The sequence below is a fragment of the Lachnospira pectinoschiza genome (assembly GCF_900103815.1).
In the GTDB taxonomy this organism is placed as follows: Bacteria; Bacillota; Clostridia; order Lachnospirales; family Lachnospiraceae; genus Lachnospira; species Lachnospira pectinoschiza_B.
In genome coordinates this window covers 403,700-461,370 of the sequence record NZ_FNHZ01000001.1, presented here as the reverse complement: position 1 = coordinate 461,370, position 57,671 = coordinate 403,700, and the positions used below count along the sequence as shown (strand labels likewise).

The 57,671-nt window shown below is 36.8% G+C and carries 50 protein-coding genes (2 of these 50 running past the window's edge); 10 read left to right on the top strand and 40 right to left on the bottom strand.

All coding sequences use genetic code 11. The features are described 5' to 3' along the window. Positions 1 to 1,715, bottom strand: the start of a protein-coding gene (locus BLQ66_RS01985) for a hybrid sensor histidine kinase/response regulator (protein ID WP_074520688.1). Its footprint begins 3,370 nt before the window's first position; only the first 1,715 of its 5,085 coding nucleotides appear in the window; it begins with the start codon at positions 1,713 to 1,715; the stop codon falls past the left edge of the window. 136 nt (positions 1,716 to 1,851) lie between these two features. Next, on the bottom strand, positions 1,852 to 2,796 hold the full coding sequence (locus BLQ66_RS01980; protein ID WP_242869308.1) for a M15 family metallopeptidase: 945 nt from the start codon (positions 2,794 to 2,796) through the stop codon (positions 1,852 to 1,854). A 268-nt stretch (positions 2,797 to 3,064) separates the two neighbouring features. Between BLQ66_RS01980 and BLQ66_RS01975 the strand changes: the two genes are divergently transcribed. The 4 genes from BLQ66_RS01975 to panD all read left to right on the top strand — a co-directional run bounded on the left by BLQ66_RS01975 (position 3,065) and on the right by panD (position 6,113). Further along, entirely contained in the window at positions 3,065 to 3,931 is an 867-nt protein-coding gene (locus tag BLQ66_RS01975; RefSeq protein ID WP_074520687.1) for a Rossmann-like and DUF2520 domain-containing protein, read from the top strand. Positions 3,932 to 3,950: 19 nt separating this feature from the next. Beyond that, on the top strand, positions 3,951 to 4,784 hold the full coding sequence (gene panB, locus BLQ66_RS01970; RefSeq protein WP_074520686.1) for a 3-methyl-2-oxobutanoate hydroxymethyltransferase: 834 nt from the start codon (positions 3,951 to 3,953) through the stop codon (positions 4,782 to 4,784). Between the two features lie 4 nt (positions 4,785 to 4,788). Continuing rightward, on the top strand, positions 4,789 to 5,628 hold the full coding sequence (gene panC / locus BLQ66_RS01965) for a pantoate--beta-alanine ligase (protein WP_074520685.1): 840 nt from the start codon (positions 4,789 to 4,791) through the stop codon (positions 5,626 to 5,628). A gap of 101 nt (positions 5,629 to 5,729) precedes the next feature. Continuing rightward, on the top strand, positions 5,730 to 6,113 hold the full coding sequence (panD, locus tag BLQ66_RS01960) for an aspartate 1-decarboxylase (protein ID WP_074520684.1): 384 nt from the start codon (positions 5,730 to 5,732) through the stop codon (positions 6,111 to 6,113). Positions 6,114 to 6,888: 775 nt separating this feature from the next. Here panD and BLQ66_RS01950 read toward each other — a convergent pair. From BLQ66_RS01950 to BLQ66_RS01920, 7 genes are all read right to left on the bottom strand, one after another. Continuing rightward, positions 6,889 to 7,362, bottom strand: coding sequence for a hypothetical protein (locus BLQ66_RS01950; protein WP_074520682.1), 474 nt, complete (start codon positions 7,360 to 7,362; stop codon positions 6,889 to 6,891). 131 nt (positions 7,363 to 7,493) lie between these two features. Continuing rightward, positions 7,494 to 7,958 (bottom strand): GNAT family N-acetyltransferase, encoded by a 465-nt coding sequence (locus BLQ66_RS01945; RefSeq protein ID WP_074520681.1) that lies wholly within the window; start codon positions 7,956 to 7,958, stop codon positions 7,494 to 7,496. Between the two features lie 112 nt (positions 7,959 to 8,070). Next, entirely contained in the window at positions 8,071 to 10,677 is a 2,607-nt protein-coding gene (locus tag BLQ66_RS01940; protein ID WP_074520680.1) for a pPIWI_RE module domain-containing protein, read from the bottom strand. After that, a complete protein-coding gene (locus BLQ66_RS01935) occupies positions 10,670 to 13,588 on the bottom strand; it encodes a pPIWI_RE_Z domain-containing protein (RefSeq protein ID WP_074520679.1) in 2,919 nt (972 codons plus the stop codon). Before BLQ66_RS01935 ends, BLQ66_RS01940 begins: the two co-directional genes overlap by 8 nt. 1 nt (position 13,589) lies before the next feature. After that, entirely contained in the window at positions 13,590 to 14,723 is a 1,134-nt protein-coding gene (locus BLQ66_RS01930) for a restriction endonuclease-related protein (protein ID WP_074520678.1), read from the bottom strand. A gap of 313 nt (positions 14,724 to 15,036) precedes the next feature. After that, positions 15,037 to 15,444: a (deoxy)nucleoside triphosphate pyrophosphohydrolase gene (locus BLQ66_RS01925; RefSeq protein ID WP_074520677.1), complete on the bottom strand. Its 408-nt coding sequence runs from the start codon at positions 15,442 to 15,444 to the stop codon at positions 15,037 to 15,039. Positions 15,445 to 15,545: 101 nt separating this feature from the next. Next, positions 15,546 to 18,470, bottom strand: coding sequence for a DEAD/DEAH box helicase (locus BLQ66_RS01920; RefSeq protein ID WP_074520676.1), 2,925 nt, complete (start codon positions 18,468 to 18,470; stop codon positions 15,546 to 15,548). A 164-nt stretch (positions 18,471 to 18,634) separates the two neighbouring features. Here BLQ66_RS01920 and BLQ66_RS01915 point away from each other — a divergent pair, with 164 nt between their 5' ends. Together BLQ66_RS01915 and BLQ66_RS01910 are read left to right on the top strand one after the other, a co-directional pair. Then, a complete protein-coding gene (locus BLQ66_RS01915) occupies positions 18,635 to 18,940 on the top strand; it encodes a DUF6442 family protein (RefSeq protein ID WP_074520675.1) in 306 nt (101 codons plus the stop codon). 1 nt (position 18,941) lies between these two features. Next, on the top strand, positions 18,942 to 19,148 hold the full coding sequence (locus BLQ66_RS01910) for a helix-turn-helix transcriptional regulator (RefSeq protein WP_027430176.1): 207 nt from the start codon (positions 18,942 to 18,944) through the stop codon (positions 19,146 to 19,148). Between the two features lie 52 nt (positions 19,149 to 19,200). Here BLQ66_RS01910 and BLQ66_RS01905 read toward each other — a convergent pair whose 3' ends face one another. The 9 genes from BLQ66_RS01905 to BLQ66_RS12280 form a co-directional block, all read right to left on the bottom strand. Continuing rightward, positions 19,201 to 20,082 (bottom strand): radical SAM protein, encoded by an 882-nt coding sequence (locus tag BLQ66_RS01905; protein WP_083330223.1) that lies wholly within the window; start codon positions 20,080 to 20,082, stop codon positions 19,201 to 19,203. A 305-nt stretch (positions 20,083 to 20,387) separates the two neighbouring features. Further along, a complete protein-coding gene (locus BLQ66_RS01900; RefSeq protein WP_074520673.1) occupies positions 20,388 to 21,236 on the bottom strand; it encodes a DegV family protein in 849 nt (282 codons plus the stop codon). A gap of 138 nt (positions 21,237 to 21,374) precedes the next feature. After that, positions 21,375 to 22,142, bottom strand: a complete 768-nt coding sequence (locus BLQ66_RS01895; protein WP_074520672.1) for a methyltransferase domain-containing protein — start codon at positions 22,140 to 22,142, stop codon at positions 21,375 to 21,377. Between the two features lie 343 nt (positions 22,143 to 22,485). Continuing rightward, positions 22,486 to 23,220, bottom strand: a complete 735-nt coding sequence (gene tilS / locus BLQ66_RS01890) for a tRNA lysidine(34) synthetase TilS (protein ID WP_074520671.1) — start codon at positions 23,218 to 23,220, stop codon at positions 22,486 to 22,488. Positions 23,221 to 23,519: 299 nt separating this feature from the next. After that, a complete protein-coding gene (locus BLQ66_RS01885; protein ID WP_074520670.1) occupies positions 23,520 to 23,840 on the bottom strand; it encodes a nucleotide pyrophosphohydrolase in 321 nt (106 codons plus the stop codon). Positions 23,841 to 23,850: 10 nt separating this feature from the next. Next, positions 23,851 to 24,714 (bottom strand): type II restriction endonuclease, encoded by an 864-nt coding sequence (locus BLQ66_RS01880; protein ID WP_074520669.1) that lies wholly within the window; start codon positions 24,712 to 24,714, stop codon positions 23,851 to 23,853. Next, positions 24,704 to 25,507, bottom strand: coding sequence for a DNA-methyltransferase (locus BLQ66_RS01875; RefSeq protein ID WP_074520668.1), 804 nt, complete (start codon positions 25,505 to 25,507; stop codon positions 24,704 to 24,706). The genes BLQ66_RS01880 and BLQ66_RS01875 overlap by 11 nt, the downstream gene beginning before the upstream one ends. 13 nt (positions 25,508 to 25,520) lie before the next feature. Beyond that, positions 25,521 to 26,354, bottom strand: a complete 834-nt coding sequence (locus BLQ66_RS01870; protein WP_074520667.1) for a DNA adenine methylase — start codon at positions 26,352 to 26,354, stop codon at positions 25,521 to 25,523. A gap of 93 nt (positions 26,355 to 26,447) precedes the next feature. Continuing rightward, the gene (locus BLQ66_RS12280; protein ID WP_334292646.1) at positions 26,448 to 27,170 is read right to left on the bottom strand and encodes a TRM11 family SAM-dependent methyltransferase; all 723 of its coding nucleotides are present in this window, start codon (positions 27,168 to 27,170) and stop codon (positions 26,448 to 26,450) included. 148 nt (positions 27,171 to 27,318) lie between these two features. Here BLQ66_RS12280 and BLQ66_RS01860 point away from each other — a divergent pair, with 148 nt between their 5' ends. Beyond that, entirely contained in the window at positions 27,319 to 27,552 is a 234-nt protein-coding gene (locus BLQ66_RS01860; RefSeq protein ID WP_074520665.1) for a helix-turn-helix domain-containing protein, read from the top strand. Between the two features lie 3 nt (positions 27,553 to 27,555). Continuing rightward, positions 27,556 to 28,080: a hypothetical protein gene (locus tag BLQ66_RS01855; RefSeq protein ID WP_027438762.1), complete on the top strand. Its 525-nt coding sequence runs from the start codon at positions 27,556 to 27,558 to the stop codon at positions 28,078 to 28,080. Between the two features lie 268 nt (positions 28,081 to 28,348). On the opposite strand, the gene BLQ66_RS01850 is transcribed toward BLQ66_RS01855, so the two are convergent. The 11 genes from BLQ66_RS01850 to BLQ66_RS01800 form a co-directional block, all read right to left on the bottom strand. After that, positions 28,349 to 30,103 carry an ATP-dependent nuclease gene (locus BLQ66_RS01850; RefSeq protein ID WP_074520664.1) on the bottom strand — a complete coding sequence of 585 codons (1,755 nt, stop codon included), beginning with the start codon at positions 30,101 to 30,103 and terminating at the stop codon, positions 28,349 to 28,351. A gap of 136 nt (positions 30,104 to 30,239) precedes the next feature. After that, the gene (locus tag BLQ66_RS11940) at positions 30,240 to 31,412 is read right to left on the bottom strand and encodes an HNH endonuclease domain-containing protein (protein WP_180364676.1); all 1,173 of its coding nucleotides are present in this window, start codon (positions 31,410 to 31,412) and stop codon (positions 30,240 to 30,242) included. Then, positions 31,379 to 31,990, bottom strand: a complete 612-nt coding sequence (locus BLQ66_RS01840) for a class I SAM-dependent methyltransferase (RefSeq protein ID WP_074520663.1) — start codon at positions 31,988 to 31,990, stop codon at positions 31,379 to 31,381. Before BLQ66_RS01840 ends, BLQ66_RS11940 begins: the two co-directional genes overlap by 34 nt. A gap of 604 nt (positions 31,991 to 32,594) precedes the next feature. Further along, entirely contained in the window at positions 32,595 to 33,221 is a 627-nt protein-coding gene (locus BLQ66_RS01835; RefSeq protein WP_074520662.1) for a DUF6796 family protein, read from the bottom strand. 57 nt (positions 33,222 to 33,278) lie between these two features. After that, on the bottom strand, positions 33,279 to 33,890 hold the full coding sequence (locus tag BLQ66_RS01830; protein WP_074520661.1) for a class I SAM-dependent methyltransferase: 612 nt from the start codon (positions 33,888 to 33,890) through the stop codon (positions 33,279 to 33,281). Between the two features lie 253 nt (positions 33,891 to 34,143). Beyond that, positions 34,144 to 36,474: a hypothetical protein gene (locus BLQ66_RS01825; protein WP_074520660.1), complete on the bottom strand. Its 2,331-nt coding sequence runs from the start codon at positions 36,472 to 36,474 to the stop codon at positions 34,144 to 34,146. Between the two features lie 1,095 nt (positions 36,475 to 37,569). Further along, positions 37,570 to 39,153 carry a Na+/H+ antiporter NhaC family protein gene (locus tag BLQ66_RS01820; protein ID WP_242869307.1) on the bottom strand — a complete coding sequence of 528 codons (1,584 nt, stop codon included), beginning with the start codon at positions 39,151 to 39,153 and terminating at the stop codon, positions 37,570 to 37,572. 814 nt (positions 39,154 to 39,967) lie between these two features. Further along, positions 39,968 to 41,023, bottom strand: a complete 1,056-nt coding sequence (locus BLQ66_RS11850; RefSeq protein ID WP_207645132.1) for a hypothetical protein — start codon at positions 41,021 to 41,023, stop codon at positions 39,968 to 39,970. Between the two features lie 17 nt (positions 41,024 to 41,040). Beyond that, positions 41,041 to 41,646 carry a protein adenylyltransferase Fic gene (fic, locus tag BLQ66_RS01810; RefSeq protein ID WP_074520657.1) on the bottom strand — a complete coding sequence of 202 codons (606 nt, stop codon included), beginning with the start codon at positions 41,644 to 41,646 and terminating at the stop codon, positions 41,041 to 41,043. A 66-nt stretch (positions 41,647 to 41,712) separates the two neighbouring features. Then, positions 41,713 to 42,351 carry a flavin reductase gene (locus BLQ66_RS01805; RefSeq protein WP_074520656.1) on the bottom strand — a complete coding sequence of 213 codons (639 nt, stop codon included), beginning with the start codon at positions 42,349 to 42,351 and terminating at the stop codon, positions 41,713 to 41,715. 148 nt (positions 42,352 to 42,499) lie between these two features. Further along, positions 42,500 to 43,048, bottom strand: coding sequence for a 3'-5' exonuclease family protein (locus tag BLQ66_RS01800; RefSeq protein ID WP_074520655.1), 549 nt, complete (start codon positions 43,046 to 43,048; stop codon positions 42,500 to 42,502). Positions 43,049 to 43,278: 230 nt separating this feature from the next. Here BLQ66_RS01800 and BLQ66_RS01795 point away from each other — a divergent pair, with 230 nt between their 5' ends. Further along, positions 43,279 to 45,024, top strand: coding sequence for a 1-deoxy-D-xylulose-5-phosphate synthase (locus tag BLQ66_RS01795; protein WP_074520654.1), 1,746 nt, complete (start codon positions 43,279 to 43,281; stop codon positions 45,022 to 45,024). Positions 45,025 to 45,779: 755 nt separating this feature from the next. On the opposite strand, the gene BLQ66_RS01790 is transcribed toward BLQ66_RS01795, so the two are convergent. The 9 genes from BLQ66_RS01790 to BLQ66_RS01750 all read right to left on the bottom strand — a co-directional run bounded on the left by BLQ66_RS01790 (position 45,780) and on the right by BLQ66_RS01750 (position 54,829). After that, the gene (locus BLQ66_RS01790; RefSeq protein ID WP_074520653.1) at positions 45,780 to 45,983 is read right to left on the bottom strand and encodes a hypothetical protein; all 204 of its coding nucleotides are present in this window, start codon (positions 45,981 to 45,983) and stop codon (positions 45,780 to 45,782) included. Between the two features lie 85 nt (positions 45,984 to 46,068). Then, positions 46,069 to 46,836 carry an AlkZ-related protein gene (locus tag BLQ66_RS01785; protein WP_074520652.1) on the bottom strand — a complete coding sequence of 256 codons (768 nt, stop codon included), beginning with the start codon at positions 46,834 to 46,836 and terminating at the stop codon, positions 46,069 to 46,071. A gap of 899 nt (positions 46,837 to 47,735) precedes the next feature. After that, a complete protein-coding gene (locus BLQ66_RS01780; RefSeq protein WP_074520651.1) occupies positions 47,736 to 49,058 on the bottom strand; it encodes a sensor histidine kinase in 1,323 nt (440 codons plus the stop codon). A 74-nt stretch (positions 49,059 to 49,132) separates the two neighbouring features. Further along, positions 49,133 to 49,801, bottom strand: a complete 669-nt coding sequence (locus tag BLQ66_RS01775) for a response regulator transcription factor (protein WP_074520650.1) — start codon at positions 49,799 to 49,801, stop codon at positions 49,133 to 49,135. Positions 49,802 to 50,819: 1,018 nt separating this feature from the next. After that, positions 50,820 to 52,589, bottom strand: coding sequence for an ammonium transporter (locus BLQ66_RS01770; RefSeq protein ID WP_074520649.1), 1,770 nt, complete (start codon positions 52,587 to 52,589; stop codon positions 50,820 to 50,822). A 429-nt stretch (positions 52,590 to 53,018) separates the two neighbouring features. Continuing rightward, entirely contained in the window at positions 53,019 to 53,549 is a 531-nt protein-coding gene (locus tag BLQ66_RS01765) for a DUF3990 domain-containing protein (protein WP_074520648.1), read from the bottom strand. Positions 53,550 to 53,614: 65 nt separating this feature from the next. Then, entirely contained in the window at positions 53,615 to 54,010 is a 396-nt protein-coding gene (locus tag BLQ66_RS01760; RefSeq protein ID WP_074520647.1) for a C-GCAxxG-C-C family protein, read from the bottom strand. 2 nt (positions 54,011 to 54,012) lie between these two features. Then, on the bottom strand, positions 54,013 to 54,630 hold the full coding sequence (locus tag BLQ66_RS01755) for a 4Fe-4S binding protein (protein ID WP_074520646.1): 618 nt from the start codon (positions 54,628 to 54,630) through the stop codon (positions 54,013 to 54,015). Further along, the gene (locus BLQ66_RS01750; protein ID WP_074520645.1) at positions 54,620 to 54,829 is read right to left on the bottom strand and encodes a 4Fe-4S binding protein; all 210 of its coding nucleotides are present in this window, start codon (positions 54,827 to 54,829) and stop codon (positions 54,620 to 54,622) included. Before BLQ66_RS01750 ends, BLQ66_RS01755 begins: the two co-directional genes overlap by 11 nt. Positions 54,830 to 54,989: 160 nt before the next feature. Between BLQ66_RS01750 and BLQ66_RS01745 the strand changes: the two genes are divergently transcribed. Next, the gene (locus BLQ66_RS01745) at positions 54,990 to 55,328 is read left to right on the top strand and encodes a winged helix-turn-helix transcriptional regulator (RefSeq protein ID WP_074520644.1); all 339 of its coding nucleotides are present in this window, start codon (positions 54,990 to 54,992) and stop codon (positions 55,326 to 55,328) included. 757 nt (positions 55,329 to 56,085) lie between these two features. Here the strand turns inward: BLQ66_RS01745 and BLQ66_RS01740 are convergent. Both BLQ66_RS01740 and BLQ66_RS01735 read right to left on the bottom strand, forming a co-directional pair. Continuing rightward, on the bottom strand, positions 56,086 to 57,096 hold the full coding sequence (locus tag BLQ66_RS01740) for a hypothetical protein (RefSeq protein WP_074520643.1): 1,011 nt from the start codon (positions 57,094 to 57,096) through the stop codon (positions 56,086 to 56,088). A 15-nt stretch (positions 57,097 to 57,111) separates the two neighbouring features. Next, positions 57,112 to 57,671: the 3' end of a carbon starvation CstA family protein gene (locus tag BLQ66_RS01735; protein WP_074520642.1), read on the bottom strand. It continues 904 nt past the right edge of the window; only the last 560 of its 1,464 coding nucleotides appear in the window; its start codon lies off the right edge, out of view — the gene reads right to left on this strand; the stop codon is at positions 57,112 to 57,114.

Here is a 57,671-nt window from a genome sequence, read left to right as displayed (position 1 = left end):
ACGTCTACAAGCATGTTTCTAATGGAGGCGTTAAAATCCGACCTTGTAAGATTTTCTAGCTCATTAGAAGTTGAAAGGTAGGCGAGTCCATTTTCCGCACTAATAAAGCAACCCTCAAAGTTGCTACTGTAATTTATGTAATTAATATTTGAAATATCTCCAATATCAATGCTTTCATAGCAAATGAAATTTCCATTCTCAAGCTTTGCCTTCTCGATTAGGTTAGAGCTTGTTCCAATGTAGAAGCAATCCTCATCAGTAGAGTACTCGATTGAGGTATAGCTGTAGTCCTTGCCTGTTGGAGAATAGATGGTCACTATATTTCCATGATCTAGGGCAAAAACCTGACCGTCCTTATTAACGCCACAAATCTGCTCTTCTCCATAGGCGCAGATGCTATCGGTGTAGCTAATCTCTGACAAAGCGTCGTAATTTGTAATCTCAAACTGGTCTACCACATAATTTGCAAGATTGGATTTATAAGCCATGAGACTGATTTTACTGATATAAGAAGCAGTGCTTATGAAAATGTTACCATTCCCGTCATCGCATATATCCCTTATGGAGTCTGAGCAAAGTCCCTCTTCTGTAGAAAAATAGTACTTATCCCCGGTCTCGTAGTTATAGCAAATCACGCCGCTATCGTTAGTGGCAATCCAAAGTCTATCAAGCCTATCTACCATAAGCTTCTTAACGTTTGAAATTTTTGTATCTATGTCCATAAATTCAAATTCCACACCGTCATATCTATAAAGTCCAGCATAGGTTCCCACATAAATGTAGCCATCACTAGTCTGGACGATATCGTTAATCTGTGAAGTATTTAAGCCATTCTCAAGACCATAGATAACACCTGTGTAGCTAATGTTAAAGTCTGTATTTAAGTTACTAGTGCTAGATGAATCAAGGGCGCTATCAATTGTAAGAGTATTTATGGCGCTGTCGGAATTTGCCAAGGCGCCAGACACACTTGAATCGGCGCTTGCAAGACTAGAGAGAGCTGCGCTGCCGGCAAGGATAAAAATTAGAATTGCTGACAATCTCTTCTTTTTCTTTCTTTGTGCTCTTTCATATCTCTTTAACTCATATTTTCTGCGATAAGCTTCCTTTCGCTTTGCATTTTCCAAAAGGAATTCCTCATCCTGACCTAAATTAAGAAAGATGCCTTCTTTTCTAAAGGCCTCAACTGCTGTAACCATAAGCATTAGAGTTAGGAATTTGTCCGGTACGTTTACCATTGCCTCTCCACAAATGCAGCAGATAACTTTTACATTGATACTAAAGGAGAGCATCTCAACAAGGGCGTCACCCCAGATATTACCTGTCATGCCGTCCTTTAATATTACATTTATTGGAGTTGAAAAGAGGATTGTTACGAAGCTTGCAGCTAGGCCGGTTACGATAACCGCAAAGAAATAGTTGGTTTTCTCCCTGCCATATAACATTTTCCCCACGCAAAAAGCACTTCCGATGCTGACGATTGAATAAAGGGCGTCAGTTGGAATGCTTAGGGCAAATACTAAATTCATCGCCACGCCTGAAATCGCGCCAGCTATCGGTCCTAGAGTTAAGCTTACAAGATAAGTTCCGTAGGCATCCATATAGAAGGGCAAATTCATATTGCTAGCGATAATTCTACCCATGCAATTAAGCACAAAACCTATGAAAATCATAGAGGCGCTGTACTTGTTGAAATGAAATTTGTAGTTATTCATTTATTCCTCACTTTGGTCACGTTACAGTTACAAATATTATAACATAATTTGTATATTATTTCATCTTTTAGTATATAGCAAAAAAGGAACCGATTAACTCGGTTCCTTTTCTCGTAATAGTTTTTCTATTTTAATTTTATGGTTGAAAATCTACTGCTGGGAAGGAATTTATATTAGTATCTGAAAAATCCCACCATTCCCCAAAATAGCCTGTAAAGCCGCAGGATTCCATTACATCTTCCATAAGTTGCGCATTGGCTGCAGCTTCAGCAGAAACATCAGAATAATCTCTATCTGCTTTAGCGGAGAAATCATCAAAGGCCGTTGGCATGGTTAATTCTGTGCCATCAAAGGTGACGAGAGTAATATCAATACTGCCCCCAAGGTTATGGGCTTTCATACCATTGGCTGGATTTGCTACATATCTAGAATCTGGTACCACTTCCCATAATTTTTCTTGAGCATAGAAAGGTCTATAGGCATCCCAAATCTTTATCTTATAGCCCATGGCCTTAAACTTTTCCTGGGCCACTGCTAATTTCTTTACGGTGCCATATCTTAAGTAAGCATCAGTAAAATCGTAAATTACCTGACCTGTGAAGTTGTCTGTAGTTGCGTATTTTAATTCCACTAGGATATCTGGAATGTAGTCTGTAACTAGCACGTAATCTGTGTTTGAAGGGCCTGAGCTTGTGTTGTCTGTTTGCTCTGTAGAGCTGGCTGTTTGATTTGAGGAAGCTTTTCTTTCTTCCTCTGCTTCTTTGGCAGCTTTCTCTTCTTCTGCTTTTTTAGCCTCTTCTGCTAATCGCAGGGCTTCTGCTTTCTTTGCTGCTAGTTCTTCCTTTGCTAAACGTATGGTCTCATCTTTTTTAACTTCCTTTACTTCCTTTGAAAGTTCTTCTAACTCAAGCATTTGAGTCTCTTCTTTGTAGACGAGTTCGGATTTTAACTGGGACTGTTTATCTTGAGATTTAGTGACTATATTTTCCTTATATAAAAATATTCCTATGCCGGAAACTATAACTAAAAGAACTATAACTGTGCTGATAATTAGATTTCTCTTACTTTTTAAGATATTCATAATTAAGTTGTCCCCTCTTTCTGAAATTTACTTTTGTATTTATTCTATTAGTATAGCATACATTTAGAGAATTCTACATATTGCTTAAAATTCTAAACAATAATTGACTCTCCCCAACTCTCGTGCTATAGTCAGCTATTGGATGGTATTCGAAAGAAGCTGTACCGATAACTTTTAATATGATTTTAAGTAAATATCACTTTATTTTGATCCTATGCATGACAGGATGTTTTGCTTATTAGGCAAGGGTACGAAAGGCGGTGATTATATGAATATAGGTTTTATTGGTGCTGGTAAAGTTGGTTTTTCTCTCGGAAAATATTTCAAACTTAACCAGCATTTTTTATCCGGCTACTATAGCCAAAACTTAGCTTCATCATTAAAAGCAGCGGAGTTTACTGACTCTAAGCAATTTAGTAACATTAAAGATCTTGTAAGTGAAAGCGATATTATTTTCCTTACAGTGCCAGATAGTGCGCTAGCCGCCCTTTCAAAAGAAATTTCCCAGTACGAGGTTTTAGGGAAAATCTTTTGTCACTGTAGTGGAGCTTTTAATCACACAATCTTATCGGAACTAAAGGACAAGGGTGCCTTTACTTTTTCGGTTCATCCATTCCTGGCAATATCAGATAAATACACGTCTTACCAGGATTTATCCAAAGCGTTTTTTACAATTGAAACTAGTCTCACAGATACTGAGATTCTTGAAAAAAAGAGACAAATCGAGGAGCTTATTAAGTCTTGCAATAACAACTACGAGTTCATCGATTCTAAGGACAAGGTTAAATACCACACTAGTGCAGTGTTTGCCTCTAATTTAATGATAGGCCTTGTGAACATGGCAACTAATCTTTTACTTGATTGTGGCTTTTCAAGTAAGAGTGCTAACTTAGCCTTATCAAACATTTTAGAGAGTAATCTTTCTAACATAATTAATAAGGGCTGTGAAAATGCATTAACTGGCCCGATAGAAAGAAACGATAGCAAAACTATTGCCTCCCACCTTGATTGTCTTAAGGGTAAAGACAATTACTTAGAGGCCTACAAGGCCCTGTCTCGCCAGTTGGTCTTAATTGCCAACAAGAAGTATCCAGACAGAGACTATTCAGAAATAAATACGCTTTTGGAGGACTAACTAGATAAAGGAGCTAAACATGAAAAGAACAGTTACAAGCCTAGCAAAGGCTAAGCAAGAGGGAAGAAAGATTAGCATGCTTACATGCTACGACTACACAACAGCTTGTCTTATGGAAAAGGCCGGCATTGATTGCATTTTAATAGGTGATTCCCTCGGCATGACAATACTTGGTTACAAGGACACACTTTCAGTAACTATGGAGGACATGATTCATCATACAAGAGCAGTATCTCGCGGATTAGAGAACACATTTTTAATAGCAGACATGCCTTTCCTATCTTACCAGACTTCCATTTATGACGCAGTTTACAATGCTGGTCGCTTGGTTAAGGAAGGTCACGCACAGGCCGTTAAGCTTGAAGGCGGTGCTAAGGTTTGTGAGCAAATCGAGGCTATTACAAAGGCCGACATCCCAGTTTGTGCCCACATCGGTTTAACACCTCAGTCTATTAACAGCTTTGGCGGTTTTAAGGTTCAGGGAAAAAATCTTAATCAGGCTAAACAGTTAATCGAGGATGCTCTTGCAGTAGAAAAGGCTGGTGCTTTCATGGTTGTACTTGAGTGCGTACCTGCAAAGCTAGCAAGCATCGTATCTAAGAAGCTTCACATTCCTACAATAGGAATCGGTGCTGGTGCTGGCTGCGACGGACAGGTTTTAGTTTACCAGGATATGTTAAACATGTTTGATGGCCTTAAGCCTAAGTTTGTAAAACACTTCGCAAATATCGGAGAGGAAATGAAGGATGCCTTTGTAAAATATGACGAGGAAGTAAAGGCTGGGGTATATCCTAGCGAGGAGCATACATTTGCAATAGACGAAGAAATTTTAAAGGAAATCGAGGAAAATTAGGGAAATGAAGATTACAAAGACAGTTGAAGAAGTAAAGAGATTTGTTAAGCCTTGGAAGAAGGAGGGCTTAAGCATTGGCTTAGTTCCAACAATGGGCTTCCTACACGAAGGACATGCTAGCCTTATTAAGAGAGCTAGAGAAGAAAACGACATCGTTATCGTTAGTGATTTTGTTAATCCTATTCAGTTTGGTGTAGGGGAAGATTTAGAGAGCTATCCTAGAGATTTTGAGGCTGATTGCCAGTTATGTAGAGATTTAGGCGTTGACTTAATCTTTAATCCAAGTCCTGAAGAAATGTATCTTGATGGCTTCCATACTCATGTTGGAGTAGACGTTTTATCTAAGGGACTTTGCGGTAAGACTCGTCCAATTCACTTTAATGGTGTTTGTACAGTAGTTTCTAAGCTTTTCAACATTGCAGAAGCTGATAGAGCTTACTTTGGTCAGAAGGATGCACAGCAGTTATGCATCGTAAAGCGCATGGTTCGTGACTTAAACTTTAACATTGAAATCGTTGGTTGCCCTATTATTCGTGAAAATGACGGCCTTGCAAAGAGCTCAAGAAATACATACTTAAGCTTTGATGAGAGAAAGGCTGCTCTTATTATTAATAAGGCTCTTACAACTGGTAAGTCTCTTCTTTTATCTGGTGTTCATGATGCAGATAAGATTAAAGAAGAAGTTACAAAGATTATTGAAACTGAACCTCTTGCAAAGATTGACTACGTTGAAATCGTTGAAACAAACGAACTTCAGCCTGTAAAGCAAATCACAGGAGAAATCCTTTGTGCAGTTGCAGTTTATATTGGTAAGACAAGATTAATTGATAATTTCTTTGCATAGAAAAAAGTGGCTTGCCGCCATGAACGTGAACGACTTTTATGGCTTAGTCGATTGGCGGCAAGCTGTTATTTAATTTAATCGGATATATTAAGGAGTAATTTATGAATTTAACAATGCTTAAGGGAAAGATTCACCGCGCTGTGGTAACACAGGCAGAATTAAACTACGTTGGAAGTATCACTATTGATAGCGAACTTCTTGAAGCTGCTGGAATCTTAGAATATGAAATGGTACAAATCGTAGACGTACAAAACGGAAACAGATTTGAAACTTACACTATTGCTGGCGAGCCAGGTTCAGGTATGATCTGCCTTAACGGTGCAGCTGCAAGACAGGTACAGGTTGGCGATAACGTAATAATTATGTGTTATGCAAGCTATAGCGACAAGGAAGCTAAGGAACATAAGCCAAAGGTAGTATTTGTGGATGAGAAGAATAAGGCTACTCGTGTGACTAATTATGAGAAGCATGGGGAGTTGGGATAGAAGGGGTTGCCGGGTTGCCGGGGGTGTGGTTTTCCGGGGGGTGGTTTCCCGGGGCTTTGGCGCCTTTTGGGGCATGGTTTTTATATAGCCCGGAACTTTGGCGCCCTTTGAGCCTTGGTTTCATGCTGGAATTCTGGGATTTTGCGGGTAAGTTGAGATTTCCCGGGACTTTGGTGCCCTTTGGGCCTTGGTTTCGTACTGGAATTCTGGGTTTTTGCGGGTAAGTTGAGATTTCTCATGTTTTGATGGTATGTGAAATTACAGGATTTGGGAAAAAATCCGGATATTCAACAGTTGATACGGGCACACAGAAGAATTCTTATTATTACCCGTATGAAGCTAGTTAAATGTTTGCAACAAGTTGCAGGTAATATTTGATTTCTTTGCTTTTGCCGGTAATCTCCTAATTGCCTTAAAACTTACAATACCGGTAGATGATAAATTTCTGGGAATTACTTGTAACTTGCTTAATCAGGGGCGAGGTTACAAAATCGGTGCTTACAAGCAAAAAGGGGTTTTTAACACTTTACCTGTACGATATTAAATTAATTTAGTTAGCCTCTTACCATCAAAATAAGATTTCTTGGCTATTACCTGTAGGTTACAAAAAACGGGATTTTTTTATTACCGGTAATTAGCAAAAAGAAAGAATTTAACTGCAGTGATTAGGAAATATAACCCTATTATAGACCCGTAACAGTCCTATAATAGGCCCGTTAACCCAAAAAGGAGTTGCCAGATGGCAACTCCTTTTACTTATCAACAACTAGATTTATTACATCATGTTGTTAGGATCATATGTATTATTTACATTGTTGTTTGTATTTGCTGAATTAGCTTGGTATGACTGATTGTTCATTCCATTATTAGCATTATACTGATATGCCTGATTGTTCATTTCATTAGGGTTAAATTGATATGGCTGATTATTCATTCCCTGACCATTTGCATTGCTAACTGGCTGTCTAAAAGTAACAGTATTAGTTGCCATATCTTTTGCGGAATTTACTGGTATGTCATTAAGCTTACATGCGATTGCATATGTGTTATCAATAATATCTGCAAATCCATCTAACATAGTTTTTTGTACAAATGCTACAATCACAAGTACAATAATTACTGGGATTGCAAAAATTTCAAGTAAATCATTATCAGAATTTAAAAATAAAATTCCTAAAATAACTGCCACTGCAATTGAAACAAACATTACTATGTTTCCCAAAAGTCTAATAGTTGTTGCACTTCTCATAATAATTATGCCTCCTAATTTTTATTTTTTAATCATATAAAAAGCAACTTATTATACCACTTTAATTACATATTGCAAAATATACTGCTAATTACACTTTTTAACTCCTTTTACTTATCAACATCTATATTCTACATCTTCATTTCCATACCAAGCTTTAAGCTCTCAAATCCACTCTTCTCGTAGAACTTCATAGCGCTTTCATTGCAAGCCCAAACATTTAAAGTTACGTTGTAGTATCCATTTTCCTTGGCAAAACTCTTAACATAATCAAGAAGTTTTGTTCCTAGGTGCTTTCCTCTAGCCTTCTCATCTACGCATAAATCGTCGATGTAAAGAGACTTTATATCTGTTAAAATGTTATCTCCTATGTGTTGCTGTGTCTGACAGAAAGCATAGCCTAAAACCTGTCCATCTTCCTCTGCAACAAAAATAGGATTTAAATCTTCCTTTATTAATTCCTCTAACTGCTCTTTAGTATACTTAGTGCCTACGTTAAAAATATCCGGTCTTCCTTCGTGATGAACTAAATTTACCTGTAAAAGTAAATCTAGAATTGTTGGAATATCCTCTTTTAAAGCTCTTCTTATCATAATACTTCCTCCTTTTGTAGATACTAATCTAGGGTAACAAAATACAGAAGAAAGAACAAGGGCTGGAATTACTAATGATAGTAACTATCACAATAGTAATAGCGATTATTCTATTCTAATTCTTAAAGTTATATTTCCTAGCTTCCGCAGTCCCAAATTCTGGTAAATACTCTTCTAGCTTGCTTGCCAAATGATTTGGAAGTGGTTTAGATAAAGCTTCATCAAACTGAATAGCGCCTATTCTTAAGGAATTAGTAAGATGTACCCACTCATTTGGATTGTCGTTTTTTTGCAACTGCATAGGATAAATCTCTATTATATTTCTTGTCGCAAACCTATTAAATGGATTAGATATCTTTGATTGTGTATAGGTTTTCTTATAATCACTATTATTAGGTCTAGCTGCAATTGCCCAATAGACATCCTGATATTTAAATAAACCACTTATTGATGAAAATTTATTATTCTCCGGATCTGCTAAAGTATTATTGTAATAATCTGGAACTTCCGCATTATCCCTAATTCTAAGAATTCTTATATTGGTATCATTTAAATCCACCTTGTAAGAATTGTCCTTATCCCCAACATCGAATTCTTTAGGGCAATATGCCTTTTCATAGTCATACTTGCAAATATTTCCGTCTGTAATTCCACTCCATAAAGATCTTGTGTTTCCGTCAGCTTCTAGAAGTAAAAGCAGTGATTTATCCTCTTTATAGATTCGCTTCCAGCCAAGAATTTTATGCTTAAAAAAGGACTTTGCAGCATCGTTACATTTTTTCTCAAAATCCTTATCCATACTTAACTTAGCCAGCTCATAATAAGCCTCTCTATAAAGAACTCTTGGTTTTGAAAATGCATCACATTCCACATAAATCTGACCATCCTTATAATCCATCTCCACACACAGCGGTAAATAGCGAGCCTTGCCATAGGCCACATTAACTTGAGTAAATAGATGCATAGCCATAATTGTAGAATTATTTATTAAGGCATCATCATTTAAAATTAGCTTTTCATCAAAGCCACGCAAATAACCGAGCTGGCGAAGCATATCCTCAAAAGCACTTGTAATAGTACTATTAATTCTATTTTCTAACTGACTATTTTCCAACTGACTATCTTTTTCTTCAACTTCCCTTTCCCACGGAACAATAAACTGTGTAGGTCGATGTTTTAAGGCAAAGCCTATTCTAATAGCATTCTTTGGATCTCCGCCATCCTTTTTAAAGACATCAGCTCCTTCTAAACAAATAAAGGCTACAGTTAGCTCGTCAGCATAAGGAAGCAACTTATCTATCTCATTTATTCGTTTAAGACTTCCAGAAACCTTATCCGAATCTAATCGATCTCCCATTATGCCTAATGGACAATAATTAATATTAAACTTGATTTGCTCACTATCTTTTAAAATGCTTTGTAGCTTTTCTATAATTTTTTCTGCACAGGCTTTATTATGGTCTTGTGCATATACTTCTATATTTAGCTTAGGTTCTTTTAGGCATTCAAAAAGCCTATCAGCAAAATACTCTTTATCCTCGTCTTCTAACACCTTATTAAAATTAATATTATCTAATTTAAGTTTTGCTCTAGCATTTTTATTTGATTTAATACTATCTATATCATCAAGTTCTGTAACCAAATCTTTTATATGGGCTAAAACTCCATCATAAATATCCTTTTTATCAGATACTGAAAGTCCTGATCCAATCTTATTTTCCTTAAAACCGTTACTACTCATTCCAACTTTATATGAAAGTAACATTGGATTATCAGCTTTCGCATAAGTTTCTAAATCTGCTATAAATTCATGCGCCTTTGGAATGCTTTCGCCACAATAAATATTATAGTAATTTAATTCTGTATCTAACCAATAATATTCATTTCCTTTTTTATAGGTTTGATAAAGTGGAAGCTTATAAAGCCTGCAATTTTTTTGAAAAATATGGACATTATGTTTTTCCTTATTAAGCCATGGATTTCTTCTCGTGCCTTCATTATTAACACTTCTTTCAGAAATCCATCTATGTATAGAACAATCACATAAAAGAATTGCTTCCCTTTTAGGTGGAATTGTTTGTAGAGAAAAAGTAACGCCATAGGAGAATAAATGTCCTTTTTCTTCAATCACTTCTGTTATGAAATGATTTCTACCAGCATAATACAACTTTAATTTATTATTATTTATTACAATGCTTTTTCCCATCAATGCATTATTAATAAGTATTGAAAAAGCTTGAAAAGTGTAGTTTTCAAGAGGAATTCCTTTATCATCAAAGAGTCTTACTTCTTCAACGGATTTAAGAGTTTTTAATGTTTCATATCCATTTTTTTCAATTTCGTCTATAAGCTCTTCTATTAATTTTTTTACCTGAGGATTCTTATACTTTCCATTAGGGTCTAAGTAATTAATCGTAAGCCATATACATAAATGTTCCGATAATTGTTCTAAATCCATCTCCCTTTCGCAAGAAAGTAACCATTTACTATCATCAGAACTTATTTTTAAAGGAGAAAGAGAAACAGCCCCCTCAAGCCACGTCTCTAAAGAATTCTTTAAGGCATAAGTTGGCAAAGAATATGTCGGATTCCAATAAGGTTTTTCTAATTTTTCTGCTTTTATTAAAATATCCTTCCAAGCCTTAGGAAAACCTATTGCATAAAGCTTACAAGTTGTATCTTTTTTTGGAAGATATCCCATTATCTTTAAATCTTTACTCACTTCTTTTTATTCCTTTCTTATAACTTTCAAAAAATGGTCCATATAAAGTTTTAGCAACAGCACCATTTTCTGGATCATTTATCATATCTTCTAGATAATCATAAATCTCATTAAGAAGATCAAAACCTTCTTTTCTATCTTCTCTTTTTCTAAAAGCACCATCTACAAAATAAACTCTTGGTGCAGGTTTAGAAGTATCTGTAATTCTACACATACGGCCAAAAATCTGTACAATTAAAATAAATATAGTTGCTACAATATCTTTTTTAATTCTTATATCTGTAATATTATCTAGTCTCATTTTTTCAGAATCGTTAAGTATTGCCCAGAACTTAGTTGCCTCGTATCTTATAGCAGTATTTTTTTCAAAAATGTTTGAATATACATTTTCATAAGCAAGTTCTGAAATATAACCGTTAACTTTTGCCGCCTTATCTTCTATGCTGCCAGGAACCGGCATTGGTCTAATCATGAAAAACACTGAAGATATGGCTGCATGTCCATTTTCATCCACAATATTATGGCCTCTCTCTATAGCAAGTGTTGGTGCTATCAAAATCTTTTCTTCTGCACTACTAAAGCTAGAAACCTCATCACGTTTAATAGAATTAAATTCTATATTATCGCTTGTGTCACTATTTGAAACTAAGGCCGCAACGCCAATATCCTGCTTGTCCTTATCTAATAGTTCTTGCAAATATATTGCTAATTTTTTTGCTTGCTCATAACTATTAACAACTAGCAAAACTTTTCCTTCTTTTTTAGCTTCATCTAAGATAACATCATATATTTTTTTGGTTAGCTCCTGTAACTTTGTAATTCTTTCATCTAGGGCGCTACCAGAAATTCTATCTGAAATTCCTAGTTCAGTAAACTCTGCTTTAGAAATGTATTCACGAATTTCATGGCTAGCCTCAATAATATAAGAAACATCTACATTTACATGGTATGAATAAGAACCCTTTGCATAGCTTGAACCAGAAAGTAAAACTACATGAGGTCCTGTATATTCCCCCTCTTCATTTACACGAAGATATGGCAATTCTGTCATCAATGCCCTACCATATGCATACTGACGATAAAGAATTATATCTCCATTATCCTTTTGAGTTATACCAAATAAATTTCCTAAAGGTGAGGATGGTAAATAACCTTGTTGACGTAACATTCTATTTTTAAAGAATGCTACTAACTCAGAATCCATCTGAGATTTATCTTCCATATCATAATACATATAGCTTATTTCACGCATATAATTATCGAAAGCAATTAATACTATTATTAAGGCAATAGTCTTTTTAGTCAGATTACTGGCCATTGGTTCATTTATACTTATCCAAGCTTCTAATCTTTCATAAAATACCCTTCTGTTGTTATAAGAATTAACTAAATTCATTATAGAAAATAATTCACTTGTTACAGATTGATTGTAATATATTAATTTACGCATTTCCTTATAACTTTTATCAGTTATTTTTTCGTTACCTTTTTCGTGTAATTCTTCTAGTAAAATAAAAGCTGACACGCTTCTTTGTAAACTTTTTAGATGTGCGCTATTACAATAATTTCTAACTACATCTGTAATATAGGCTCTAAAATTAGTTGTTAGTGAATTTAGATTAGTTTCTATATTTAAATATTCGTTATATGTCAATTCTGATAAATTAGACCAAGCCCAATACATTTTATCCTTTACACTTGTAATATAAGCATCAAAAGAAGTCTCAGGAATAAATATATTATCTAAGCTTTTTTGAGTTCTGTCACTTTCATCAAAGAATACTAGGTCAACATTTTCAACTACATATTTTAAATACAGGTCGTTATATTCCATTATCCTAGTCATTGATAAACCTGCCTCTGTAGTTATAACGATATTTCTTGTTAAGACTTCTCTTTCCATAAGAGTTGTTGGACATATATCATAATGCGGGCATAAATTATTTTCACCTCTTTTTTTAAATAGGCGGTTACAAGGCTCATTTCCATAAGACACAGCATTTTCACTAGAAGAATCATTTGCATCAATAATACAGTCTCCAGTTAAATAAGCTGCTAAATCATCGTTCAAAAATTGCGCACGTTTTCCTACTAACTTATCCAAATGCCCCAAACGATTACTTTTGCCAATCAAAGGACTTACATCACACCCTAGATTCTTAAACTCTTCGTAAAGCTTAATGACACTAGGCACTGTATCTGTAACAATCACAATTTTCTTATCCATCTTATTAAGTGTATAAACAATAATTTTTAAAAGCGTAGACTTACCAGCACCAACCATACCAACAATATTAACTAGTTCATTTATATTGATATAATTTACCTCATGAGATTTATTATCTAATATTTTATTATCCCTTAAAACCTTTATAAAATAGTCATCCCAAATTTTTTCACCCATTTCCTCAGCGTTTTTTTCAAGCTCCTTTAGGGATAATTTAATAGCTTCTCTTTTTTTACTTTTAGCAGTAGCAACAAAACTAGTTTTTTTATAAGTTAAAATGTAATCAAGATAATCCTTTTCTCTATCAGCATATATAATGCCGGTCAAATCTTTTTTAATTATCTTATCATCTTTAATGTCAAAAAGACGTATTTTAGAATACTTTTCTTTTTCATACTCTGATAATTTTTCTTGCCAATATTTTTTCGATTTACTTGCGGAAAGACAAAGTCTTGCTTGCTGAAGTAAATATTTATCGTAATTAACTAATTTATTTCCTATAACTTCATAAGCGGTAAATAATTTATAAGCTTCTGATGCTTCAACCTCAGGATATATCTTTTTTGCTATCATTAAGGACATCTCAAATCTTAAGAAATCATTCGCCTCTTTCTTTGTAGTTTTTTCATCTCCAAAACTTGGAAAGGCAGCTATTAACTTTTTTGTGTTTAATATACTTTTCATTTTATATTTCCTTTCTTATAAGACTCTTTAAATCCTTTAATCTGATACATTCAACTCTTTCAGAATAATTTTCTCCATAAAGAATATTTAGAGTTCTATTAATAACAGTCAAATAGTCCTTTCTCTCATCATAATAACTATCCGGAATAACATAAAAAGACTTATCATGATTCTTTACAACTTCTGGGAAAATGTAGTCATTTGCTATACTTTCTCTTAAAGCTTCTGGTTGTTTTACGGCCTTTGCATCCACTGCCCACTTTTTTCCATTTTTAAATTCTAATAAAATGTCAAAACTATCCATATCAGGCCACAAAAAGCAGTCTACTTTTTTCTCTTTACAATAATTAAAAATCTCAAGTTCTAACTTTCCAGGATCTGCAATATATTTCATGACTCCTCTTTTAAGGCGTAATTTATCATTATATTCCTCAATTAGTTCTAGCTTTTCAAAAGAAAAATTCGATTTAGTACAATCTTGGTTTTGACATTTATAAATGCCATTAATTTCTTTAATTGTCCAACCACACCTAGGACATACGTAATGTCCATAATCAAATCCTTCATAAGCAGAATTTATTATTTCCACAACTAAATCACTTTTGCCCATTTTAAATTTCCTAAGATCTTTTAAATCTGCAATAGGATTTTCAATTATAAATTTTCTTACTTTTACATAATCCTCTTGGTCTAGTTTAATTAGTTTCTCGTATATAATTTTTTGATCTAATCCTGCTATTAAATCACTCTCCAAAAGATTTAAATAATCTTCTGTAGCTTCGGATATATGATAGGTATTAGAACCTGTATCCTCCACTAAGGCATCTAAATAATAATAGCTGTTCTCTTTTATTTTGCTGAGGATTATTGCATTCCAATTTTCGAACCACTCACTAACTGGCTTCATAGCATAATTTCTTATAAAGGCTGTTTCATATGCAGTTCTTAGGTCAAAAGAATTGTCGTATTTTAGGGCTAGCCTAAAAAACATATCCATACCATGTTTAAGACGAGGACTATAGGGATATTTATTCTCTTTTTTAATTCTCTCTTTTTCATAAACTCCATAGATAATTAAAGCCATTGCTTTTCGAAGGTCAATAAGATCTTTCTCAATAATTTCTTTCGTCATCATTCTGTCCTTTCTGATATTGTCCCTAAAATAAAAAAATTCTTTGAAAACAATACCTATAAATATAAATTTATATGATTTCAAAGAACAATAGATACGATACGAAAAGCTAGCAAAATACAATACAAATTATAGGGTGGACTTGTAAAATCCACTTCTGCTAGTCTCTTATAAATGCAGTAGTACTGCATTCAAATTCGCGGTATTCTGTTGTTCATGTACGGTTTCATAATAATAAATATTTTTAGTGTTTACAAGAGGAAATTTAGAAATAATTAAAAAAGAACATGCAGTCAAACTACATGTCCTTAAAATTCTATGTTGAAATCTCTTCTCTTATCTTCTCAATCAATGTCACATCTGCTGGCAACCATGCCACCTCATCTAGATGTTCCTTAGTTAACCACTTTGCGGCTTCATGTTCCTTAAGAACTAAGTCGCCTTCTTCAATCTCTGACCAAAAGCAATCCATTGAAAGATGGAATGTTGGGTAGTCGTATTCTATGGTATCGATCAAGTCTCCTACCTTTATCTTAGTATCAAGCTCTTCCATGATTTCACGACGAAGGGCTTCCTTAGCTGTTTCACCTTCTTCAATCTTTCCGCCTGGGAATTCCCAGCCGCCCTTTAAATCACCATATCCTCTTTGAGTTGCAAAGATGATTGGATCACCGTTGGCGTTTTTATCTTTTATGACTGCTGCCACTACTCTAATAGTTTTCATATATCCTCCCATGTCTATTTTATTCAAAAGTTACCAAATAATCTTTACGTCCTTTTTGTTCAAAAATAACTAGTTATTTCTTATGTCTTTTTTATTCAAAACTAGCTTATCAAATATTCGTAGATGTCCTCTCGAACTTCTCTATCAAGACTAAACAAGAAATTTACTATTGGCAAATCTTGGCCTTTGTCATTCTTGATGGTCTTTTGCTGCCATTCGATAGGCTTTACATTTCCCATATAATAAAAGTCCGAACCCTCGCCATCGCTCTTCTTAATAAAAAGGCAGATTTTAAGGTCATTATCCTTATAGTTAATAATACTCTGTGCCTCATCTTTTTCAAGAGTTACTCTAGATCTTGTCATCCAGCTAAATACTCGCTGATTTATGAACTGGTCCTCGTATTTTGTACTTTCCGAAATATCGTCCTTCTTCTCATAGGTTATAAAAATTGGGCAAGTATTATGCTTAATTCTATAACCATACATAGTTGAACTCTCGTCCTTATCCCAGTTCATGAGACGGCAGACATCCTTTCTAGAATATTTTTCATAGAGAACAAGGTTGTTGTCATCGTGATTTTTATAGATGTCCTCGTATCTTCTAAAGCCATATTCTATGAGGTTTTCCAGCTCATTTTTAAAATAAATATCATGTAAAATATTAAAAAATGCTGTCTCTCGTTTTAAAAAATTTACATTGAAATTCCGCATATCAACAAGCTCAACATCTTTGTAATTATTCTTATCTGCACCTGATAGGAATTCGCCTGTAATAAGTCTTAGGGCCGATTCATAATCCGCCTCTTTAAAGACCTCATTTTGCGACTCCAATTTTTTGATAAAATCGGACCTATCAATACTTCCATTATCTATTATAGACTTAAGCATCAAAAGCTCGTGAATTCGCTTTCCATCTACAATTAAGTTAGATACAAACTTGATTGTATCAATCTGCTCCTTATTAAAAACAATTCCGTAATCCTTATCCACGCTCTTAACAAATTCGTAGTAAGAACCAGAATATTTTATAAAAAGCATTGGGTCAACTTCGCCATGATTATAGAAATCAAGCACGCTTGGAACCCTGCCAAGTCTATATTTCATCTGATAATATTTTTCTGAAAGCATCTTCTTTTTCGTTGTCATCTTATCGATAGACTCATAAATCTGCTTTCTTGTTATCTCGTCAAAATGTATTGTTGAACAACCAGGAATCACCCTTGAGCCTTCTCTTACATACTTTCTAATAGTATCCTTGTTGTAGCTTCTATCACCTGAAAGGGCAATAGGAATTAGGAAGTTGTTATTGTAATTACCGATAAAATCAAGCACAACCACATACTCTTTATTGTCCGCTTTTCTAAGTCCACGACCAAGCTGCTGAACAAAGATAATAGCTGACTGGGTTGGTCTAAGCATGATAACTTGATTAACTTCCGGAATATCCACACCTTCGTTAAAGATATCTACTGTGAAAATGTAATCTAGCGCCTTATGTCCATTTTCTTCAAAACCATCCATCTCAAGTCTGGCAACTGCTGCCTCTCGGTCCTCTTCTGAAGTCTCGCCAGAAAGAGCAAGTGTGTTTAGCCCACGCTTATTAAATTCCTCTGAAAGCTGCTTCGCCTCTTCGTTTCTTGAGCAGAAAATAAGGCCCTTAACCCTGTTTCCAGAATGACCGTAATAATTTGCCTGCTCCAAAATGTGATCCACTCTAGCTTTTGAAGTTAGATGATTAAAAGCAGTGTTGTCATCAATCAAATGACCATCAACAGATAAATCAGAAATTCCAAAATAGTGGAATGGGCAGAGCAAATCCTCCTCTAAGGCTTGATTCAAGCGAATTTCATAAGCAATGTTATGGTCGAAAAGCTTGTAAATATCAAAGCCATCAGTTCTCTCAGGGGATGCTGTCATTCCTAGGAATAATCTAGGTTTGAAGTAGTCCATGATTTTCTGATAAGTTGGCGCACCCGCTTTGTGAGTCTCATCAATAATCACACAATCAAAGCTATCTATATCAAACTTTTCTAAAATATCATCCCTACTCATAGTCTGAACCGTTGAAAACAAATAGTCGGCGTCGTAATCCTTATGATTTCCCGATAAAATTCCGGTGCTAACAGATTTTTCCAAAACCTTTTTATAAGACTTTCTAGCCTGCTTTAAAATCTGCTCACGATGCACAAGGAATAAAACTCTCTTAAAACCCAGCTCACGCATGGCAAAAGCTGAAGCATAAGTCTTTCCAGTACCTGTGGCAGAAATTAGCAACGCCCTAGTTTCCTTATCTCCGTTAGATTCAGACCTATCTAAAATCTTTCTGAGGTTAGTAATAAAGCCAGTTTGCATGCTGTTAGGTTCGAGTTTATATTTTTCCAAAGATACCAACTCATCCGCCTTAGCAATCTGACGTTGCTTGCTAATGATTTGATACTTCTCTTTATAATTCTCAATAAAATCATCGTAGCCCATAGCCTCCTTAGAGTTCCAAAGGCTATTAAACTCGCCAATTATCTGCCTTGTCATCTCACCATCTTCAGTGGAAACTAACTTAGTATTCCACTCGATATTCTTAGTGAGAGCGGATGCTGTAAGGTTTGCGCTACCGATAATTATTCGATAGATTTCTTCTTTTTTGAAAATGTATCCCTTAGTGTGAAATCCTTCTCTACCCTCTTCTACGTGATACATTTTCAATTCTATATTCTTTAACTTATGGATTGTTTCAAGAGCCTGCGGTTCGCTAAAATTAAGATAATCCGTTGTTAAAATCTGTCCCGGAATGTTCTTATCTTCTAGCTCCTTTAGGATTGATAATAGGGGAGTTATGCCACTTCTAGTAATGAAGGCAACGCTGATTTGAAAGCTATCGCACACTCGAAGCTCGTTCTCGATAGATGAAATAACTTTCTTTCCCTCTTTGTAATTATTAGACACGAATTGTGGTCTGAAACTTTCGTTGGAAACAACGGAACCGTTAATGTATGCAGTTTCAAAGCCTCTTCTAATTTCCTCTATCATAAATTCCCTCTCTTTTAATGTCTTTCTAGATGTTTGCTGTATTTTATTATACTACATATTTAGTGCAAATAAATTATGTTTTTTCTTCTTTTTATTAACAAGTAAACTTGGCAGTTCTATAATTATCCTTGCAAAGAAAACTTGGCATCATGGAGGAGATATTTATGAACAAAGAAGAAATTTTAAAAAAGGCCCAGATGGAAAATGTTGATGAAAGGGAAGAAATTGTTAAAGACCATTCTTTTCGCTATGCATATGGTGTAATGGCAGTGTTAACTGCATTATTCACATTCCTAAGAAGCCAGAGTGGACAACCTACCACTGACTTAATCATTGTAACTTGTGGATCAGTATGTGCATCTATGGCATACCGTTATTATAAAACTAGAAAGGGAGACGATTTATTTTTTGCTATCCTAATGTTTGTACTTTGTGTTTTGGCAATAATTCGTTTCATTATGGAACGTTAATATGGATGATAAATTAGAATTAAAGAATCACGTTAAAGAGGCAAGAGCTGAGCTTGGACTTTCTCAGGCCGCACTTGCTAAGATGGTGGGTGTTTCAAGAAACACCATTAGCTCTATTGAAACAGGACAATTTAACCCAACTGCAAAACTTGCTTTACTTTTATGTATAGCAATGGATAAAAAATTCGAGGACCTATTCTATTTCTAGAATTAGGTCCTCATGTGCTGTTTATCTTTACGGAGCTTGTACTCCGACTGAGTTAAACTTTCCCCTTCTTAGCCGACTTCTTCACCTCTTCGTGATAAAAATAATTCACCACAACGGGTGGCTTGCCAAAGTCTGCCCTATGGCCGTCGTCGTCTCTAAGGTAGAGCATATTTTCCTTGGCTGTATAAGCCCTTATTCTATCATCTAGGTCAATCCAGTACTGGCGGCTCTTCGTAGAGTAAATTTCCTTATAAAGGCTATCAAGCTCTGGATGATTTTCATGTATCCAATCAAGGATTCGCACTCTATAATCTCCGCGTAGATTAAGATTTTCAAGCCAAACCAAGTTGCATCTATCCTTGGCCGCCTCAATGATTTCAATAGGATCTGTGATGCCAGGAAATATAGGAGATATAAAGCAAGTAGTCTCAATTCCCGCATCATAAATCTCCTTCATGGCAGCAAGGCGACGCTTTATACTAACTGCCGCATCCATTTCATCCTTAAATTCCTCATCTAAGGTGTTTATGGAAAATGAAACTCTAGCCTTAGGGAAAGTGCGAATCAAGTCAAGATCTCGCAAAACCAAGTCCGACTTAGTTGCAATACTAAGCCTAATTCCGCTTCCCTTTAGCTCTTCAAGTAGCTTTCTTGTTCTTTTATATTCTTTTTCACAAGGCTGATAACAATCAGTGGCAGAACCAAAGAAAGCCTCTTTCCCTGCGTATTTGCTTGCATTTTTTATATCTGGCCAATGCTTAATATCAACAAATTCGCCCCAAGGTTCTGGATGATTAGTAAAACGCTTCATAAAAGAAGCATAGCAATACTTACAAGCGTGCTCGCAGCCAATATAGGTATTTACTGAAAAATCCGATACTGGTAGATTCGATCTTGTCATTACACTCTTAACATCAATGTCCTTAATTTTCATAATTTTTCTCCTTATATCTATAGGAAAATTATAGTATTACAATTCATTTTCAACAAGTACGCAGTATAAAGATACATAGTATCAAAATTGGAGAATTGCGTAATATAGTACCGTGTTTTTTTTAATTCATGTTATATTGAAATAATTTAGATTTTGTTAAGATGTAAATTGGGCAAAAAAAATCAGAGCAAACATCATATCGCTACAATGCCGCTCCGCAAAAGACAATTTCTTTTTCTATGTGGTCTTATTATAATTCCTTATGATCCATATGTCAATAACTTGTGACATACAAAAATCCCACTTTACTCCTCTATAAATAACACCCCAAGTGTTCCTGGCCCACAGTGGCTTGAAATTACGCTTCCAGCTCTTGTTACCAAAATCTCATCAAATCTATTTAGGGCTTCTAGTTTTTCTCTTACCTTTCCAATTAGCTCTTCATCACAACCGGAATGTGTGATAAATACTCTATCTTTTTTTGCCTTAGCTAGTTCTGGTTCTAGGTCAGCAACATATTTTAAAATTGCAGAATCGATGCTACCTCTATACTTTTTACTAGCGATCATCTTTCCATTTTCCACAACAATCTTTGGGTGGAGCTTTAGTAAGCCGCCGGCGATAGCTGCAACACTTGAACATCTGCCACCCCTTTGAAGATAAACTAAAGTGTCGATTACGAAACTTGCTCTTACACGATGTCGCATTTTTTCAATTTCATTTACGATAGTTTCGGCAGATTCGCCATTTTTAGCCATAATAGCAGCCTCCACTACAAGATGCCCCACACCTGTTGAAAGATTCATAGAGTCTATGACATGAATCTTATCTTCCTTTTCTAACTCTTCTGCTGCAATACGCATAACATTGGCAGTTGTGGACATATCCTCAGAAATTGCAAAGGCAATGATTTCGTCTCCGGCATCAGTATATTTTCTAAAAAGATTAATAGCTTCCTCAATTCCCACTGCGGAAGTTTTAGGTGTTTCCTTGTGCTCATCGGACCAAAGATAGATTTCATCAGGGCTTATATTGGTGCCGTCGATGTACTCCTCCTCGCCCATAACCACGTGAAGTGGCAAAATGTCAATGTCGTATTTATTCAAAAGTTCCTGTGATAAGTCGCAAGTAATATCAGAAATAATTTTTATCATATTTCCCCTCCGTTTCATTAGACCTATATATAATTTTAGAACGCAAATCATGCAATGTAAAGTAAAAGAAAAAGGCGCAACCACTAGGGCCACGCCATATAGTAAAAAAGACACTTTATATTTTTTAATCTGTATTCGTTACTTTATCCCTATTAAGATTGTGGAACCAGTGAGTCCATAAAGTCTTGCCTCTGCCTTTGTCATAAACAAGCCATCGTCGGTTCGAATAAGCCTTACATCCTGATAACCAATAGCTTTTAGCTTCTTAGCAAAGCCCTCCATGTTGCCAAAACGTCTCTTAGACATAACATCGTGAATTACGAAAGTTCCGCCTTTCTTCAGGGTTCGAAGGCTCTCTAGAATTAGCTCCTGCTTGTTTACTCCGGTGATGTTGTGGTAGACGTAATTGCTAACGATGGCATCAAAACGTTCATCCTCGTAAAGCAACCTCACGGCATTGCCTTCAATAAAGCAAGTGTTTGCAACTCCCTCTATTCTCGCATTTTCCTCACATAATGCCTTTGAAAATGCAGCATATTCTCTACCCCATCTATCGACCCCGAAAATATTGGCATCGGGATTATTCTTAGCCACCGCAATAGCCAGCGCCCCGCTGCCGCAGCCTACATCCAAAATATCGCCCTTGATGTCCTTTAGGTAACTTGCAGTTCCCTCGATAATTTGCCTTGATAGCTGCCTTTTTCCGTCATAAGAAAATGCCCTGTAAAGTAGAATTCCCCAGCAAGTCAGCGCCAAAAGTAGCAAAGTAACAATGGCAAAAAGAATGGTCAGCGCCTTCATCTCCTTGACGTAGCCCTCGTAGGCCAGATATGCCGAAATCAAGCACGCTGCAAAGCTAGAAAAAATAAGATTTTTAGGCATCCAATTCTCGTAATTAGCCTTCATAAGCCTATCCCCCTAAGTAAAGTCTTGTTATTTGGCGGATTATCCTGTCCGCGTTTTCCTCTAAAAATTTATCTATTAAGCTTATTATAGCATTAAATGGACAAAATGTAAGCCCTATCTTCTACTGCGCTTCTTAAAAAGTTCTTATCTCCTTATCTTTTTTGTTCTTGTATTCATTTTGCATCTTCTTGATTGTCGGATTAGATTGAAGTCTTTCGTCTGGTTTTACATTTTTATCAAGCTCCATCAACTGTTTTACTCTATCCTTTATGGAATTTACTTTTTCTGATAAGTATGTAGTTTTATCTTTTATGTTTTTACCCCTCTAATTTATCGAAATCTACTATTTACTATAAAGTACTGGCGATGCCATTCCTTTTTTCCTATATTTAGCTGGAATTTTCTTGTTTATAAAAATATTCTTTATATCCTTTGTGGCTTCATGTCCATAAAATTCAAATCTACCAGAACGTAATTGAAGTGTATCATCTTGCCATCCCTCTATTTCATAAACTCCTCTAACTACACCATTAATAACAGCTAAACAATACTTATACTTTTTAACTCGTTCTAGTTTTACTTTCCATGCACTTCTAACTGTTTCGTAAATATCATAGTTTCGTTCTTCTAAAACTCTGTTATTAATCTTTATCATAATGTATTTAAAATCTGGCTCTTCATATTCTTCGCATGATAAATCGCGCTGTAATACAATTGCATTATTAACTCCTCTATCTGAATTATGCCCATTTTGAAGATTTGTTAATTCGCCGTAAACATCGATTAATGCAGCTTCAACTTCAAAGGCTTCCTTCTCTGTTAAACCATATCTTTGAATTATATGTATGACCTCTAATCCAGCATTTTTGATTTCTCTTATCTGTTGAATTTTTGCTGAAACTTCATCTTCATCTTTATCCTCAAATTTCTGACCTTTGTAATTTTTTAATGCGCCCTCAACATGAGCAAACACACGATTGCCTTTTCCTTTACCAACATAAAAAGTCTGCCCATTTCTTGGATCTATTAAACGATATACATAGTATTGTAACTGTTCAATTACTTCTGGTGTAAACATTTTTACTCTCCTTTTATATGTTCTTAAGTTGTCGCGTATCACTTATAAATATAATCTCATAAATATAGTTTGTATTCAACAAGGATATACAAGAGCAATTCATTAACTTAATCAAATTACTCATAAATAATAAAATTAAAACAAGAGACTTTATTACTAAAAATATAATAACAAAGCCTCTTAATATATTTTTCTTTATTTTTTTATACATTTATATATGTTCAATTATATCATTTTTTCCAAAATGATATAATTGAATTCCATGATGATATAATTAAAATCTCTATTTTTAGCAAATTTTAAAGCTGGTCGTACTTTAAAGCCTTACCCTTAGCTTTCTCAACCGGGTACTTTGCTTCATTCTGTGACATCTTCATATTTACGATTTCATCTGCATCAAGACCTAGCTTATCTAATAGCTGTTGACTACAAATTAGCACATCTGCAAGCTCTTCTTTAACGCTTTGTAAATCGTAATTATCGTTATCCCACTGAAAGCACTCTAAAAGCTCTGCTGCCTCAATGACAACTGACTTTGCTAGATTTGCTGGTGCGTGGAACTGGTTCCAATCGCGATCATCTGAAAATTTTCTAATACGATTAATTGTTTCTTGTTTCATTTTAATATCCTTACTTAAAAATAGTCTTCATAATTCCTTTCTCAATATCATCAATACTATAAAGATGTTCCATAACATCAAATGTTTCTCTTAGATTACCCTTTGTAGATTTCCAACCTAAGCCATCAGTAAACCAAACAAAAGTAAAACCATCAATTGTATCAGACTCTAGAGAAAGTAATTTATAACTTCTAGCTGTTTCCCCTAATTTAGAACCTGTACCTCCATAAAAATTAGTTTCAATTGCATAAATCATATTTTCTGTCTTTACAACAAAATCAAATCTTTTTTCAGCTTTACTATTATTAGAAATCGCACCTAAATCAATACCCCACTTTTCCTCTATTGCTGAAAGATTCATTTCTTTATAATAATTTTTACCCTTTTCAAATCCAGCAGATTTAATATATTTCTCAATCAAATTTTCCATTTGATGACCACCCCTATTTTTTCTGCCATTAGAATCCAAACCAGTTTCAACACCTAATGCATAATCCACTAAATTATTTACAAGATGATTAGCAATCATATCAAACAAACCAGTTTTACGCATAAATACCTTGTATTGTTCAATTGAATAATTCATTTTTTTAAAATTATACAAAAAACTACCATCTTCATCCTGTGCATATATTTCATTTTTTCTCACTGCAAGTAATAACGGAATACATTTTAATGTTTCAGGATATCTTGCAATAATTGTTTCAAAATCACTTTCGATATTATTAGAACCTATAAGTGTATTCAGAATATTTAACTCCACTTTTATCATTTCTACATTATCAACTACTTTATTAAAATCAATATAGTAGTCATAACCTGATATACTCGCTCTAAATTTATCAATCCATTCGTCAAAATCTCTATTGTTCATTTAATTCCACCTCAATTCTTGATTTTGTAATATTCAAATATTCTTCCTCTATGTCAATGCCTATAAAATTTCTTCCATATCTATTAGCTACAACACCAGTTGTTCCTGAACCGCAAAAAGGGTCAAGTACAATATCTCCCGGCTTAGTTGAAGCATGAATTATTCTTTCTAGTAAATATTCTGGTTTTTGTGTAGGATGTTTTCCAGCTTTCTTTTCAGATGGTTTTGTTAAACTTCCTGTCCAAACATCTTTCATCTGCTTACCACCATTTTGCTCTTTCATTAGCTCATAATTAAAAAAGTGATGAGCCTTCTTCTCATCCTTCTGTGCCCATAAGATTGTTTCCGTTGAATGAGTAAAACATCTACATGCTAAATTAGGTGGTGGGTTAGTTTTTTGCCATGTTATATTATTAATAATTTTAAATCCTTCTTGTTCCAATGCCATTCCGATTGAATAAATATTGTGATATGTTCCTGAAATCCATATACTTCCATTGGGCTTAAGAATTCTCTTACAAAGCTTTATCCACTTCCTATTAAATTTATGTTTATCTAATACATTTGTTGAACCATTACCGATTTTATCCCATTCACCTTTATTCACAGAAACCATATGCCCACCACTGCATGTAATTCCATCATTGCTCAAAAAATATGGCGGATCTGCAAAAATCATATCAATACTTTCTGGCTTTATTTTTCTTAGAATCTGAAGTGAATCTCCATGTATTATTTGTGTCGACGAATTTTCATAGAAATATTTTTGTTTTACACCTAGTAATCTTTCCATCAAATCACGCCTCCTAGTAATTACATATAATAACTTCTTCTCCAGTACGTTTTGAGGCATCTGAATTAATCATTCTTTTTACACTTACAACATCTATTCTATAACCTTTGTTCCCATATAATTCATTTATAAATTCTGTATTATGATTTGTAAGCATACAATAACAGCCTCTATCTGTTAATTCATCAAATAACCTTGCAAGTCTTTCATGACTTTCTACATCAAATCCTTCTTTTGTATACGCTTCAAATGATGTCGGATTTAATGGTGCATATGGACTATCAAAAAATATAAAATCTCCTTTTTGAGCATTTCTACATGCATCTTCAAAATCACCTTGTAAAATAGTTACATCTTTTAAATATTCAGACACAGCTAATATTGATTCTTCATTAATTGAGGCCTTTTTACTATTGTTATATGGCACATTAAATAATCCTTTACCATTTACTCTATATAATCCATTAAAACAATGCTTATTAATAAAAACAAATAAAGCTGCTAATTCAACATCAAATTCTTCCTTCATTAGTTTATCATTATAATGCTGTCTCAATGAATAATAATATTCTTTAGCATTATCACCTAATTCAGAGTCCAATTTGTTTACATATGCAATAAACTCCATAGGTTTATTTGCAATTGTTCTATATGTATTTATCAATGAAAAATTAATATCGTTGATTACAGCTTTCTCTGGTTGTAATTCAAATAATACAGCTCCTCCTCCAATAAAAGGCTCATAATAATTGTTATATGCTTTAGGCATTCTTTCTATTATCTTATCAAGTAATTGTCTTTTTCCACCAGCCCATTTAACGAATGGTGCTATTTTATTTTCTAACATTTTTTCTCCTCTTTCTATTTACACTTCTGTTTTTTATTATACGAAAAAGGTCGAATATTATCAATGCAAGCTTTCACTTTATGTGAAACTTTATCATTTATAAAAGATAAAAATATATTCATGAGCCAACATTAAAAAATTCCTTTTAACTCCAATCCATTTAGTTGTAGATTTACAATTATGCTGTTCTTTAATAATAATTTCCTTTAGTTTAAATCCTACATCTAAATATTTCTGCATCAATGTAAAACCTAAAGGTACTATATTTCCTCGATATCTCTTATCTCCTATCATAACAGCGCAATATTTTCCTTTTTTTAAAACTCTATAAGCCTCCTTTGCAACTTTGTTAATTGCTTTAAAGAAAGCATCTTCATCTAATAAAGAAAGATCTCCATTGATGTCAGTACTATATTTTATAATGTTTGAATATGGCGGATGCGTACAAATAAAATCAATTTTATCATCCTTAATAAAAGATAGATCTGTAGCGTCTCCTTTTCTTACAAAAATCTTCGATTGTGTTTCACACTTAAAATTTAGATTTGTTTCTGATAAAGAAATTGATTGCGGATTAATATCTATTCCTACCGCATTTCGATTAAGTAATTTTGCTTCAACTAATGTTGTTCCACTACCTAAAAATTGATCAAGAATCCAGTCTCCTGGTTTAGAATAACGAAGTATAAGATTTCTTGGTACATATGGTGACCAATTTCCCCTATATCTTCCTGAATGTGTTGCCCATTTCCCTCGGTCTGGAAAAGACCAAATCGTTGTCTGCTCTGGGCTAAAGCTGTTCGGTTGTAATTCTATAATTATTTCCTCCTTTGTTTAAACTGAGATTTTAATAGTACACCTATTATTTCTATTTGTCTATATAATATTTAGCTTTCACTATAAGTGAATTTATGATAAATGATATTAACTGTATAATATTCACATATAGTGAAAGGAGTTTTATATGAAGTTTTCAAACGATGCAGATTTATATAAAACCATCGGTTCAAACATAAAATACTACAGAGAAAAAGCCGGTTTAACTCAAGTACAACTAGCAGAATTAGTACAAATAAGCATAAGTTATATTTCCAAAATAGAAGCATCTGGTTGTAACAAAAGTTTGTCTATATCTGTTTTGAATCATATCGCAAACACTCTAACGGTTGATATTTGTGATTTTTTTGTAAGGAGGTAGTTTATGCCAAGAAATATAAACACACACGGAGGTGGATCTCAAACTAATGTAAATGGACTTTCTTTTGAACAAGGTACTCTATTAAATGATGCACTAATAGCACTTGGTTATACCATTTCAAATCACCAAGTTCTTGATTCTAATAATTCTCTTTGTGGTTTATCAGTAGAAAAATATAAGTTTTATAATAACTTTTTAATTCCTAACAATGTTAATTATAAAACCTATAATTCAAAAAAATGGCTTCCTGACGATTGTTTCATAAATTATAAAACTAAAACTGTATATATAATTGAAAAAAAATTTCAAAATTCACCTGGTTCAGTAGATGAAAAACTTGCATCATGCGAATTCAAAAAGAAAGAATATGAAAAACTTTGTAATCCAATCAACTATTCAGTTGAATATTTATATGTATTCAATGACTGGTTTAAAAAAGAACAATATAAAGATATTCTTGAATATATTATGGAAAAAGGATGTAATTACTTCTATAACCAAATTCCTCTTTCCTTTTTAGGATTATAATAAATAAATGTTAAAGAACCGCTTTTATAAAATTTTCTGTATTATCGAAGCTAATTTTTAATGCTATATACATCATTAAGGAATAATAGAGCATAATAATTGTGATAGTAATTAATCCCAATCTGTTTATTTTCCCCTTTACAATTTTATTCATTATATAAGAAAGAACCATCTATTATATATCAAATGGTTCTTTCTTACTCTACTTTATTTTTTTTAGCAATTAAGAGATTATTACAACTCTTAAATTTTTAACCAACTAATTTAATCAGTCATTATAAAAAAATGGGTCAATTTCTTTCAAAAACCAATCTGAAATAATTCTTTCGTCACATTTTTGAGAAATATCACTTTTGATTTTATTAATATTAGTATCTCCTTTACAATGGCATTTGATAAAGCTTTCTGTTTGATTAATAACTGAATCTTTATCGTCAGTATTCTTTATTGCATCTGCAAATATGTCTTTTTTTTCTTTTATACTAGATGATACATTCACAACAAAATTTATATATGTTTCTTTATCAAAAACCATATCTTCTATTTCTTTATTATTGGGAATACACATTATTTTAATATCAAGGTTTTGATATTTGTCATTATTTATTTGATCTTTTGTTTTTTTCCCCTCAGCATCACCATCTAAAAGAACAAATACTTTTCTTTTCACCTTACTAACATTATCTAAATAAGCCAAAATTGGAAGACTTGCACTAGCACCTCTACCAATATTTTTATAATTTAAATCTTTACTCTTAGGGCCTACACCATCTGAATATTTTCCATATCTAATTTGAGGAATAAATTCTTTATCTTTCAACATATATTTTATATAATTACAATCCGTTTCACCTTCGCATACAATAACATATTCATAATCATTAATATCATCTAGCAAACCATAATTTCTTAATAATTCGTTTTTATTATGACGATCCATTTTCTCAATTAACGTATATTTATTAATATCCGTCTTATTTTGGCTTCTTTTATAACTCTTTTCCTCTCTTTTTTGACTTAAATAAAAAAAAGAATAATTTAAATTAAACATTTCTTGTAAAAAAACTCTTGAATGTGATGTCATAAAAATCTGCATATTACCAGATTTATCTGATTTAACTGATTCCTCCAAGCGCTCTTTAACTTTCCTTTCAAGAAGTGGATATAAGAAAGCTTCAGGTTCATCTAATAAAATTATTTTATTTTTATTGCCATATATATAGTTCAGTAAATATATGTATAATAATATTAAAGATGCCCTTTGTATACCTGCACCTTTTGTCCCAATATCTTGAACATATGAATCATCTAATTGAAGATTAATATTTTCTAATAAAAAATTAGTCAAATCTTTGTTCTTTTGAATACAAAGTTTTGGTACAATTTTAACATCATACAAGTCATCAAACTGCTCTGATAGATCATTTTCTATCATTTCTATATTATCTTCAAACGTATTCATTAAATCTTTATATGCTTGTTCAAAACTCGAAATTGTTTTCTTTATTTTATTACTTTGTTTTCGGAAATATTTAAAAATCAGATCATTTAATAATTCCTCTGATTGTTTATCAATATCTTCATCTGTTGTACTAAGATAAACACACTTAAATTTGTTTTTCAAGTACTTCTTAATCTCTTTATGAGAACCTAACTTATTTCCAATCTCATCATTTTTTGTTTTAAGCGAATAACACTCATTTTTTTCATCATACATTTTATTGATATCGCATTCAATTTTATATTTAGATTGCTTACCACTTATAATCTCATCATCTACAAACGTTATAGTAATTTTAGGCTCTTTTGAACCCCCAAATGTTATTTGTTTAACCATGTTACGATCTACTGTATAATCATATGATTCTGGATTGAAAAACAAATATATTGCCCTCAATACATTTGTTTTACCAACATTATTTTTTCCTACCATAACATTTAATTTATTAAGGTTAGTTACCTTATTATTACTATCTTTAAATGATCTAAAATTTGCTATTATAATCTCATCTAGTCGTATCATTTAATTTACTCCTCATAATTATATATCTAATATTATTTCATATGTCTTTTTTTTGCACAACTATTTTTATATGAAAATCAACTAAAATATCACTCCTAACTACAATTTTTAAATAAAATAGTATTATCCTCTCCTCCTACATCCAAACCTGATACCCCTGCCTCTTGGCAGAATCATAAACCGGTTGCATATTTTTCTCCAAGATTCCATAGAACACTTCTTTCGAGTTGCCCTTGCGGTAAAGCTCGTTAGCCGCCCAGATTGAATGAAGATTATCTCTATAACAGCCTTCAAAAAGCCTTCTAATCTCAGGTTTGCTCTCGTCATTAATCAGCTCGTACATCTTATACTGGTTGCTGGCAAATTTTGTAAAAAATGGATCCCACTTCGGCAATTTATTGCTCTTAGCAGAATTTAGCGCGCTATCCATTGGCATCAAATTCCAAAGCTCATCATTCATCACAAAAGACCAAGGAATAAAATGGTCCACATCATAAGCGCTTTCATCAATCACGCTACCCTTGAAAACGTCAATCACAGGACTTACGTCCATGATGGCATCCCAGAGTTTATGCACCTTAGAGAGTTTTCTCACATTTTCATCCATAGGCTCAAGCTTGTAAACGAGGCTAGGCACCTCCGGATTGTTGTTCTGCAGCCACTTCACCTTCTCATACTGAATCCAGCTAAGGATGGCCACGGTGTTGTCCTGAATCATTTTAATCCAAAAAGAATTGAAAACAACTTCCTTCGCCAAACCTTTAGCAGTCCCTAAAACATAAGGAAGTGCGCTAATCTGGTTGATTTCATCAATGTAAATTGTTATCTTGCTTATACTCTCCCAATTTGGATTTTTCTCGTATCTATTAAAAAATCCAGCCAAAGCCCTGTAAGGAACCATCTTTGTTAGCTGAATTTTCACATTTTTCATCTCGCCTTCATGGGCCTTAATCGCATTCTTAATCTCCACTTTTGAGGCATTGCTAGGCAAACCACTTAGCTCCTTTAAAAGTAGCACAGCCCTCTCAAGTCCGTCTCTAACCTCGCCAAGCACCACTCCGCTTAGGTGAATGTGATACTCTAAAACCGTGTACCAAGCGTTGGCTATCATCTCGTCAATTATTTCTGAAAATGTAGTTCTTTCCACATTTTCAGAAATTAACTTTACGCATGCTTCTAACCAGTAAAACTTATAACAATAGGACGGATTCTTTAACATCTGGTAAAATGCTTCCACATCCAGCCGGTTAAAATAGTCATCATCGATATTTAATTTTAGTCCATTTTTTTCAAAATCAAATTCAGCCATTTTTCATTCCCTCTAGATTCTCTAACATCACAAGTTACCCAGTTTTCTTTTAATTCTAGCTTATATCTATCATCTATTCTATTAATTTTAGGTAAAATTTGTTCAAAGGCTTCTAAGGTCATATCTGTAAAATATCTTTCTTTTCTTTCACCCTCAAAATCTCCATACTTAAAAGAAGCATATATAACACCATTTGTCTTTAATGCTCTCTTTGCTATTCTAAAAATCTCCGGCAGCTCTTCCCTACTTGCATGAAGTAAGGAAGCGCATGCCCAGATTCCATCATACTTTTCAACAGCCTCTAGCTCTAAGAAGTCCCTATTATCCACAACAATGCCTAAATTTAGTCTTGCTAATTCACAAAGTTCTTTGGATTTATCCACTGCATCCACCTTTAGCCCACGCTCCAGAAAAGCTAGACTATCTCTAGCACTGCCACAACCCCAATCTAGAATATGACCAGCTTTAGGTATGTAGTTTAAGAACCTTTCTCGAAGGTCACTAACGTCTGCTGCCATGGTGCCGTCTATGAAGGCCTTTGCATTTGAGTTGTAGTAGTTTGTGGTGATGTCTTGCATGGAATCCTCCCTTTTGATTCATTTATTGCTGTATTAATTATAGCATTTGATTAAGTTTAATGAAATAGACATGCAACTTGCTTTATTACCGCCCCGGCCGCATCTCACCCCGTCAAACCCAGTATTCATGCCTATTTCGGAATCCATTGACCCTAGCGGCTTTTTTCACTCCCGTTAGGTCAACGCTTCCCCGATTTAGCAAGTTGCTTTTTAATCCCTTTCGGCATCTTTTTTGTCGCTAGTCCTACGCCCCGGAAATAAAGCCCTTTAAAGCAAGTTTTTATTGACCTAATCAGAACTTTTCTCTTTATAAGTCCTAGTTTTGAAAAAGTGACCTTTTTAGCAATGCAAAAAATAATCCTTTTAGCAAGTTTTTGTCGTATTAGGTCAATCAGAAGCTTACGGGAAGCCAAACCCCGAAAAGTGAGAGAATTTCAGGGACGAAAGCCAGAAGCTTACGGGAGGTCAAAACCCCGAAAAGTGAGAGAATTTCCGGGACAATACCCAGAAACCAATCAAAAAGAGACCAATTTACTGATTCTAGTAAATTGGTCTCTATAAAATTTAATTATTCTATTATGCTTTTTTATAGTTACAACAGTCATCACCATCTGCCAAAGAGGACGAACAAACCAAGATACATTACAGCGCCTGCAATATTTCCCCCACCTGGAATATGAAACGGAGCGAGAACAAGATAGATTGGCAGAAGATTGAATACACACGCCCATGCGGGTAGCGGTGTCATTCCTGCCACCACCGGGATGAAGAAGGTGACCGAAAAAAGAAGTATTCCGGTAAAGCAACCGATCATCGTCACCGAGTTTTTTCCAAAAAACTCCTCAGTCAACTTTCGTCCTTGCTCTGTATGACCGCTTTTGATATAGATCCATTCAGCGGAACCACCTACCACGTGATAAGCCAAACCAAAGGTATAGATTATTGCTGCGCCAACAATCATGAGATTAGCCCATAAAGAAGAATACTGTTCCATCCATATTCCTAACGAAAGATATCCGAATAACTGCAGACACATGGAGAGTGTTCCAAGACCAATTGAGCGAATCGGAGCGTTCTCAGGCATGGTTTTGAAAACTGCCGCCATTTTCTCATTGTCCTTCAAATCTGAAATCTTAAATGTTCCACTCGACGTACAGAACAGCAATCTGTCACAGTACCAATTCAAAATATGACCTACCATTGCAACAATCAATAACCATGTATGTTCCATATACCTTCCTCCTTCTTCCCAACTTCTCAATTGTTTCCGGAAGTCCCTTATAACTTTTTAATACTTTGATTTCTTCTTTATGACTGCAACTGCGCAAGGCACTCGCCCATCAATCATCTTATAGCTGACGTTTTTATATCCTAGTTCTCGGAAAAACTCTTGATATGTATCAAATGTAAACTGTCTTTTAAAGTCTGCTCCTGTCTTACCGACGGTTTTGACAAAGCCGCTGGTTTTACCAGCACTGTCTTTGTTCATATATGTTGGAATAATAATGCTTCCTTCGATTTTACAAACACGGTCAAGTTCCTTCATAGCCTTTATTGGTTCATCAAGAAGGTGAATTACATTTGCAGCCACCACTTTATCAAATGATGCATCAGGATATTCCAAAGACATGATATTAGCCTGCTTAAAAGATACATTTTCAAAACCATCACAATTCTTCCTTGCCCTTTTCAGCATATTGACCGAGAAATCAGTAGCAATAAGTCTTTTACATCGAGGTGCAATTACAGCACTTAACATACCTGTACCACAGGCACATTCCAATATCTCGTCAGATGCACTAATCTGATTAGCAACAAATAATTTCAACTCCTTATGAGTTTTACCATTTATTATGTTTGCAAAAATATCATAAACACCGGCAACTCTATCCCAAAACATCAAAACTCTCCTTCATCTGTTATTGTCAAATCCTTATATTCTTTGACTGTTATCATTTACTTTTTTAAACTTCTTTATTTTTACAGTTATATGATACCACCAAGTGTTAGTAATTACTAACTAATTTTTAAAATTATAAAGTTACTCCCCGGAAAGAAAGAAACTCCCCCGCTTTCGCGAGGGAGTCCCTTTTTCATTAGTAAAGCCTAAGGAGGGTTTACTATAAAAATTCCTAAGTTTCACCTATATCTCATTAATTATTAAATAGGCTTGATAGTGTATCTTCATTATCTTCAAATACCTTTAATACGTATTTATCCCAATGTCTTACGTCTTTACTAGATGAACCAAATACATAATCTTCCTGGCCATAATCCATTACATCGAAACCTGGAATAGCCTTGCTTGCACCTGCTGTACGATAAGCTGCTGCAGCTGCTAATGAGAAGGATACCCCTGAGCTTTCATCATAAGTTACCCAGCTAGAAAGGTCTGTACCTGTTGCTGAAGTTGATGTTCCATTTGTTGTCTGGCCGCTGCCAGCTGCCTTTGTTACTGAAACTGCGCCAGAGACATATTTTCCATACATCATATCTACGTAGAGAGGAAGTGAATCCCCGAGGATTTCAGATGGAACATGTCCGCCATCCCACTGCCACTCGATTTCGGCATCAGTGCCGGCGTTGAGCCAAGCAACCTGAATGTTAAGAGAGTTAAACATTGAAATATCGCCTTCTGAAGCACCCATTAAAATACGTGACCATGTAGGGTTATTTGTGCCTTCTGCGCCGATATAGTTAAGTGGATTGTAGAGTTCTACAATGTTGTTGCCATATTCATCAAGAGCTTCAATCTCTGCAATATCTGACTTGTATTCTTCAAGCATTTCAGAATATGAAGAATAGTTGCTTGAATCTACAGTACTAGAAGCTGACTGTGTTGTACCTGCATCAGGAGTTCCAACTATATCTGTGCTTGAGCCGGATGAGCTAGAACTTGAGGAACTAGAGCTATCCCCGCTTGGTGCTCCTGAAGAGCTTGAACTTCCCATACTTGGTGCTCCTGAAGAGCTTGAACTTCCCATACTTGGTGGTCCGCCTGCACTTGAACTGCTTGAATTTGAGCTAGGACCGCCGGATGGTAAGCTTGAGCTATCTCCTGAAGGGGCACCACTACTGTCTCCTGATGGGGCACCACTACTGTCTCCTGATGGTGCTCCTGAACCCATATCTGAAGACGAGCTAGTGCTTGTGCTTCCCTTTGTATATCTACCTTCCACGAAGGCTAGAGCTCTATCTTCACTTGTCATGGCAGCTACTTCGCTATCTGAAAGGGCTGTGCCACTTGAATTAAACCAAGTCCAATCCTCTGTATAATCAAGTCTATCAAGATAATCCTCTAAACTTTGCTCAAACTCTGCAAGGTATAAATCCAGATATGTTCCATAGTAACCATTAGTGTCTGTGTGTCCATTTTCATCATACTCAATAGTTAAATCAACGGTATCATTAGTATCTCCGTCGTCGTTAAGATCATAGCCTAAATCAGACTCCTTCACAGATAAATTCTGATCATTGATGTAATCCATGTATTCCTTAGCAAGTAATTTAGCTGTCTCCTTCTGGAAATCTGTGTTAAAGCTATAAGTTGTATCTAGATAATATTCAAAAGCCAAAGTCATATCTGCTTCTGCAAGTGAAGTAATAGCACTATAGGCCATGCAACCCCACATTCCGTCAGAAAGGGAAACTTCCTTGCCATCGATGGTTACAGAAGTGATATATTTTCCATCATCAGTTTTATACACCCCAACTGCGCCTGCCTCAATCTCATAGTCGTAAAAATCTTCGTTATCGGAAGTTGCTGCAAGCATAGTTGCATGAGCACCACCGCCTGAACCGCCAGTGGATACGAAGTAGTCCACGCTTCCTGGAAGATTACCTAGTAAAATGTTGTACTTGACGAAACGTACTGCATTTTTCTGATCTACAAGGCAACAAGGTGCATCACCTGTGTATGTGCCGTCATCAAGTGTGCTTTGCTTACCTCTGTTACCACAAGCTACATTAATGTAACCTTCGCTAGCATAAGTTGATCCTGCTGTCTGGTTGCTTTGTTCGCTATAACCTGCTGCGCCAGTATTTATAATAACTGGAGCTGTCTTAGCTGTGTAAACCTGGCCGTTAGTGCTGGTAACGCTTGCTGTTTCATTAATTACCAAATCACCTGTCACAGTACCGGATGTGGCATCTGCCTTTCCATCTCCATCTGTGTCTACGCCCTCAACGTAAGCACCTGGTACACAAACTGAAACGCCCTGCTCGTCTTCAATCTCTGGATTTGTAACTGCTGTTACGATAGAGAGTGTCCATGCATCGGAAGTGTCACTGTAAGTCCACTCAGCATCCATGTTAGAAAGATTTAGTGCATTTTCAATGGCCGTCATTGCCTCAGTTTTTTCTACGCTTGTTGTGGTGTCTGAGTCAGAGCCTGAATCGCTTGACTTGTTGGATTTACAAGCGCACAAACTAAAGCACATCACACCTACCATGGCAAGTGCAACTGGCTTTCTGAATTTTTGCATAAAAAATACCTCCTGTTTTTTAGTGTATAGTTTTATGCCACCCCAAAAAGAAATCACGAAAAGGCGCATAAATACTAATACAAACGACATTACCTCAATTATTAATTATACAAACGAATATAAATTGTATACTTTTAAGATAGCCTTATTATAACAAAAGATAGGTATATTACAAGTATGTTTTATAAAGGTGTACAAATATATTAAAGGAAAGTTTCTGGTGGGTGGGTTTCTTACGGTGGTGTTTTGTTTCCGGGGCGATTCTATCTTGCTTTTTAGGGTGATGCTGAATGGGGCGGGGTTTCCTACTATGATGTTTAGTTTCTGGGGCGATTCCATCTTGCTTTATTACCACCCGGGCCTCATCTCACTCCGGTCAAATCGAGTATTCATGCCTCTTCCGGGATTCATTGACCCTAGCGACTTCTTTCACTCCCGTTAGGTCATCGATTCCCGAATTTAGCAAGTTGCTTTTTAGGGTGATTGCTTCCCGGGGCGGGATTTCCTCCGGTAATAGTTGATTTCTGAGCTGCTCTTTTTACTTTGTTGACCCAGCGTGATTTTTTTCTTCCGTTAGGTCATCGATTTCCAAATTTAGCAAGTTACTTTTTAATCCTTTCCAGCATCTTTTTTGCCGTTAGTCCTATTGGCCCAGAAATATATAGCTTAATATCAGGTTTTGATTGACCTAATCGTGACTTTTTTCTTCAAACGTACTAGTTTTTAAAAATCGATGATTTTAAAAGACTGAAAACTAGTACTAATTGCAAATTTTTACGGAATTAGGTCAATTTAGTCCCGGGCGAGATAGAGATACTTGCTAATCAAGCCTCTCCCGACGAACCCAACAAATCTTAAATAAAAGCCCGGGCGAGATAAAGATTCTTGCTAATCAAGCCCCCTCGGGCGAGACCAAGAAATCTACTAATCAAACTCCCGGCGAAACAAAGAAATCTACTAACCAAACCCCGGTGAAGATCTGCAAGCCTGCTAATCTTGTCCCCAGACAACAAAAAAGGCTCATCACCTGAAATCTTCAAGTGATAAGCCTGATATTGCGTTTACATTTTCATAACTACTAAGCTTGCCTAGGGCTTATGCCTCAACTTCGCAATTCTCTTTGCACTCTTCTCTCTTCTTAGCTGTAACTTTCTTGATAACAAGAAGTGTTACGAGCAAGAGCACGATTGAGAATAGTAAGCTGATTACCCAGTTTTGCACGAAACCTGCAACGATGTAGGAAATAAGCGAAACTGTAGCTACTGTAATTACGTATGGCAACTGTGTTGTTACGTGTCTCATGTGGTCGCAGCCAGCACCAGCAGAAGCCATGATTGTTGTATCTGAAATTGGTGAGCAGTGGTCGCCACAAACTGCGCCGGCCATACAAGCTGAGATTGAGATAATCATAAGCTCGTTGTTTAAGTCGCCACCAAAGAGGTTAACTACGATTGGAATCAAGATACCGAAAGTTCCCCATGATGTACCTGTTGCAAATGCGAGGAAAATTCCCACAAGGAATACCATTGCTGGAAGTAAGCTCATGAAAGCTGCGTTCCCTGCTACATTCTCAACAACTCCACCAACATAAGCTGATGCGCCGAGGGAATCTGTCATTGCCTTAAGTGTCCATGCAAATGTTAAAACCAAAATCGCTGGAACCATGCTCTTAAAGCCTTCTGGGATTGCGTTCATGCAGTCGTTGAAGCTAAGAACTCTAGTTGCCACAAAGAAGATGATTGTTATAACAAGTGCCACAGCGGAACCGTAAACTAAGCCGACAGATGCGTCTGAATTTGAAAATGCAGTAACGAAATCTGCGCCTGAGAAGAAACCGCCTGTGTAAATCATACCGATTACACAACAAATAATTAAGGAAACGATTGGGAGAACAAGGTGAATAACTCGACCGTTCTGGGAAATTGGAGGATGTGGCTGATCTTCAGCACCTGTTAAACTAGCTGCATCCTTCTTCTTATTCTGCTTGTTCTGAACCATGTGATTAAGCTCCGCTAAACTCATTGAGCTATAATCAAACTTCATAAATGTAATTGAAAACATCATTACTAAAGTAAGTAATGCGTAGAAATTGTATGGGATTGCTCTGATGAAAAGAGTAAGTCCATTTGCACCATCAACGAAACCTGTAACTGCTGCTGCCCAAGATGAAATTGGGGAAATGATACAGATTGGCGCTGCTGTTGCATCAATAAGGTAAGCGAGCTTTTCTCTTGAAATGCCATGCTTATCTGTAACTGGTCTCATAACCGAACCGACTGTAAGACAGTTGAAATAATCATCGATGAAAATCATAACACCAAGAATAATTGTTGCAACCTGTGCTCCAGCCTTAGTCTTTACGTGCTTTACTGCCCATTTTCCAAAGGCTGCCGAGCCGCCGGCTCTATTCATAAGCATTACCATACTTCCTAGAATTACTAGGAATACGAGAATACCTACGTTCCAGCTATCTGATAGCTGTCCAATCATTCCGTCTACGAAAATGTGCTTCATAGCCACGGAAACATTAAAACCTGCAAATAATAATCCACCTGTAAGAATACCAACAAATAGTGACGAATATACTTCTTTTGTAATCAATGCCAAGATGATGGCAATAAGTGGTGGAAGTAATGACCAAATCGTATTAGTAAATTCCATATATTCTTCTTCCTTCATTAATAAAACTGTTTTTCACATCTAATTTTTAGACATGCATAATAGTATAACAAAGATTGGGAGAATTTTCAGTATTAAATTTTTTAACTAACTAAGGTGATTTTCGAGGAATCTAGTGTTTGTGGGATTTGTGAGAGACAAAAATTTGATAAAATTTAATGGGATATGATGGAAATTCGTGACTGTGGGGGTTGTTATCCGGAAGTTTTTTGTTTTCAGTCTGTTTGGTCAGAGAATTCTTGGGTGCGCCCTGGGCTGTGTTGACCTAACGGGAGGTTTTTTACCCATAGGGATTATGCTATCCGGAAGTTTTTCGTTATCGGTCTGTTTGGTCAGAGAATTCTTGCGTGCGGTCGGGGCTACGTTGACCTAACGGGAGGTTTTTAGCCCATAGGGATTACAAAACTTGCTTCTTAAAAATTCGAATTTTCAAAACTAGTACGTTTCAACAAAAAATATCCGAAAAGGTCAATCACAACTTGCTTATTAAAGCTATATTATAGAGGGAATTGACCCAATACAATAAAAATTAAGCAGAGGGATTAAATTACTGACTTCTAATATTAAAAAGCATTGACCCTAGGAAGATAAAACTTGCTGCTAGTCCTACTTTTTAAAAAAAGTAGGACTTATTCGGCAGAATTGCCGGAAAAGTCCTACGCCCCCGGATAAAGCCAAAAGCCGGGATAAATCTGAATAAGCAAGTCCACAAAGCCTGATAAGTCCTACACTCCCGGGTTAATTCCATACCCAGCGTCCTATCACGCACGGCCAAACACAACACAAACCACCCCCCTAAAATACAAAAAATAGCCTAGAATAAATCCAGGCTACTATCTAAATACATCTCTTCTCTTACTCTTAACTGATATTCTGGTTTTACCATATAGTATAGAAGAAACTCTAAAACTATGGCGCTGCCGAGGCTTCGTCCCTCAATCTTAAATTGAGAAAAGCCTGCAGGCATGTATATCTTTTGAATGTCATCAAGGCTGATAAATCCTGGATTCTTCATGGCATCGGAGAAGCGATAGCCCGTCTTAGAATTCGGAGCCTTGCAAATGTGATCTTCCTCCGTCTCACCAAGAGCCTTGAGGCTTACGTTTTCATAACAAGCTTTTCTGTCGGTACAGCCAAAATAGCAACATTCGTTACACAAGAATTCAAGCTTGTCCTTGTACTTCTGTTCTAGTTTGCCAAGCTTATCAAAGGACTTATTAAGCCTAAAGTCTGGCACCACAAATTTGAAATCTTCTCTTTTAACTTCCGCCTCTAAATCCTTAAAGTCAGTTAGGACCTTTGTTGTAGAAGATACGAAATAAAGGGAAGGATACTTTTCCTTTAGGTAATCAAGTAGCAGGTCGGAGTGTAGGATGACGCCGTTTTGAACGCCTACAGCCTCTCGGGAATTTTGTATATTTTGGACATTCTCAGTCTCTCGGGGATTTTGGACATTTTGGAAATTCTCAGCCTCTCGGGAATTTTGTACTTTTCGGACATTCGTAATTCCATGAGAGTCTTGTACTTTTTGGACATTTGGGTCTTTCGGCTGATGTCCATTTTCTTCAAAAATCTCGCATAACTTATTGCAAACATAATCGTCCAAGTGCTCCTTGCGAAGCTTGGAATTGCTGAAAGTTAGGCGGGCGCTGATTTGATGTTCCCTTAGGAGTGCTGCGACTTTTAATGCATTTTCATCACCAAAACCCACACGACCTCCGCCCCACAAAGCGTCTGCGGGGGCGCCATAGATTGAGCCTATCTCACACCAATCGTAGAAAAACTCCCTGTGATTCTGCCATAGGGATAAGAATTCCTTGTAAAAGTCGTAAAATTCAAACAAGCCCGGTAGGTGGTAATAAGCCTTCATCGTAACATTTTCTCCAATCATAAATCTTTCGTCTTGTAGCTGGTGTAACCCTCATAATAGTAACTGTTGTCGATTCCTTTCATGTAAACCTCGCGGTTATCAATGTCTCCTGTCAAAGCTCTGTTTAAAAGGTATTTTATCTCGATGTCCTTGATTGGACTGCGCTCCATGGCCTGCAGATAGTCTTCTTTATCCACCAAGCTCCAATCAATCACTTTTTTTATTTCCTTTTTTAAAATATCGTCAAGCCAGATGCGCGTTGCTCTTCCGTTGCCCTCTCTAAATGGGTGAGCAATATTCATCTCGACGTATTTTTCTATTATTTCGTCGAAATTGGACTGTGGCATTTTGTCAATATTTTCTAGGGCGGGCTGCAAATACATCACAGGGGCAAAGCGGAAATTACCTTTTGAAATGTTCACGTTTCTTAGTTTGCCAGCAAAATCGTAGATGTCTTCGAATAGATATTCATGAATGAACATAAGTGTTTTATAAGTTCCAGCTTCATAACTATCCAGTAAATTTTTTTCAAATAAAAGTTTTGCCTTTCTTTTACTTAATTGCTCTTCCGTTTTAAATAACTCGTATGAATCTTCTATTCCAAGTTTATTCTCTAATGCCATGCGCTCTCTCCTTTTTTATTTATTATAGCAAATGGACAAAGCCCGCTCAATTACTTACTTCCCTGCTTATCTAACAATTTTCTCAAAATCATCCTTTGGATGTTTGCAAATCGGGCAGATGAAATCATCGGGCATTTCCTCGCCCACATATTCATAGCCGCAAATTGTGCATTTCCAAATGGTCTCGCCCTTTGGAGTTTCGCCAACCTTTACAGGCTTTGGCTTTACATTTTCCTGATAATACTCGTAACTGCAGGACTTGGCCTCTGAAAGGACCGTCATGAAACTTGGCTGGCAGATGAAAAGGGTGTGGGAGCCAAGGTCGATCATCTGCTTAACTTCAAGGTAAAAGCAGGCATTGACGCCCTTTGTCACCACTGGAATTCCGTTCTCAGCTAGGTAATAATTTTCCTTATCATAGTCCTCGCCAAACTTATTAACGTCCCTTCCGGACTGGAAACCGAAGTGCTTAAAGGTCTCAAAATCCGCATCTTGACTTAAAACCGAAATGTTGCAAAACTTAGTCTTTTTTAAAATATCATGAGTAAGATTTGCTTTATTTAGGGAGATGGAAATGAGATTTGGGTCGGAAGCTAGCTGCACTGCAGTATTTGTGATGCAGCCATTTAGCTTGTCGCCGTCCTTAACCGTACATACAAAAAGCCCGTAGGTGAGCTTATACATTGCCTTTTTATTATTCTCCATAGAGCCTCCAATCTAGAAATATCCTAGACTAAGCAATATTTCTATTAAATTAATCACGAAATTACATCTATGTTTATTATATTAGAATATTAAGGAAATGTAAATATAGCTCGCCGGCCCGCGCAGATTGCCGGCCCGCGCTCTGTCTCTAAATCTCCGGATACTCTCCTACGCTCTTGCTCAAATATCCCATGATTCGTAACTCATCCTCGGAATCTGTGAGGGCATTATGCATTTCCCTATAATCCACTTCACCAAACATCTCTAGGATGCACTCTACTCTGTAGTTTCTCTTAAGTCTTCCTGTACCACAACAGTCTGCACACTCTGGGATTGCTGGATTATGCTGCTTATAGGCGGCTAGCTTTAAAATGTCGCGCCATGTGAAATCACGAAACTCTGGAAGGTGGCGCTTATCAAAATTGGCATTGTAGGCCAAAAGGTCAGTGACTTCATTTTCATATAAATAAGCTCTCATCTGGGAGAGGGCACCTTCGCGGTCCGTCTTGATAGATGGAATGCCAGGAATTTCAAGGGTTTTAGAGTACATGCCGCCTTTCTTTGCAGCATCTGTGATGATCCAATAGTTGCTGCTAAGGGGCTTAAAATCCTCTTCCGAAGCGATAACCACGCCGATGGACATGACCTCATCGCTCCAAGTTGTTTCTGTATCTATAACTGCAAATTTCTTTGACATTTTCATAATCTCCTTAGGGCTATTTTTCTTAATAATATTCGCTATTTATCATAACATAGATAGTGTAATATAAAATTGCACTCAATTTTATTAATTTTTTCCAAAATTTTTTAGGAAACTATTGACCGAACCCCGTTTAAAGTCTATAAATGAACTAAGCTTTGCAGGGAGGGGCTTAAGGGCAGCAAAAGCCTTATGACCTTAAAATTTGATATACGAAAGGAGTTTCTATGTATTTAGAAAATATAAATGGACCTGAAGATGTTAAGAAAATTGACATTGACAATCTACAGACACTTGCAGATGAAACAAGAGCGGCCGTCATTAATAGAATCAGCAATATTGGTGGTCACAAGGGCCCAAATCTTGGTGTTGTTGAATTAACAGTGGCACTACACTACGTATTTGACTCGCCAAAGGATAAATTCGTGTGGGATGTTTCTCACCAGAGCTATTCTCACAAGATTTTAACTGGCAGAAAAGAAGCCTATCTTGATGCAGAGCATTTTCGCGATGTGACTGGTTACACTAATCCCAATGAGAGCGACCACGACCAGTTTAAGATTGGTCACACATCCACTTCGGTTTCACTCGCCCTCGGACTTGCAAAAGGCCGTGACGTGAATAATGGAACTGAAAATGTTGTCGCAATTATCGGTGATGGATCACTTTCCGGTGGTGAGGCCCTTGAAGCCTTGGATTACGCTGGCGAGTACGATAAAAATCTTATCATCGTAGTTAACGATAACGATCAAAGTATTGCTGAAAATCATGGTGGAATTTATAAGACACTAAAAAAATTACGTGACACTAAGGGCGAGGCACCTAACAATTTCTTTAAGGGATTCGGGCTCGACTACATTTACATAGACGAAGGCCACAATATTCCTGCCCTCGTAGAGGTTTTCAAAAAAGTTAAGGACATCGACCATCCAATAGTCGTACACGTGCATACTATTAAAGGTAAAGGACTTTCTTATGCTGAAGAAAACAGAGAAAGTTGGCATGCTGGTGGCCCATTTAACATAGAAGATGGATCACCAAAGAATAAGCCTACTAAGCCAGCGGACACAACAGTTCACGACAGTTTGGTAGAGCTATTAGAAACTGATGAGAAAGCCGTTATTTTCAACGCTGCTACCCCAGCATCCCTTGGATTTATCGGTGAAGAAAGACAGGGTTATGCAAAACGCGGACGTTTCGTTGACGTTGGTATTGCTGAGGAAAATGCTATGGCTATGGCAAGTGGTGCTGCTAAAAATGGCGCTACTGCTGTATTTGGTACTATGGCTCCATTCCTTCAGAGAACTTATGATCAGCTATCACACGATTTGTGTTTAAATAATAACCCAGCTACTATCCTAGTTTTAAACCCAGGAGTGTACGGCATGAACTCTGATACTCACATCGCACTTAGTGATATCCAGTTCTTTGCCCACGTTCCAAATCTTCTTTATCTTGCCCCAACAAGTAAGGAAGAATACGTTCAAATGTTTAAATATGCCACAAGCCAGAAGGCACATCCAGTTGCAATTCGCGTCCCACGTAAATTTACGACTGATGGCATAGCTGATAACACAGATTATTCCTTAACAAATAAGGCTAAGGTGATTAACAAGGGTAGCGACATCGCTATCGTAGCTGTTGGTTGCTTAGTCCCAGTTGCCCTTGAAACAGCTAAGGCTTACAAGGAAAAGACTGGTAAGGATATCACAGTTATTAGCCCTAGATTTTTAACTGGACTTGATACTGATCTTCTTGACTCCCTAAAGGAAGACCACAAACTTGTTATTACTATTGAGGATTGCTATCTTGACGGTGGCTACGGCCAGCGCATCGCGTCCTTCTACGGTGATAGCGACATGAAGGTTAAGAACTTAGGTTTAACAAAGGAGTTCCATTCAGACTTTAAGCCAGATGAACTTCTTAAAGAAAACGGAATCAGCGCCACTGGCTTACTAGCCCTTATGGACTAACTAAACTCTTTCATAGCGAGAAAGTAAGCTAGAGCTGATGAGGCCCCGCAGGTGACTGCGGGGCTTTTTTTAGTGGTGGGGAGTAAGATGTTGTGGGACAGGAGTTGACGCGGTCGGACGCAAAGGCGCTTCGCTGTTTGCTGGGGCGTGGGCTTCCGGGGAGTGGCCGTTTTTTTGTTAAATTCTTGGCTGCGGTCGGGGGTGGATTGACCTAACGGAAGATTTTTTCGCTATTAGGATTATGGAAAATTTCTTGGAACACACAACTTGCTTTTATTTTGGCTCCGGAGGGCGAGTTTGGCCGGAGGGAGTTGACCTAACGACTTCATTTTCTTGCTTTAGTCCTACTTTCTCAATATTTAAAACACTCATTTTTTAAATAGTAATACTTACGAGCAAAAAAGTCTGGATTAGGTCACTACAAACTCACATTTCAACCTTTAAATTTAGGGGCAATTGACCCAACGCGAAATTTTCATTCCATAGGGATTAAAACTCAAAATCAAATTTTCTAAATCATTGACCTAACATACAAAAAAAGACCGCTAGGTCCTAGTTTTCAGAAAAGAAGCCTTTTTTAGCCCCAATTCTTAGCTAAACCTAACGGTCTTATATTAAATTCTTGGTTGCGACCACAACTTGCTTAAAACCTTGATAGGTCAAGCCTTTGCCGGTCATCGCATTCCTATTGATTTCTTGGTCGCCTCCCACTAGGCCACAAGCCTCGTGGTCTCATGCTTCCCACAACTTGCTCTCTAGCCCTTTAGCAAGTTCTCCAACTCTTCCTCAGAAATTTTCATTCCCTTTACTAGAGCTAGCTCATCTACTTTTTCATCTAAGATTTCCTTATACACGTAACCATGCTCGCCTTTGAAAGTAAGGCCGCACATTAATGGTGCATCTTCTGCTCTTTCTTCACAACCAAAATCGGCCTCACCGATATTTATAAGTTCTAACATAATCTTCCTCTATATATGCAAGTGCGGGAATCACAATCCTGCAAACTTGCTTAAATTCTTTCTAATTTAATTTTAGCCATACCATCTAACTTGGTTTCTTGCCAATAATCTTTATGATATCTTTCTCTTCTACCTTTGGGTTTAGCTTGAGTACCTGGTTATAAATCTTTTCCCAAGACTTTGTTGAATCTTCGCCATAGGCACTTGTTACTAAATCGTAACCCCAAATAACTTCTGGTGGCTGCATAATAGAAACTGCCATGCCGTACTCATTTCCTGTCTTTTTGTTGGTTCTTCTTCTAAAGTCGGAAATTACAAGGTAGAGATTCATTTGCAAAGAAGTAATAATTCCAGGATAATTCTTGGCTCCGTCCTTGCCAAAACCCGCGAGTTTCTTGAGTTCTGTGGAGAGAATCTCATCCTCTTTCCAGACAATGTCGCCTTCATCGTTTTCTTGCATGTAAAAATCCATGATCATCTTTTCTCTGCGGCTGGCCTTGCCATCAGCGTAACGTGAGTCAAAATCGTAACCGTCTCTTCGCGCATTTGCAAAAATCGGAAGCCATTCCTTACTGATAAAACCTGCCCTCTTGTCAAAGAACTTGCCATAGGCAACTTCCTTTGAGCGGGCGATGATTTCGCGCCATTCCCATGGATCCTCGCTAGCGATGCCGGTCCACCAGAAATCTGCTGCCACCATCTCTTCTAATGAAAAGCCTTCCACCTCATTTGCGAAAAATGGGAGAAAACCTATCTTATTCACTAACTCCACAACCTCTTGCCAAGACTTGATTCTTGACTTATCGTTGAAAGCCTTGCCCTTCATGTACCAAATTCCATCTATTTTTTCCATTGTGTTCCTTTCATTACGTGTTTCTAGTAAAGCGGACATTCGGAATCCGCTTCGCTACTTCCTCATGAACGCAGTGGCACTTTGTGACACCTGTCAGAAGGGGCTTTAACCCCTTCTGACACTAGTAAGCTTTATACCCCCGCTTAAAGCTTACGCTTTTGAAGCGGGAGATTGCTTACACTGCGTTCAAGTCTCGCCCCACAAGACTTGGCGCTGGATTTGCGTAAGCTTTAGCTTGCAAATTTCAGGTGCAAATCCCTGCGCATCCAAAGCGGAGCGAATATCTCAGAGCATCTGAGATATATTCTTATCTTTAATAGGCTTATTATAGCATTAATCCCATATTTTTGTAGTAGTTCCCATAACTTTAAGGGAAGTTGTTGTGATTTTTTGTGAGGGTTACAGTCACCGAGGGATTTTTGATAAATTGCCTGTATTTAGAAATTTCATTTCAGCAGCCTATACCATCAAAACGACAGTTTTTAAGAAATGATGGTAAGTCCCAAGTTTTTAAAACTTAACTTAATTTAAATTCATTGCAGTAGCTTACAGGTAATTCCAAGAAATTTTAAATTTGTATGTAGGAAACTAAAATCCGCTTTTTAGCAAGTTGATTTCTCATACCATCAACTCATGAAATTTTACTGATTGCATGTAAGGCTGAAAAATCAAGAAATCTAGTTTACAGGTAAATCTAGTATTTTTCCTAATTGACTGTAACCACAAGAAATCAAAATTTCAAAATTACATCAAAAAAGGAGCAACACCGCTCTAGCCACAAAAAAGGAGCAACACCGCTCTAGCCACAAAAAAGGAGCAACACCGCTCTAGCCACAAAAAAGGAGCAGCCCCGCTGCTCCTTTATCTCGTCTATCTATTTTCTCTCTTCTAGTAAGCCCCTAAAAGACTACCTTCATAGTCGTTCCAACCCCCGGCTCGCTTTCAAGCTCAATCTTAGCGTTATGGATTTCCACCACGTGCTTCACGATTGAAAGGCCAAGACCTGTGCCGCCGGTTTCTTTCGAGCGGCTCTTATCAACTCTATAAAATCTCTCGAAAATTCGCTGCTGGTCTTCCTTTGGAATTCCAATGCCGTTATCCTTTACAATCAAGCAAACTTCAGGGTCTGCAGAAACTGTAACTTCCACCTTTCCCCCTGGATTATTGTAACGAATAGCGTTTTGAATAAGGTTTTCTGCAAGTTCTCGTATCATGTGGTTGTTTCCTCTAAATCTACAAACTTCGCCCTCAAGACTAAGCTCCACGCCCCTTTGTTTTGCGCCAAACTCAAGATTTTCCACGCACTCGCTAACAATCTCGTAGAGATTGAGCTCCTCAAAGGAAGGTTCTCTATCACTTCTATCAAGCTCTGAAAGCCTGATAATATCTGTGATTAAAGCAAGTAAACGATTAGAGTTTTTTCTGATTTCATGGTAAAAATGTTTTCTCTTTTCATCATCCACAAAATCCCCCTCTAAAAGCTCTGCATAGCCTGAAATTGCAGTAAGTGGTGTCTTTAGCTCGTGAGAAATATTTGCTGTAAAATCCTGTCTTACCTTGGCGGCCGATAAAACCTCGTCGTGCTGCGCCCTGATAATCTCCGTTAGTGGCTCAAGTTCCTTATAAGGTGCCTCGTAATTGACATTGTTGAAATTCTTGGCCATGTTCTCAACCGGGCGTAATAACTGCTTTGTAAGCAAATGTGAAATCAATACACAAAGTAACAATAAGGCTATTATAATTAACACCACTACTGGAGTTGCTGACATAAATACTGAAAACATGCTATTTACATCTGTTGCCACTCTTAAAACAGTGCCATTATCAAGTAATAAAGCATAATAAATTGTATTATGATTCATGGTGTCTGAAACACGAGTTATTTCCCCGTATCCATTCTTAAAGGCTTCCTGAATTTCCGGTCTGTCGTAGTGATTAGAAAGGTCTGTTGCAGTCGCGTCATTATCGTAAAGCACAGTGCCATCTGTGTCCACCCAAGTTATTCTAAGCTCCTTAACGTCCGCTGACAAATCAATATTTGAAAGGTCCACATCTGTTGTCTCAAAATAGTTCGTATCTCTTAAAAGTTTCGCTGTAATCGCTAAATCATTTCTTACCTGACGCTGGAAAAGATTGTAGTAAACAAGCGTTGTTCCAAGGGTTGTAAAAGCAATAGCAATAATAGCTATAATCATAAGTCTAATATTAATTTTTATCTTCATATAAAAATGTCACACTTCTTTCTATGATAATATATTTTCAAATTATTAAATCCCCGCAGCAAATAATTCAATCCTTACTCCATAATGTAGCCCACGTTTCTCACCGTTCTAATACGGTTTCCGTAATTCTGCAACTTCTTTCGCAAGGTCTTTATATGCATATCAAGAGTTCTTGACTCACCCTCATAGTCAATGCCCCAAATACGCTCCATAATTGTATCCCTGCTAAGCACGATGCCCTTGTTTAACAAAAGTAGAGAGAGCAATTCATACTCCTTAAATGTGAGCTCTACATTTTCACCATTAATGCTCACTGCATGCTTCTCATTATTAAGATGCAAATCGTCCAAAACCAGCTCCTTGACTTCCTCCGGAGCAGATCTCCTAAGCAAGGCCTTAACCCTTGAAATAAGCTCCATAACTGAAAACGGCTTCTTGATATAATCATCCGCACCGTCCTCGATGCCCCTCACCAAATCCAGCTCCGTAGTCTTGGCTGTGACCATGATTATAGGCATCTTCTTGGTTTCCGGATTTCGACGCAGCTCCTTAACAATATCGTTGCCGTTCTTGTCAGGTAGCATGATATCCACAAGGCAAATGTCCGGCTGTCGCTCAGCCATCTTCTTATAAAAATCCTTCGCACAAGGAAAGCCCATCACCTTATACCCCGCAGTTTGCAAGGCATACTCTTCAATTTCTCTGATATTTTCATCATCTTCGATAATATATACTAATGCCATTTGTTCAACCCCTTTAATATTCGTTACCTTTATTATGACTTATATTTTGAAAATGTCTAGCTTAAGGGTAACATGGCTATGTAAAATCTAGGTAAAATGCGGCGGGAGATGGTGTAAAAGACGGAGGGTAGAAAAGGACGGGAGGTGTGGGTGCGTACCGGGAGGGCGTTTCGGGGCGGTAGCTTAATTTTTCAGGCACGAGACTTTTTTCCTCAATATTGAGACACATTTTCCCCAAAACCCACAAAACTAAATAATAGAAAAAGGACACTGCCTAAACAGTGTCCTTCTCCTATAGGAATTATGTAGTGTGTCTTAAATGCAGGCACCAAGAAAGGAAGTGCCTGCGTTGGAGTTTTCCTCTGTCTACATTGGAGTTTTTTTGATCTGCTTTGAAATGATATATGTAGACATGAAGTTTATATCTATATTAAATAATAGATAACAAATCTAGTCGGTTGCCAGGCGACAACCCTTTTCAATCGGGACTTTCCTATAATCCCTTTGTTACTCCAAAGGGGGTAACAACTAATTTTCTCGAACCCACTGGCATGTTGGTTCATAAACAAAGTAAAAATGTATTTTATGATTAACGAAAACTCGTTACTTTAAAGATTTCAGCCAAACAGCGTAGCGCTTTTGGCGTCCGTTAGTCTCATCACTTCCGGCAATTTTCAGCGCCCGTCCATTCTTCCTCAGCCGAACAGCGAAGCGCTTTCGGCGTCCGTTAGTCTCATCACTCCCGGCAAATCCACGTCCGTCCAAGGTACACTCCCGGTGGGGCATCCCTGCCCGAGGGGGGCTCTCCTCACGGTGGTGTAGAACAGCCGCTAGGGAGTGGGGATGTATTCGAACAGACTGTCCTGACTCCGTCGCCACTTAGCTTGGCGCGCCCACTACTGTGGGGGCGGGAAGCTTAGTAGCGCTACGAGAGACAGGAAGCGGGAGCGTGTCTGTGAGGATACACTCCCCAGACCGTAGCGGCGTCCGTCACCCCCGTGATGCAGCGGCGTCCGTTCTACTCTACATCAGCGAGAGCCTCAACGTCCTCCTCACCAGTTCTAATCTTAACGACCTTACTTACGTTATAAACGAAAATCTTACCATCTCCGATATGTCCTGTATAAAGGGCCTTCTTAGCTGTCTCAATAACTTCATCCACTGAAATCTTGCTTACAACAATTTCAAGCTTAACCTTTGGAAGGAGAGTTGCATCCATTTCAACGCCACGATACATTTCGCCAGCGCCTTTTTGGATACCACAACCCATAACCTGAGTTACTGTCATACCTGTTACACCTAAGTCGTTCATTGCCTTACGAAGCTTGTCGTAACGAGAAAGCTTTGCGATTACAACAACCTTGTGGATTGCTGTTTCATTTTCAAAATCAGGAGTACGAACTACAGGGATTGATGCGTCACGTAATGTCTGTGAAGCGTTCTCGTAGTCGATAACTCCGAGGTCTGTGTTTTCATTTTCAATCATCTCCATACCAGTTACGTCCATGAGAGAGAAGCCTGCATATGCAGAAGTTAAGCCATGTTCTGTAACATCGAGACCTGTAAGCTCTTCCTCTTCAGAAGCTCTAAGTCCAAGAGTTGCATCGATTGCCTTGAAGGCGATAAAGAGTGATACTGTTGCCCAAGCGATTGTAGCAAACATACCGATAAACTGAATTCCTAATAATTCAAATCCGCCGCCCATGAATAAACCTGAGATTGTGTCGCCTGCTGAGTTAGCAAGGGAATAACCTGGAACTGAGCTATCAGAGAATAAACCAACTGCGATTGTACCCCAGATACCGTTGCACATATGAACTGCTACAGCACCTACAGGATCATCAATTCTTAACTTATAATCAAGAAGCCATACTGCAAATACTACAAGTAAACCTGCTACTGCGCCGATGATGATTGCGCCTAATGCATTTACACTATCACAACCAGCTGTAATAGCTACAAGACCTGCAAGGGATGCATTTAAACACATTGAAACATCTGGCTTACCATACTTAATCCATGTGAAAATCATTGTTGTAACTGTTGCAACTGCAGGAGCAATTGTTGTTGTTACGAAAATGTGTCCGAGCTGGTCTACTGATGTAGCAGCCGCACCGTTGAAGCCATACCAGCCAAACCAAAGGATGAACACACCAAGTGCACCAAGTGGAATGTTGTGGCCTGGGAATGCATTTACCTTAGTGATCTTACCCTTTGAGTCCTTTGTGAACTTACCGATACGAGCACCAAGCATCCAAGCACCTATTAAAGCACCGATACCACCAACCATGTGAATACAGTTAGAACCTGCAAAATCGTGGAAGCCCATCTGAGCTAACCAACCGCCGCCCCATGTCCAGTGAGCTTCGATTGGATAAATGATACCTGAAATAACTGCTGAGTATGCACAGTAAGAAATAAATCTTGTTCTTTCAGCCATTGCACCAGAAACGATAGTAGCTGTTGTTGCACAGAATACTAAATTAAATACAAAACCCGACCAGTCAAATTCTGCATAATTTGTGAAAATATCAAAATTTGGAATTCCTACTAAACCAAATAATGCGTCTTCACCAAGGAATAGACCAAAACCAATTACGATAAACATTACTGTACCGATACAGAAATCCATCATGTTCTTCATGATGATGTTACCTGCGTTCTTAGCTCTTGTAAAACCTGCTTCAACCATAGCAAATCCGGCTTGCATCCAGAATACTAAGGCTGCACCTATTAAAAACCACACGCCAAAGACTTGTGAGTTTACTGCTTCTAAAACTTCATTCATAAATAACTTTCCTCCTTCGGATTTTCATCCATTTCCAAACACACACACTTTCCCTAATAATATAAAAAGGCACTGCTAAAGTGGACGTCACACTCTAACAGCGCCTTTGCTGTAAAAAACTCATTGTTTGTGTTTGCATTTTCATAAAAGCAAATTTCTTCACTTATCTAGCACCTGGATTAGCCAGATAAATAACGAAAGCGTCTTAATCGGAACTTCCCCGAATAAAACGAAAAAAGCGCTTAAAGATATCCTCTATCCTTAAGCGCCTTTGCTTTATGTCTATGATTGTATACACTTAACTTTTTAGTGTCAAGCTAATTTTTAACAATTTAATATTCTAAAGTATTTTTTAAAAATGTGACTAATAATCTAAAGTCCTTATGAAACTTTAAAAAATTAAGCCCTTAGGAAAGCACACCCACAAATCTACACATCGAATTTTTCCATTGCCTTAGCAAAATCCTCGTTATACTGCTCTTCCTCTTGCCTTAAAAGCTCTTTTTCCTTTGTCACATCAATAATCTTCATGGCATCAAGCCAGTGAAGCTGCTTAATTCCCTTAATCGTCTTAATAGCCACCTGCCTATATTCAGGGCCAATCATTAGCAGACTTAAGGCCTCTTCATTGCTTAGATAACCGCTAGTTATAATTCCTAGGCTATCGTATAGCGTATCATTTGCCACCGGACCAATCACCACGTCTGCCTCAATCGTGTCCTTGCGGCGTCTATTATTGAAAATGTATTCAAACCAATCTTGGTTTCTTTCAAACTCAACGACCTTTAAACCTTCAAGGTCTAACTTATATTCATTTATATAAAAATTCTCTCCGGCCCACTTATTTACAAAGTCCCTGTCTGGACTAAGATAAAAGCCTTGGCCAAAGTCTGCATTTTTCCTGCCGTGAAAGACGTCAGGTTGCTTAATTAGCTCGCTGCTTGCGTGAAATAATTTCATAATTCATCCCACCTTTTCCTCAAAAAATATATTGTTAATCTCGCAATATATTTTCACAGGTCCAATTATTCTTCGATTGGACAGACCTCTGAAAGGGCGAGTACTGCGTTTCTTACGCAATCGTTACATGGACAGACTACCTGACCTGTTGTGATTCCCTTGAGATCCTTACAAATTGTTGCGCCAGACTTCTCATTAAACTTAGCTAAAATTTCCTTAGAATATCTAGGTGTTCCCTTAGCGCCTGTTAGCTGGCCGGCTGTCATTACAGCTCCGATTAGGGCTCCGCATGTACTTTCCATGCAACCCATACCTGCAGCAAATCCTGCTCCAAGTGTCATTAACTGCTCATTTGAAAGATCGAATTTATCCTCGAATGCAGCTAAAACTGCCTGTGTACAGTTACATTTTCCTGTTGCTTTAAGACTTACCGCTAAGTCAGCACGTTCGTTTATTGTCATAATTATTCCTTTCCTTTTGCCTTTAATTTACAAATTCCTTGAGTCATAGTTCCCATTGGACAGAAACTACACCAAGTTCTCTCCTTAAAGAGTAACATTACAATAAGGCCTATTAGTGTTGATGTCAACATTAGGCTGTAAAAACCAAAACCAAATTTTGCTACCCAATCAGGAAAGATACTACCATTATAAGCCCAAGTCCAAGGTAATTTAAAGGTCCAGAATAACTTAATTGCTTTTCTTAGACTATCTACTCCTGAAAATACTAAATAAGTTTGAAATAGCATGTTGGCAAACATGGTTAAAAAGAAGGCCAAAAATCCGTATCTTAACCAATTAGAAGAGAGAAACTTTGGAGCCTTTTTCTTCCTTGATAGCTTTAATTTGTTACCTAAAAACCAGAATAATTGTCCTCTGCCACATAAATTGTTGCAAAAATATTTATTGCCCGCAAAAATTGCAACTATGAGGGGTAAAATAAAGTCAATTAATCCTAGCCAAGCAAACAAAATGTTAAAAAAGCCTAAGGCAAAATAAATAATTGACCAAATATAAAGATAATCCATCCATGATTTCTTTCTTTTGGGTTTCTTGATCTTTACATTGTTACTATTTGTCATTTGATACCTCCACTGTTTCTATACTTATTGTGTCCGCTGGACAGGCCTTGGCGCATATACCACAACCTACACATTTCGCCATATCAACCACTGAATAACATCCTCTAAAGATGCTAATTGCGCCTCTTGGACACTGCTTTTGACAGACACCACAAGCTACACAATGGCTTAAATCTACTTTTGCCTTTCTTTTAACCATCCTTACTTCCTTTCAAACCTTTTATTTCCGTCTTGCATTTCGTACAAGATAAGTTTATTATATGTGGTAAGAAAAATATATCAAGTACGCAATTTTTATTAACCTAGTAAGAAAAAACTTAGTAATGAAAATGTAATAAACTTTATAAAAGGAGTAAACTATGGCAAACAAAAAAGAACCTCTATGTGAAGATATCGCGGGAAATGGCTGCGGTTTAAAGAAAGTGTTAAACATCGTTGGTGGAAAATGGAAAATCATGATTTTATGTGTCATTGATAATAATGAGACTGTGCGCTACGGCGAGCTTAGACGTTCCGTTTACGGTATCACTAACACTATGCTTGCCCAGTCCCTAAAGGAACTTGAAGCTGACGGATTGGTAAACCGTCTTCAGTTTGATGAAATGCCAGTAAGAGTGGAGTATTCCCTAACTGAAAAGGCTAAGTCAATGATTCCTATATTATTGGAGTTAAAAAGATGGGGCGAGGCGAATTTGTAGTGGGATGGCGGTGATGGCGCTGGCTTCGCGCGCCGAATTTCCGTTACTATGTCAACTTTAGGGTTGTGCTATCTCATCCGGGACTAACAGAGAATTCTTTTGTGCCTATAGGGGGCTTTTCCCTCTCGTTTAGGCACTGGACTTATAGGGACTATGTCAGCTTTAGGTTACGTTGTCTCTTACGGGACTAACAGAGAATTCTTTTGTGCCTATAGGGGGCTTTTCCCTCTCGTTTAGGCACAAACTTCCTAGGTTATCTCATCCCGATTTAGCAAGTTTTGACTTTTCCCACTAATCTTCTGAAAAAAGTCACACACAAAATTGTAAAAAAAAGACACGATTTGGCTATAAGCCACTTATACATAAATAAAAGTCACAAGAATTTTTCAATTTTCTAGTTAAGTCATGAAAATTGAAGGCTTCTTGTGACTTTTTAGTTACTTAAGCAAGAAAAAGTCACAAGCAAAATTTTTAGCTCTTAAAAAACTGTGCCTTTTTTCCTTTGTTAAACTGCATTGCAGGCACAAACGCCCCGAAAATACTAAGCTGCCGGAACACACGGAAGAATTCTTTTGTGCCTATAGGAGGGCTTTTCCCTCTCGGATAGGCACAAACTTCCTAGGTTATCTCATCCCGATTTAGCAAGTTTTGACTTTTCCCACTAATCTTCTGAAAAAAGTCACATATAAACCCGCAAAAAACACAAAAAAACGCCTGTCGGTCTCCCGACAGGCGCTCTAATCATTCATTGTCTATTTTATACATAATCCGCTACTGTAAAAAGTGGCTTTACGACTACGACTTCGTCGTACTCTTTTTGTGTTACAGTAACGCTTGGATTTAAGGCTTTTAAATCCTTTTTAACCAGCTCCATGGCTCCGTCTATTGTAGATGTTCGGCCTTCTCTGATTACTCGAATCATACGCTCGCAAACAATTGGGTGGGCGTAGATTGCAGGTAGTGGGAAGTCGCTTATTTTCTCAAGCTTAGCTTCCATCTCAGAGAGTGTGTTGCGGTAACAATTGTCGCCATATCGCTTGTTGTTTGTACCCGTAGGTAGGACATGGGCTGATATTGTAAAGAAAATAAATGCAAAACCCAAAAGCACATAGACTCCTCCAGTTTTAATTCCAGCAGTCATTACAAGATGAAGTCCGAAGGCTGCACAGATTGCAGCTGCAAGGAATACTGCTATGGCTAAAATCCTGTAAGTAGGATTTATAGAATCAAGAGTTCTTTTTTGCTTAGCATCGTAAGCTAATCTTGTGCTTAATTCCCTATCCTTTTCTAGTTCAAGCTTAGCCTTATCTAAGGTGTCAATTGTAGTTATGGCTTCCTTAGATAAATTTTTTACATAACGCGCACGTTCCTTTTCCTCAGCTTTTCTTAGTCTCTTTTCTGCCTCAACGGAATGTGTTGGCATTTTCGGATAAGCCTTGCTTATGGCATCAAGCATTAAATCAACATGCTCTTCATATTTAAAATTGCATACCTTTTTAGTTCCATTTTTGAATTCTACAACAAGATACGGAATTGAGCCAAATAAGCCCTTTCCTGTGAATCCACCTTTGCTCATTGCAACTCTCTTATAAACTCTAGATACATTTGCCATATCTGCATAATAAACCCTATCTAGATAGAAGCTGTTAAGATATATAGCCTTCTTTCCTAGTCCACAAGGACCGTATTTGATTAGATTTTTCTTATCCTCTTTTAACTCCTCTGCTGATAAATTAGAAGAGCCTAGAGCTTTTGGTGTAAATATCATAAGCCCACTCCTTTACTAGTTCTGTTCTGCTTTTGTTCTTCTCTTTGTTGCTGCAATAAATAATCCTAAGAAGAGGATAGCAACAATGATACCTGCTGGATAAGCAACTAATGTGTTGTTCTTTAAGGCAGGGATTAAACCTAAGCATTCTGGAGCCATTACAAAATATGTAATAGATACTGCACTCATAAATGTTGCAGGAACTACTGTAATCCAGTAATTTTTCTTATTCATAAATAGATACATAGATGCTGACCAAAGGACGATCATAGCAAGTGTCTGGTTTGTCCAGCTGAAGTATCTCCAAATAATTGTGTAATCAATAAATCCAAATGTGTTACCAAATCCAAGGATTGCACCTACACCAAGAAGTGGAAGGCAAAGGAAGAAACGATTCTTAACCTTGTTCTGGTCGATATGGAACCAATCTGCAAGTGTAAGACGAGCAGAACGGAAAGCTGTATCACCAGATGTAATAGGGCAAGCTACAACACCAAGCATAGCTAAAATAATACCTACTGAACCCATTGTCTTTGCACAAATTTCATAAACTGTTGTTGAGTTTCCACCGCCTG

Excerpts from the sequence above, each read along its gene's own strand:
- BLQ66_RS01980 (WP_242869308.1), bottom strand. The coding sequence starts at position 2,796 with ATGAATATCTTAAAAAGTAAGAGAAATCTAATTATCAGCACAGTTATA.
- BLQ66_RS01975 (WP_074520687.1), top strand. The coding sequence starts at position 3,065 with ATGAATATAGGTTTTATTGGTGCTGGTAAAGTTGGTTTTTCTCTCGGA.
- panB (WP_074520686.1), top strand. The coding sequence starts at position 3,951 with ATGAAAAGAACAGTTACAAGCCTAGCAAAGGCTAAGCAAGAGGGAAGA.
- panC (WP_074520685.1), top strand. The coding sequence starts at position 4,789 with ATGAAGATTACAAAGACAGTTGAAGAAGTAAAGAGATTTGTTAAGCCT.
- panD (WP_074520684.1), top strand. The coding sequence starts at position 5,730 with ATGAATTTAACAATGCTTAAGGGAAAGATTCACCGCGCTGTGGTAACA.
- BLQ66_RS01950 (WP_074520682.1), bottom strand. The coding sequence starts at position 7,362 with ATGAGAAGTGCAACAACTATTAGACTTTTGGGAAACATAGTAATGTTT.
- BLQ66_RS01935 (WP_074520679.1), bottom strand. The coding sequence starts at position 13,588 with ATGAAAAGTATATTAAACACAAAAAAGTTAATAGCTGCCTTTCCAAGT.
- BLQ66_RS01930 (WP_074520678.1), bottom strand. The coding sequence starts at position 14,723 with ATGATGACGAAAGAAATTATTGAGAAAGATCTTATTGACCTTCGAAAA.
- BLQ66_RS01925 (WP_074520677.1), bottom strand. The coding sequence starts at position 15,444 with ATGAAAACTATTAGAGTAGTGGCAGCAGTCATAAAAGATAAAAACGCC.
- BLQ66_RS01920 (WP_074520676.1), bottom strand. The coding sequence starts at position 18,470 with ATGATAGAGGAAATTAGAAGAGGCTTTGAAACTGCATACATTAACGGT.
- BLQ66_RS01915 (WP_074520675.1), top strand. The coding sequence starts at position 18,635 with ATGAACAAAGAAGAAATTTTAAAAAAGGCCCAGATGGAAAATGTTGAT.
- BLQ66_RS01910 (WP_027430176.1), top strand. The coding sequence starts at position 18,942 with ATGGATGATAAATTAGAATTAAAGAATCACGTTAAAGAGGCAAGAGCT.
- BLQ66_RS01905 (WP_083330223.1), bottom strand. The coding sequence starts at position 20,082 with ATGAAAATTAAGGACATTGATGTTAAGAGTGTAATGACAAGATCGAAT.
- BLQ66_RS01900 (WP_074520673.1), bottom strand. The coding sequence starts at position 21,236 with ATGATAAAAATTATTTCTGATATTACTTGCGACTTATCACAGGAACTT.
- BLQ66_RS01895 (WP_074520672.1), bottom strand. The coding sequence starts at position 22,142 with ATGAAGGCTAATTACGAGAATTGGATGCCTAAAAATCTTATTTTTTCT.
- tilS (WP_074520671.1), bottom strand. The coding sequence starts at position 23,220 with ATGTTTACACCAGAAGTAATTGAACAGTTACAATACTATGTATATCGT.
- BLQ66_RS01885 (WP_074520670.1), bottom strand. The coding sequence starts at position 23,840 with ATGAAACAAGAAACAATTAATCGTATTAGAAAATTTTCAGATGATCGC.
- BLQ66_RS01880 (WP_074520669.1), bottom strand. The coding sequence starts at position 24,714 with ATGAACAATAGAGATTTTGACGAATGGATTGATAAATTTAGAGCGAGT.
- BLQ66_RS01875 (WP_074520668.1), bottom strand. The coding sequence starts at position 25,507 with ATGGAAAGATTACTAGGTGTAAAACAAAAATATTTCTATGAAAATTCG.
- BLQ66_RS01870 (WP_074520667.1), bottom strand. The coding sequence starts at position 26,354 with ATGTTAGAAAATAAAATAGCACCATTCGTTAAATGGGCTGGTGGAAAA.
- BLQ66_RS01860 (WP_074520665.1), top strand. The coding sequence starts at position 27,319 with ATGAAGTTTTCAAACGATGCAGATTTATATAAAACCATCGGTTCAAAC.
- BLQ66_RS01855 (WP_027438762.1), top strand. The coding sequence starts at position 27,556 with ATGCCAAGAAATATAAACACACACGGAGGTGGATCTCAAACTAATGTA.
- BLQ66_RS01850 (WP_074520664.1), bottom strand. The coding sequence starts at position 30,103 with ATGATACGACTAGATGAGATTATAATAGCAAATTTTAGATCATTTAAA.
- BLQ66_RS11940 (WP_180364676.1), bottom strand. The coding sequence starts at position 31,412 with ATGGCTGAATTTGATTTTGAAAAAAATGGACTAAAATTAAATATCGAT.
- BLQ66_RS01840 (WP_074520663.1), bottom strand. The coding sequence starts at position 31,990 with ATGCAAGACATCACCACAAACTACTACAACTCAAATGCAAAGGCCTTC.
- BLQ66_RS01835 (WP_074520662.1), bottom strand. The coding sequence starts at position 33,221 with ATGGAACATACATGGTTATTGATTGTTGCAATGGTAGGTCATATTTTG.
- BLQ66_RS01830 (WP_074520661.1), bottom strand. The coding sequence starts at position 33,890 with ATGTTTTGGGATAGAGTTGCCGGTGTTTATGATATTTTTGCAAACATA.
- BLQ66_RS01825 (WP_074520660.1), bottom strand. The coding sequence starts at position 36,474 with ATGCAAAAATTCAGAAAGCCAGTTGCACTTGCCATGGTAGGTGTGATG.
- BLQ66_RS01820 (WP_242869307.1), bottom strand. The coding sequence starts at position 39,153 with ATGAAGGAAGAAGAATATATGGAATTTACTAATACGATTTGGTCATTA.
- BLQ66_RS11850 (WP_207645132.1), bottom strand. The coding sequence starts at position 41,023 with ATGAAGGCTTATTACCACCTACCGGGCTTGTTTGAATTTTACGACTTT.
- fic (WP_074520657.1), bottom strand. The coding sequence starts at position 41,646 with ATGGCATTAGAGAATAAACTTGGAATAGAAGATTCATACGAGTTATTT.
- BLQ66_RS01805 (WP_074520656.1), bottom strand. The coding sequence starts at position 42,351 with ATGGAGAATAATAAAAAGGCAATGTATAAGCTCACCTACGGGCTTTTT.
- BLQ66_RS01800 (WP_074520655.1), bottom strand. The coding sequence starts at position 43,048 with ATGTCAAAGAAATTTGCAGTTATAGATACAGAAACAACTTGGAGCGAT.
- BLQ66_RS01795 (WP_074520654.1), top strand. The coding sequence starts at position 43,279 with ATGTATTTAGAAAATATAAATGGACCTGAAGATGTTAAGAAAATTGAC.
- BLQ66_RS01790 (WP_074520653.1), bottom strand. The coding sequence starts at position 45,983 with ATGTTAGAACTTATAAATATCGGTGAGGCCGATTTTGGTTGTGAAGAA.
- BLQ66_RS01785 (WP_074520652.1), bottom strand. The coding sequence starts at position 46,836 with ATGGAAAAAATAGATGGAATTTGGTACATGAAGGGCAAGGCTTTCAAC.
- BLQ66_RS01780 (WP_074520651.1), bottom strand. The coding sequence starts at position 49,058 with ATGAAGATAAAAATTAATATTAGACTTATGATTATAGCTATTATTGCT.
- BLQ66_RS01775 (WP_074520650.1), bottom strand. The coding sequence starts at position 49,801 with ATGGCATTAGTATATATTATCGAAGATGATGAAAATATCAGAGAAATT.
- BLQ66_RS01770 (WP_074520649.1), bottom strand. The coding sequence starts at position 52,589 with ATGAATGAAGTTTTAGAAGCAGTAAACTCACAAGTCTTTGGCGTGTGG.
- BLQ66_RS01765 (WP_074520648.1), bottom strand. The coding sequence starts at position 53,549 with ATGAAATTATTTCACGCAAGCAGCGAGCTAATTAAGCAACCTGACGTC.
- BLQ66_RS01760 (WP_074520647.1), bottom strand. The coding sequence starts at position 54,010 with ATGACAATAAACGAACGTGCTGACTTAGCGGTAAGTCTTAAAGCAACA.
- BLQ66_RS01755 (WP_074520646.1), bottom strand. The coding sequence starts at position 54,630 with ATGACAAATAGTAACAATGTAAAGATCAAGAAACCCAAAAGAAAGAAA.
- BLQ66_RS01750 (WP_074520645.1), bottom strand. The coding sequence starts at position 54,829 with ATGGTTAAAAGAAAGGCAAAAGTAGATTTAAGCCATTGTGTAGCTTGT.
- BLQ66_RS01745 (WP_074520644.1), top strand. The coding sequence starts at position 54,990 with ATGGCAAACAAAAAAGAACCTCTATGTGAAGATATCGCGGGAAATGGC.
- BLQ66_RS01740 (WP_074520643.1), bottom strand. The coding sequence starts at position 57,096 with ATGATATTTACACCAAAAGCTCTAGGCTCTTCTAATTTATCAGCAGAG.